General features: G+C 59.7%; 53 protein-coding genes (2 of these 53 only partly in view). 25 read left to right on the top strand and 28 right to left on the bottom strand.

Features of this window, described 5'->3' with window-relative positions:
• Both rnt and pyrC read right to left on the bottom strand, forming a co-directional pair.
• Positions 1-548: the 5' portion of a ribonuclease T gene (rnt, locus tag ACA068_RS23260; protein WP_064679478.1), read on the bottom strand. The gene continues 130 nt to the left of window position 1, outside the view; the window shows 548 of its 678 coding nt (coding positions 1-548); the start codon lies at positions 546-548; its stop codon lies off the left edge, out of view.
• A complete protein-coding gene (gene pyrC / locus ACA068_RS23255) occupies positions 545-1591 on the bottom strand; it encodes a dihydroorotase (protein ID WP_497305080.1) in 1047 nt (348 codons plus the stop codon). Before pyrC ends, rnt begins: the two co-directional genes overlap by 4 nt.
• A gap of 157 nt (positions 1592-1748) precedes the next feature.
• Between pyrC and ACA068_RS23250 the strand changes: the two genes are divergently transcribed.
• Positions 1749-2657 (top strand): flagellar protein MotY, encoded by a 909-nt coding sequence (locus tag ACA068_RS23250; RefSeq protein WP_497305078.1) that lies wholly within the window; start codon positions 1749-1751, stop codon positions 2655-2657.
• 129 nt (positions 2658-2786) lie between these two features.
• Entirely contained in the window at positions 2787-4004 is a 1218-nt protein-coding gene (locus ACA068_RS23245) for an argininosuccinate synthase (protein ID WP_088422930.1), read from the top strand.
• A 185-nt stretch (positions 4005-4189) separates the two neighbouring features.
• Here ACA068_RS23245 and ACA068_RS23240 read toward each other — a convergent pair whose 3' ends face one another.
• A complete protein-coding gene (locus ACA068_RS23240) occupies positions 4190-4756 on the bottom strand; it encodes a hypothetical protein (protein ID WP_497305076.1) in 567 nt (188 codons plus the stop codon).
• A 598-nt stretch (positions 4757-5354) separates the two neighbouring features.
• On the opposite strand from ACA068_RS23240, the gene ACA068_RS23235 reads away from it, so the two are divergent.
• Positions 5355-5981 carry a response regulator transcription factor gene (locus ACA068_RS23235; protein WP_007943575.1) on the top strand — a complete coding sequence of 209 codons (627 nt, stop codon included), beginning with the start codon at positions 5355-5357 and terminating at the stop codon, positions 5979-5981.
• A gap of 91 nt (positions 5982-6072) precedes the next feature.
• Here ACA068_RS23235 and ACA068_RS23230 read toward each other — a convergent pair whose 3' ends face one another.
• The 8 genes from ACA068_RS23230 to metG all read right to left on the bottom strand — a co-directional run bounded on the left by ACA068_RS23230 (position 6073) and on the right by metG (position 12881).
• Positions 6073-6252, bottom strand: a complete 180-nt coding sequence (locus ACA068_RS23230) for a PA3496 family putative envelope integrity protein (protein WP_339556444.1) — start codon at positions 6250-6252, stop codon at positions 6073-6075.
• A gap of 107 nt (positions 6253-6359) precedes the next feature.
• Positions 6360-6998 carry an endonuclease III gene (gene nth, locus ACA068_RS23225; RefSeq protein ID WP_497305074.1) on the bottom strand — a complete coding sequence of 213 codons (639 nt, stop codon included), beginning with the start codon at positions 6996-6998 and terminating at the stop codon, positions 6360-6362.
• A gap of 25 nt (positions 6999-7023) precedes the next feature.
• Positions 7024-7533, bottom strand: coding sequence for an Rnf-Nqr domain containing protein (locus ACA068_RS23220; RefSeq protein WP_497305072.1), 510 nt, complete (start codon positions 7531-7533; stop codon positions 7024-7026).
• Positions 7526-8137, bottom strand: coding sequence for an RnfABCDGE type electron transport complex subunit G (locus tag ACA068_RS23215; RefSeq protein ID WP_497305070.1), 612 nt, complete (start codon positions 8135-8137; stop codon positions 7526-7528). Before ACA068_RS23215 ends, ACA068_RS23220 begins: the two co-directional genes overlap by 8 nt.
• On the bottom strand, positions 8134-9117 hold the full coding sequence (locus ACA068_RS23210) for an RnfABCDGE type electron transport complex subunit D (RefSeq protein ID WP_497305069.1): 984 nt from the start codon (positions 9115-9117) through the stop codon (positions 8134-8136). The genes ACA068_RS23215 and ACA068_RS23210 overlap by 4 nt, the downstream gene beginning before the upstream one ends.
• Entirely contained in the window at positions 9104-10120 is a 1017-nt protein-coding gene (gene rsxB, locus ACA068_RS23205) for an electron transport complex subunit RsxB (RefSeq protein WP_497305067.1), read from the bottom strand. The genes ACA068_RS23210 and rsxB overlap by 14 nt, the downstream gene beginning before the upstream one ends.
• A complete protein-coding gene (locus tag ACA068_RS23200) occupies positions 10117-10686 on the bottom strand; it encodes an Rnf-Nqr domain containing protein (protein WP_497305065.1) in 570 nt (189 codons plus the stop codon). The genes rsxB and ACA068_RS23200 overlap by 4 nt, the downstream gene beginning before the upstream one ends.
• A 143-nt stretch (positions 10687-10829) precedes the next feature.
• Complete coding sequence (gene metG / locus ACA068_RS23195; RefSeq protein WP_497305063.1) at positions 10830-12881, bottom strand: methionine--tRNA ligase; 2052 nt, start codon at positions 12879-12881, stop codon at positions 10830-10832.
• A 368-nt stretch (positions 12882-13249) separates the two neighbouring features.
• Here metG and apbC point away from each other — a divergent pair, with 368 nt between their 5' ends.
• Positions 13250-14344, top strand: a complete 1095-nt coding sequence (gene apbC, locus ACA068_RS23190; RefSeq protein ID WP_497305062.1) for an iron-sulfur cluster carrier protein ApbC — start codon at positions 13250-13252, stop codon at positions 14342-14344.
• A gap of 131 nt (positions 14345-14475) precedes the next feature.
• Here apbC and ACA068_RS23185 read toward each other — a convergent pair whose 3' ends face one another.
• Entirely contained in the window at positions 14476-15234 is a 759-nt protein-coding gene (locus ACA068_RS23185; RefSeq protein ID WP_077749886.1) for an SDR family oxidoreductase, read from the bottom strand.
• Between the two features lie 166 nt (positions 15235-15400).
• Here ACA068_RS23185 and ACA068_RS23180 point away from each other — a divergent pair, with 166 nt between their 5' ends.
• From ACA068_RS23180 to groL, 4 genes are all read left to right on the top strand, one after another.
• Complete coding sequence (locus ACA068_RS23180; protein ID WP_497305060.1) at positions 15401-16132, top strand: HugZ family pyridoxamine 5'-phosphate oxidase; 732 nt, start codon at positions 15401-15403, stop codon at positions 16130-16132.
• 66 nt (positions 16133-16198) lie between these two features.
• Positions 16199-16675, top strand: a complete 477-nt coding sequence (locus ACA068_RS23175) for an FxsA family protein (protein WP_010457646.1) — start codon at positions 16199-16201, stop codon at positions 16673-16675.
• A gap of 247 nt (positions 16676-16922) precedes the next feature.
• Positions 16923-17216: a co-chaperone GroES gene (locus tag ACA068_RS23170; RefSeq protein WP_007948593.1), complete on the top strand. Its 294-nt coding sequence runs from the start codon at positions 16923-16925 to the stop codon at positions 17214-17216.
• 49 nt (positions 17217-17265) lie between these two features.
• A complete protein-coding gene (gene groL / locus ACA068_RS23165) occupies positions 17266-18909 on the top strand; it encodes a chaperonin GroEL (protein WP_162439429.1) in 1644 nt (547 codons plus the stop codon).
• Positions 18910-19078: 169 nt separating this feature from the next.
• On the opposite strand, the gene ACA068_RS23160 is transcribed toward groL, so the two are convergent.
• Positions 19079-19822: a phosphatase PAP2 family protein gene (locus tag ACA068_RS23160; protein WP_497305058.1), complete on the bottom strand. Its 744-nt coding sequence runs from the start codon at positions 19820-19822 to the stop codon at positions 19079-19081.
• A 218-nt stretch (positions 19823-20040) separates the two neighbouring features.
• Here ACA068_RS23160 and colR point away from each other — a divergent pair, with 218 nt between their 5' ends.
• From colR to ACA068_RS23135, 5 genes are all read left to right on the top strand, one after another.
• Positions 20041-20724, top strand: coding sequence for a two-component system response regulator ColR (gene colR / locus ACA068_RS23155; RefSeq protein WP_054045155.1), 684 nt, complete (start codon positions 20041-20043; stop codon positions 20722-20724).
• A complete protein-coding gene (locus ACA068_RS23150) occupies positions 20714-21988 on the top strand; it encodes a sensor histidine kinase (RefSeq protein ID WP_497305057.1) in 1275 nt (424 codons plus the stop codon). The genes colR and ACA068_RS23150 overlap by 11 nt, the downstream gene beginning before the upstream one ends.
• Before the next feature lie 160 nt (positions 21989-22148).
• The gene (locus ACA068_RS23145; protein WP_304816620.1) at positions 22149-22817 is read left to right on the top strand and encodes a class I SAM-dependent methyltransferase; all 669 of its coding nucleotides are present in this window, start codon (positions 22149-22151) and stop codon (positions 22815-22817) included.
• A 4-nt stretch (positions 22818-22821) separates the two neighbouring features.
• Positions 22822-23535 (top strand): lipopolysaccharide kinase InaA family protein, encoded by a 714-nt coding sequence (locus ACA068_RS23140; protein ID WP_497305056.1) that lies wholly within the window; start codon positions 22822-22824, stop codon positions 23533-23535.
• 2 nt (positions 23536-23537) lie between these two features.
• Positions 23538-23765: a hypothetical protein gene (locus ACA068_RS23135; protein WP_461955462.1), complete on the top strand. Its 228-nt coding sequence runs from the start codon at positions 23538-23540 to the stop codon at positions 23763-23765.
• A gap of 175 nt (positions 23766-23940) precedes the next feature.
• Here ACA068_RS23135 and ACA068_RS23130 read toward each other — a convergent pair whose 3' ends face one another.
• The 7 genes from ACA068_RS23130 to ACA068_RS23100 all read right to left on the bottom strand — a co-directional run bounded on the left by ACA068_RS23130 (position 23941) and on the right by ACA068_RS23100 (position 35908).
• A complete protein-coding gene (locus ACA068_RS23130; RefSeq protein ID WP_497305055.1) occupies positions 23941-26976 on the bottom strand; it encodes a multidrug efflux RND transporter permease subunit in 3036 nt (1011 codons plus the stop codon).
• A gap of 13 nt (positions 26977-26989) precedes the next feature.
• The gene (locus ACA068_RS23125; protein ID WP_497305054.1) at positions 26990-28138 is read right to left on the bottom strand and encodes an efflux RND transporter periplasmic adaptor subunit; all 1149 of its coding nucleotides are present in this window, start codon (positions 28136-28138) and stop codon (positions 26990-26992) included.
• A gap of 234 nt (positions 28139-28372) precedes the next feature.
• The gene (locus tag ACA068_RS23120) at positions 28373-29470 is read right to left on the bottom strand and encodes a DUF1513 domain-containing protein (RefSeq protein WP_497305053.1); all 1098 of its coding nucleotides are present in this window, start codon (positions 29468-29470) and stop codon (positions 28373-28375) included.
• Between the two features lie 14 nt (positions 29471-29484).
• Complete coding sequence (locus ACA068_RS23115; RefSeq protein ID WP_497305052.1) at positions 29485-30549, bottom strand: imelysin family protein; 1065 nt, start codon at positions 30547-30549, stop codon at positions 29485-29487.
• Positions 30550-30575: 26 nt separating this feature from the next.
• Complete coding sequence (locus ACA068_RS23110) at positions 30576-32003, bottom strand: di-heme oxidoreductase family protein (protein ID WP_497305051.1); 1428 nt, start codon at positions 32001-32003, stop codon at positions 30576-30578.
• 280 nt (positions 32004-32283) lie between these two features.
• Positions 32284-33621 carry an imelysin family protein gene (locus tag ACA068_RS23105; protein WP_497305050.1) on the bottom strand — a complete coding sequence of 446 codons (1338 nt, stop codon included), beginning with the start codon at positions 33619-33621 and terminating at the stop codon, positions 32284-32286.
• A gap of 235 nt (positions 33622-33856) precedes the next feature.
• The gene (locus ACA068_RS23100; RefSeq protein ID WP_497305048.1) at positions 33857-35908 is read right to left on the bottom strand and encodes a putative bifunctional diguanylate cyclase/phosphodiesterase; all 2052 of its coding nucleotides are present in this window, start codon (positions 35906-35908) and stop codon (positions 33857-33859) included.
• 1188 nt (positions 35909-37096) lie between these two features.
• On the opposite strand from ACA068_RS23100, the gene ACA068_RS23095 reads away from it, so the two are divergent.
• The gene (locus tag ACA068_RS23095; RefSeq protein WP_497305046.1) at positions 37097-37471 is read left to right on the top strand and encodes a DUF6124 family protein; all 375 of its coding nucleotides are present in this window, start codon (positions 37097-37099) and stop codon (positions 37469-37471) included.
• Positions 37472-37528: 57 nt separating this feature from the next.
• Here ACA068_RS23095 and ACA068_RS23090 read toward each other — a convergent pair whose 3' ends face one another.
• From ACA068_RS23090 to ACA068_RS23080, 3 genes are all read right to left on the bottom strand, one after another.
• Entirely contained in the window at positions 37529-38125 is a 597-nt protein-coding gene (locus ACA068_RS23090) for a superoxide dismutase (protein ID WP_497305044.1), read from the bottom strand.
• A 176-nt stretch (positions 38126-38301) separates the two neighbouring features.
• On the bottom strand, positions 38302-38904 hold the full coding sequence (locus ACA068_RS23085) for a LysE/ArgO family amino acid transporter (RefSeq protein ID WP_109634398.1): 603 nt from the start codon (positions 38902-38904) through the stop codon (positions 38302-38304).
• A 6-nt stretch (positions 38905-38910) separates the two neighbouring features.
• Positions 38911-39312 carry an ACT domain-containing protein gene (locus tag ACA068_RS23080; RefSeq protein ID WP_497305042.1) on the bottom strand — a complete coding sequence of 134 codons (402 nt, stop codon included), beginning with the start codon at positions 39310-39312 and terminating at the stop codon, positions 38911-38913.
• A 95-nt stretch (positions 39313-39407) separates the two neighbouring features.
• On the opposite strand from ACA068_RS23080, the gene ACA068_RS23075 reads away from it, so the two are divergent.
• From ACA068_RS23075 to ACA068_RS23060, 4 genes are all read left to right on the top strand, one after another.
• Positions 39408-40301 carry a LysR family transcriptional regulator ArgP gene (locus ACA068_RS23075; RefSeq protein WP_497305040.1) on the top strand — a complete coding sequence of 298 codons (894 nt, stop codon included), beginning with the start codon at positions 39408-39410 and terminating at the stop codon, positions 40299-40301.
• A 61-nt stretch (positions 40302-40362) separates the two neighbouring features.
• Entirely contained in the window at positions 40363-41355 is a 993-nt protein-coding gene (locus ACA068_RS23070; protein WP_497305038.1) for an NAD-dependent epimerase/dehydratase family protein, read from the top strand.
• A 121-nt stretch (positions 41356-41476) separates the two neighbouring features.
• Complete coding sequence (locus ACA068_RS23065; RefSeq protein WP_497305036.1) at positions 41477-42355, top strand: ATPase; 879 nt, start codon at positions 41477-41479, stop codon at positions 42353-42355.
• Between the two features lie 251 nt (positions 42356-42606).
• A complete protein-coding gene (locus ACA068_RS23060) occupies positions 42607-43455 on the top strand; it encodes a cache domain-containing protein (RefSeq protein WP_497305034.1) in 849 nt (282 codons plus the stop codon).
• Positions 43456-43589: 134 nt separating this feature from the next.
• Here the strand turns inward: ACA068_RS23060 and ACA068_RS23055 are convergent, their stop codons facing one another.
• Both ACA068_RS23055 and pobA read right to left on the bottom strand, forming a co-directional pair.
• Complete coding sequence (locus tag ACA068_RS23055; RefSeq protein ID WP_497305032.1) at positions 43590-45107, bottom strand: MDR family MFS transporter; 1518 nt, start codon at positions 45105-45107, stop codon at positions 43590-43592.
• Between the two features lie 80 nt (positions 45108-45187).
• The gene (gene pobA / locus ACA068_RS23050) at positions 45188-46372 is read right to left on the bottom strand and encodes a 4-hydroxybenzoate 3-monooxygenase (RefSeq protein WP_497310651.1); all 1185 of its coding nucleotides are present in this window, start codon (positions 46370-46372) and stop codon (positions 45188-45190) included.
• 188 nt (positions 46373-46560) lie between these two features.
• Here pobA and ACA068_RS23045 point away from each other — a divergent pair, with 188 nt between their 5' ends.
• On the top strand, positions 46561-47457 hold the full coding sequence (locus tag ACA068_RS23045; RefSeq protein ID WP_497305030.1) for a helix-turn-helix domain-containing protein: 897 nt from the start codon (positions 46561-46563) through the stop codon (positions 47455-47457).
• A gap of 9 nt (positions 47458-47466) precedes the next feature.
• On the opposite strand, the gene ACA068_RS23040 is transcribed toward ACA068_RS23045, so the two are convergent.
• The gene (locus ACA068_RS23040; protein ID WP_497305028.1) at positions 47467-47643 is read right to left on the bottom strand and encodes a hypothetical protein; all 177 of its coding nucleotides are present in this window, start codon (positions 47641-47643) and stop codon (positions 47467-47469) included.
• A gap of 262 nt (positions 47644-47905) precedes the next feature.
• Positions 47906-48811 carry a LysR family transcriptional regulator gene (locus ACA068_RS23035; RefSeq protein WP_497305026.1) on the bottom strand — a complete coding sequence of 302 codons (906 nt, stop codon included), beginning with the start codon at positions 48809-48811 and terminating at the stop codon, positions 47906-47908.
• A gap of 115 nt (positions 48812-48926) precedes the next feature.
• On the opposite strand from ACA068_RS23035, the gene ACA068_RS23030 reads away from it, so the two are divergent.
• Both ACA068_RS23030 and ACA068_RS23025 read left to right on the top strand, forming a co-directional pair.
• On the top strand, positions 48927-49814 hold the full coding sequence (locus tag ACA068_RS23030) for an MBL fold metallo-hydrolase (protein WP_497305024.1): 888 nt from the start codon (positions 48927-48929) through the stop codon (positions 49812-49814).
• Positions 49815-50034: 220 nt separating this feature from the next.
• On the top strand, positions 50035-50649 hold the full coding sequence (locus ACA068_RS23025; protein ID WP_497305022.1) for an NAD(P)-dependent oxidoreductase: 615 nt from the start codon (positions 50035-50037) through the stop codon (positions 50647-50649).
• Positions 50650-50751: 102 nt separating this feature from the next.
• Here the strand turns inward: ACA068_RS23025 and ACA068_RS23020 are convergent, their stop codons facing one another.
• Positions 50752-51633, bottom strand: a complete 882-nt coding sequence (locus ACA068_RS23020) for a LysR substrate-binding domain-containing protein (RefSeq protein WP_497305020.1) — start codon at positions 51631-51633, stop codon at positions 50752-50754.
• A 159-nt stretch (positions 51634-51792) separates the two neighbouring features.
• Between ACA068_RS23020 and ACA068_RS23015 the strand changes: the two genes are divergently transcribed.
• From ACA068_RS23015 to ACA068_RS23000, 4 genes are all read left to right on the top strand, one after another.
• Positions 51793-53430, top strand: coding sequence for a 5-guanidino-2-oxopentanoate decarboxylase (locus tag ACA068_RS23015; RefSeq protein ID WP_497305018.1), 1638 nt, complete (start codon positions 51793-51795; stop codon positions 53428-53430).
• Positions 53427-54875, top strand: a complete 1449-nt coding sequence (locus tag ACA068_RS23010; protein WP_497305016.1) for an aldehyde dehydrogenase family protein — start codon at positions 53427-53429, stop codon at positions 54873-54875. The genes ACA068_RS23015 and ACA068_RS23010 overlap by 4 nt, the downstream gene beginning before the upstream one ends.
• 217 nt (positions 54876-55092) lie before the next feature.
• Positions 55093-56196: an extracellular solute-binding protein gene (locus tag ACA068_RS23005; protein WP_094470949.1), complete on the top strand. Its 1104-nt coding sequence runs from the start codon at positions 55093-55095 to the stop codon at positions 56194-56196.
• Between the two features lie 203 nt (positions 56197-56399).
• Positions 56400-56431, top strand: partial view of an ABC transporter permease gene (locus ACA068_RS23000; protein ID WP_497305014.1) — the 5' portion only. It continues 877 nt past the right edge of the window; only the first 32 of its 909 coding nucleotides appear in the window; it begins with the start codon at positions 56400-56402; its stop codon lies beyond the right edge, outside the window.

Here is a 56431-nt window from a genome sequence, read left to right as displayed (position 1 = left end):
GCCTGGCAAGCCTTGGCCAGCACGGTTTGACCGTAAGCCAGGCCAGCGAGGGTCGCGGTATCGAAACTGGAGAATGGATGAAACGGGTTACGTTTCATGTCCAGGCGTGCGACAGCAGCGTTAAGGAAACCCAGGTCGAAGCTGCTGTTGTGCCCGACCAGAATCGCCCGTTTGCAGCCGTTGGCTTTCAGGGCCTTGCGGATACCGCGGAAAATATCGGTCAGGGCTGCTTCCTCGCTCACCGCCATGCGCAGCGGGTGATCGAGTTTGATCCCGGTGAACTCCAGCGCGGCCGCTTCAATGTTCGCGCCTTCAAAAGGTTCGACACGGAAGAAATAGGTGTGATCGGGGTACACAAAGCCTTTTTCATCCATGGCGATCGTGGTCGCGGCGATCTCCAGCAGGGCGTCAGTGGCAGAGTTGAAACCACCGGTTTCAACGTCGACAACAACTGGCAGGTACCCACGGAAGCGCTCAGCCATCGGGTGGCGCGAACCACCTCCGCCGCCTTGACCGTCCTGTTCGTCGTCGAAATGGTCTTCACTCACGCGTGTTCCTCCAGCAGGCGCCAGCGCAGTTTTTCACCGGCGCGCAGCGGGATTACGGTCAGCTCGCCAAATGGCAGGCTGGTTGGGGCGGTCCACTCATCGCGGACCAGGGTGATGCGATCGGTGTTCACCGGCAGGCCGTAGAAGCGCGGGCCGTTGAGGCTGGCGAAGGCTTCGAGCTTGTCCAGCGCGTTGCGTTGTTCGAAGGCTTCGGCGTACATCTCGATCGCCGCATAAGCGGTGTAGCAGCCGGCACAGCCGCAAGCCGCTTCTTTGGCGTGCTGGGCGTGAGGTGCCGAGTCGGTGCCGAGGAAGAACTTGTCGCTGCCGCTGGTGGCGGCGTCGAGCAGGGCTTCCTGGTGGGTATTGCGCTTGAGTATCGGCAGGCAATAGAAGTGCGGCCGAATCCCGCTCACCAGCATGTGATTGCGGTTGTACAGCAGGTGATGCGCGGTGATGGTCGCGCCAACGTTGGCCGAAGCCTCATTGACGAACTGCACGGCGTCCGCGGTGGTGATGTGTTCAAACACCACTTTGAGCGTCGGGAAACGCTCGACCACACGACGCATATGCTCATCGATGAAGATTTTTTCGCGGTCGAACACATCGACATCGCCGCGGGTGACTTCACCGTGAATCAACAAGGGCATCCCGACGTCGGCCATGGCCTCGAGTGCAGGGAAGATCTTGTCGATACTGGTGACGCCAGAGTCCGAGTTGGTGGTCGCGCCGGCCGGGTACAGCTTGGCAGCGTGAATGAAGCCGCTGGCCTTGGCCTCGCGAATTTCTTCGGGCTGGGTACGATCGGTCAGGTACAGCACCATCAACGGTTCGAAACGACTGCCGGCCGGGCGTGCAGCGAGAATCCGCTGGCGATAGGCGTCGGCTTCAGCGGCGTTACGCACCGGAGGTACCAGGTTGGGCATGATGATGGCGCGACCAAAGGTGCGCGCGACATCCGCAACGGTATTGGTCAACACAGCACCATCGCGAAGATGAATATGCCAGTCGTCGGGACGCAGCAGGGTCAGGCGGTCGGACATGAGGGGATTCCAGGCGGGTCAAACTCTGGGGAATGCTACCGGAAAAGACTCTCTCAGGCACTCGCTATCAAGTTTTGCAGGAAGCTTCCGATATCCAACAGGTATGCCGGAAATATGTGTGTCGGTCTTTTTGTTGTAGAAGCCAGTGGAGCCTCCCGTGCGCCAGCGTTATTTAGCCTTGCTCAGTGTGTTTGCCAGCCTCCCTGCGATGGCGCTCACTTTCCAGACACGTCTGGAGAGCATCGAGTGGACGGTCGAAGGTGACAAGTTCGAATGCCGCCTGACTCAACCGATCACCGATTTCGGTTCGGGTGAATTCGTGCGCCGCGCCGGCGAGCAGGCGACGTTTCGTCTCAAAGCCTACAACGCGATGATCGGCGGCGGTTCAGCGACCCTGCTGGCGGCCGCTGCGCCGTGGCAACCGGGACGTGGCGACATCAACCTGGGTTCGGTGAGAATCGGCAGCGGCAACGTGTTGTTCAACAGTTCGCAAGTTCAGGCCGGACGCCTGATCAGCGGGTTGATGGACGGCCGCAGTCCGGTCATCCGGCATTCCTCTGGCGATGGCCGCGTCTCTGAAGTGCGCCTGTTGCCGGTCAAGTTCAGTAAGGCCTTCAACGACTATCAGGGCTGCGTGGCGAAACTGCTGCCGAAGAATTTCGAGCAGGTCAAACAGTCCGAGATCGGCTTCCCGGGTGAAGGCTTCGATCTCGATCCGCAAGCCAAGGCGCAGTTGCAGGTGATGCTGGAGTTCATGAAGGCGGATCCGACGGTCAATCACATCGAACTCGACGGACACTCCGACAACAGCGGCAATCGCCTGACCAACCGCGAGCTGTCACGCCGTCGGGCGTTGGCGGTAATGGACTATTTCAAAGCCAATGGCATTCAGGAATCGCAGGTCACCCTGCGTTTCCACGGTGAGCGCTACCCTGTGGCGCCGAACACCAACGCGACCAACCGCGCGAAGAATCGTCGGGTCGCCGTGCGCCTGGAGCGGGTGGCCCCGACCGAGAAAGTCGCGCCTCAAACCACGACGCCGGGAAGCTCTTCGGCGACCTCCTGAGTTCGCTGAATTCGTCGCTCGCTCGACAGAATCTGTCGCTTCGTCGTCATAAGCTGTCGCGCCTCTGTAAATTATTCCGTATGACCGGTAGACTTCACGGCTTTCCGTAGAACCCCGTGGAGTGATGGCATGGCGGACGTAAACAAGGTCGTTCTGGCGTATTCCGGCGGCCTGGACACTTCGGTGATCCTCAAGTGGCTGCAGGATACTTATAACTGTGAAGTGGTGACCTTTACCGCTGACCTGGGTCAGGGCGAAGAGGTCGAACCTGCACGCGCCAAGGCTCAGGCCATGGGCGTGAAAGAGATCTACATCGACGATTTGCGCGAAGAATTCGTGCGCGATTTCGTTTTCCCGATGTTCCGCGCCAACACCGTTTACGAAGGCGAGTACCTGCTGGGTACTTCCATCGCTCGTCCGTTGATCGCCAAACGCCTGATCGAAATCGCCAACGAAACCGGCGCTGACGCCATTTCCCACGGCGCCACCGGCAAGGGTAACGACCAGGTTCGTTTCGAACTGGGCGCCTACGCCTTGAAGCCCGGGGTGAAAGTGATCGCTCCGTGGCGCGAATGGGACCTGCTCTCCCGTGAAAAGCTGATGGATTATGCTGAAAAGCACAACATCCCGATCGAGCGCCATGGCAAGAAAAAATCTCCGTACTCGATGGATGCCAACCTGCTGCACATCTCCTATGAAGGCGGCGTGCTGGAAGACACCTGGACCGAGCACGAAGAAGACATGTGGAAATGGACCGTCTCTCCGGAGAACGCTCCTGACAAGGCACAGTACCTGGAACTGACCTACCGCAACGGCGACATCGTGGCACTGGACGGCGTCGAAATGACCCCGGCCACCGTGCTGGCGACCCTGAACCGTATCGGTGGCGAACACGGTATCGGCCGTCTCGACATCGTCGAGAACCGTTACGTGGGCATGAAGTCCCGTGGCTGCTACGAAACCCCTGGCGGCACCATCATGCTGCGCGCGCACCGTGCGATCGAATCGATCACCCTGGACCGCGAAGTGGCTCACCTCAAAGACGAGCTGATGCCTAAATACGCCAGCCTGATCTACACCGGTTACTGGTGGAGCCCTGAGCGTCTGATGTTGCAACAGATGATCGATGCGTCCCAGGCACACGTGAACGGTGTTGTGCGCCTGAAGCTGTACAAGGGCAATGTGATCGTCACCGGTCGCAAGTCCGACGAATCGTTGTTCGATGCCAACATCGCGACCTTCGAAGAAGACGGCGGCGCCTACAACCAGGCCGACGCGGCGGGCTTTATCAAGCTCAACGCCTTGCGCATGCGCATTGCTGCGAACAAAGGCCGGAAGCTTTTCTGAGACCTTTGAAGCTGCAACGACGGTAATGGAAATGTGGCCTTGTCGGTGACAAGGCCACAATTCTGAAAAGAGGGATTTATCCTGCCGGGTATCATGTTTCAACATTCTTGTTGTTGTTACAAATAAGCTTTCGTCTGCTTTTGCTCTCCGATTGTCCTTCGAGAGCTTTCTTCTGCTATCGGTACTCAAGCCATAGTCGTCATGCCATGTGAGCTCAGATTGTAAGCAACCCAGAACGTCGTGCTGCTGCGTTTCCTGGTCTGTTTCGAATGCTTGAGTGCGCCTTCCTTCAACAATGCTTCTGAATCAGTACACGTGAGAAACACGATCACGCGCGCAGGATTTTCCTGTGGTTGCTGGGCCTTTTCCATCAAGGTGTTGAAGTCCATTTTGTTGCTCATCCATCGTGCATCGACGATGTGCAGATCCTTTAGCAACACCGTTGCGCGTAAGTGGTGCTCCAAATGCTCGGGTGTATTGACTTGCGAGTGATCGACATCGGCCATGGCCTTGATGAAATGCTTGCCTTTCTCAAAATCAGAGGGCGCGTAAAGCGATCGATAGTTGAAGTTGAGTGTGACGAAGAATAGAAAGAGCAAGTAAAAGGGGAAGCTGATAAGAAACCAGATGTAGATCTCTCGTTCCTTATTGTCGAGAAAGGGAAGAGAAATAGCCGCTGAAGTTTCAGACAGTGTTGCGAATATCGCAATGATTGTCATGGGGTTGGAGATTCTTGTTTTGAGTTTGCTCATGTTGTTTGCTCATGAAAGATTGTCTGTTCTCGATCGATTTATGGAGAGGTTTCGGGTTTTGGTAAATCGCTGTAGTCGGGAAGATAGTCTGCTGTTTTGGTGGCGTCCTTTTAGTTGGTTAATTAATGGGTGTCATAGTAGCTGTATTGTTTTAGCTTCGGGTATTTTTGTTGTTCTTGTTTTAATAAGTTTAAGGTTAAATGCTGTTTCTGAAGTGTTGCTTGATGTAAGGCCTGTTGTAATGGGTTTAGTGGGTAAGTCTGGATTTTAACGAACAGGTGTGAATGTTGGCTTGACAATATCGGTTACTTTTTAAGCGTAGCTCAATCGCCAGCGTTTGTCGGACCCTTCGGCCAGCCGCTGGTTTCTTTGATTTCCTGATGTAAATCGATACAAAAACAGTTTTAAAAGCACCGCGCTGACGGGGCGGTAAAATTTAAGACACACAGTATTCGTGTGATTTTTGTAAGACATGTCCTGCTTGTTTGTAGGGAATGTCTCTCGCTGCGGGTGGCCGAGGGGGCCGGCATGCCATGGATGAAACGACTAGGCTATTGTGCGGGCTCTAAAAATTCGAACAGCGGAATTGGACTTGCCCATGAATAAAGTGCTGATCGTGGATGATCACCCCGTCATTCGTCTTGCGGTACGTATGCTGATGGAGCGCCATGGCTACGAAGTCATTGCAGAAACAGATAACGGTGTGGATGCGTTACAACTTGCCCGCGAACTTATGCCGGATATTGTCATTCTGGATATTGGAATACCGAAGCTGGACGGGTTGGAAGTCATTGCGCGTCTGACATCAACGGCGATGCCTCTTAAAGTGCTGATATTGACCTCTCAGGCCCCTGGACATTTTTCCATGCGTTGCATGCAATCGGGGGCCGCCGGGTATGTCTGCAAACAACAGGATCTCACTGAGTTGCTCAGTGCGATAAAAGCCGTACTCTCGGGCTACAGCTACTTTCCGAATCAAGCGCTGCACACCGTTCGCTCCAGTCTCGGGAATGCCAGTGAAGCCGATATGGTGGATCGTCTGTCCGGGCGCGAAATGATGGTGTTGCAACAGTTGGCTCGAGGAAAGACAAACAAGGAGATTGCCGATGGAATGTTTCTCAGCAATAAAACGGTCAGTACTTACAAGACACGCCTGTTGTTGAAACTCAATGCTCGCTCTTTGGTTGATCTGATCGAACTCGCTCAACGTAATGGACTGGTATGAACCCACTGGCGATTGACGAGGCGCGATGAAAGGGCGTTCATCAGGGATCGGCACTCAGTAAAAAGCCTCCGTTTCGGGAGGCTTTTAGGTGTCAAAGGTCAAAATCGTAATCGGCCAATTGCTTTTGCAGTCGGCGCTCCTCCAGCAGATTGTCGATGGTGCGGCGTTTGCTCAGGTTGGTCTTTGCCACTTCAACCACCGGTTCAGCTTCATCGGCCTCAACGGGTGTGAAGTCGTCTTCTACGTCCAATTGCTCTTTGCCAGTGCTCATAAAGTTAACTCCAGGCTAAGACTGCCTTTGGCGCTCCTTATATCGACAAACTCCCGGCGGGTAAAAAAGATTTTTTCAATCGATGGATCAATAAATCTAATAGCGCCTCAATCGTCCGAGGTCTTTTGCTTGTATTCGCACAGGTCTTCGATCCGGCAGCTCCCGCAACGAGGCTTGCGGGCGAGGCAAACGTAGCGTCCATGAAGGATCAGCCAATGGTGTGAATCGAGCAGGTATTGCTTGGGGACAAACTTCATCAGCTTCATCTCCACCTCGACCACGTTTTTGCCCGGTGCAATGCCTGTGCGGTTGCTGACCCGGAAAATGTGGGTGTCCACGGCCATGGTCAGTTGCCGGAAGGCGGTATTGAGCACCACGTTGGCGGTCTTGCGGCCGACGCCGGGCAGCGCTTCCAGTTCCTCTCGGGTTTGCGGAACCTCGCCGTCATGGCGCTCCACCAGCAAACGACAGGTTTCGATCACGTTTTTCGCTTTGCTGTTGAACAGGCCGATGGTCTTGATGTATTCCGACAGCCCTTCGACCCCCAAGGCATGAATCGCCGCCGGCGTATTGGCCACGGGGTAGAGTTTGGCGGTGGCCTTGTTCACGCCGACATCGGTCGACTGGGCGGACAGAATGACGGCAATCAGCAATTCGAACGGCGAGGAATAAGCCAGTTCGGTCTTCGGTTCCGGGTTGTCTTCGTGAAGCCTGCGGAAAATTTCCAGACGTTTTGCGGCATTCATGGACAGTGCGTTTCCTCGAAATCGATCAGTGTAAGGGAGTCGGTCGGTGCCAGGCCTGCCAGACGGCGATCAGCAGTCCCAAGAGAATGAATCCGCCAGGGACCAGCGTGGCCAGGTGCAGGCCACCGTTGCCAATGACCTCGCGCAGCAGGCCTAGGCTCACCATCAGCGCGCCAAACAGGCCACACAAGCGCAGGCGATCAAGCCGCGACTCCTGGAAAAAACCATTGTGTTCCAGCGCCACGCATTGCACGGCGATCAATCCTGCATAAATCCCCACGTGCTGATGCCATTGAAGTGACCCGACCTGCGCGGCCAATTCCGCGCAACTGGTTAACGTGGCGGCCAACAGGATGCTCGCAAGCAAGCGAGTGGACGGGATCAGCCGTGATCGCAGGGCGGCCATGCTGACGTCATAGGCATTGATCACCACGAAGAACATCAGCCACAGGCCGAGGGCGGTCAGCCAGGCGTCCGTAGCGCCGATCAGAGGCGCAAGCATCAGAGCGTTGCGCAGTGTCGATGTCTTATTCATGCGCGCTGCTCCCGATCAGCTGTTGTGGGTGTTCGTCGAAGAAACGCAATACGTCATGAACGGCACTGATCACCGCTCGTGAAGTAATGGTCGCGCCCGCTATCTGATCAAATTGGCCCTGGTCTTTTTTCAAGGCCCAGCCCGTGTCACCGGGGTCGGCTCGGGACTTGCCGGTAAACACCTGGAGCCAGGCATTGGGCCAGTCTGCGATCTTGCCGCCCAGTGCAGGGGTTTCCGATTGCTTGAGGGTCTTGACCCCCAGCAACTTGCCATTTGCGCCGATGGCGATCAGCAGCTCGATGGAGCCCTCGTAACCCAGGGTCTGGCTGCGCAGCAATACCACGCTCGGATGGCCGGCCTTAGTCGCCAGATAGCCGCCCAGCAGCGTGCTGTTTGGTAGCCGGATGCTTTCGAGGGCGAGTGGCTGGTCCAGCGGTTGATTGTCGTAGCTGTCTGGCGGTAGCAGGTCCAGCAGGTTGCGGCTGTCGATCGAGCGCTGTTGCGCACTGATGCGCGGTTCGCTGGCGTGTTGCACGAAGTACGTCACGCCAATCCCCAGCCCGGCCAGCAGCACCAGACACACAACGCTCGTCGCTCGGTTCATGGGGCAATCTGCTCCTGCCTGGACGCAACTAACCGCTCCAGCGCCGGGACGCAAAGGTTCATCAGCAACACGGCAAACGCCAGGCCGTCCGGGTAACCGCCCCAGGTACGAATCAGGTAGGTCAATAATCCCACGCCGGCACCGAACAACAGTCGGGTACCGGGGCTTTTCGCGCCGGACACCGGCTCGGTGGCAATAAAGAATGCACCCAGCATGGTCGCGCCGGTTAGCAGGTGAAACAGCGGCGAGCCATGGGAGTCGGAGCCCGAACCGTTCCAGCACAGCAGGCTGATGATGAACAGGCTGGCGAGCATGCCGACCGGGGCGTGCCAGGTGAACACCCGCCGTTGCAGAAGAAACGCGCCGCCGGCGAGAAAGGCCAGATTGACCCATTCCACACCGCGTCCGCCAAAATGGCCAAACGCCGCGTTGCTCACGAAGAGTTCATCCATGGTCAGGCTTTTGTTGATCCGCAGGCTGTCCAGCGCCGTGGCCTGGACCCAGGCATCTGGCGCCTGGCCGAAGCCGAAGATCTGTTGCAAGCCACCGAGCAGACTCATGCCGTGGGACGACGGCCACAGGGTCATGTGCTGGGGAAAGGTCACCAGCACCAGGGCAAAACCGAGCATCGCCGGGTTGAACGGATTCTTGCCGACGCCACCGTATAGGTGTTTGCCGAGCAACGCGAACGCCACCGCACTGACCGTCAGCCACCATGGGCAATAAGGAGGCAGGGCCAGGGCCAGCAACGTCGCGCTGACGAGGGCGCTGCCATCGCTCAAGGTCGGTTTGATCGATTGCTTGCGCAGTTGCAATACCGCGGCTTCAACCGCCAATGCGGTCACGATCGCCAGCATCAGGTTGATCAATACGCCCCAGCCATATAACCAGAACAGCGCCAGCATCCCCGGCACCGTGGCCAGCAACACCAGCTTCATGGCCTGCTGAAGGCGCTCGTCCACCGATTCAAGGGGCGACATAGGCATCCACCTGACGCTCGGCGTCCGTCACCGCGCGTTCCAGCGCTGCAATCTGTTCAGCCGAAGCTTCGCCGGTTCGCGCCTTGTTGAGTTCGGCGCGGCGCATGGCCAGCTGGATCTTCGCCCGTTTCAGTTCGGCATCCTTCGCTGGTGCGGCCGGTGCCGGTGCCGGGATTGACGGCGCGCTGCTTTCCAGCTTCGCCAATGCTTGCTCCGCCACTTCGAACTGCTGTTGCAGCACGATCAGTTGCGACTGCTGCTCGAAGGTCGGCGGATGTCCGAACGCCTTGAGCGACTTGTTCAGTTGCGCACGACTCATCGCCAGGTCGATCTTGGCTTTTTTCAACGCTGCATCGGCGTTTGCCGCTTTCTGCGCGCGCACTCGCTCAAGCGCGGCCTGAACCGGGTCGAGCGTCGGCACTTCGTTGTGCTGCACGGCGCGTTGGGCGCGGGCCTGGCGTTCGGCGAGCTTCTGCTCTTCCTCACGGCGCAAGCGGGCGTTGCGCTGTTCGAAGCGACGCCGCGCATGATTGCGTTTGGCGGTGCGCGCCTGTTGTTCCTCAAGGCTGAACGCCAGGCCACCGACAATCGGCAGCACCGTGGCCAAGGGCAGTGGCCGCATTTCGATGCAATCCACCGGGCACGGCGCGACACACAGGTCGCAACCGGTGCATTCGTCGATGATCACCGTGTGCATCAATTTGGCAGCGCCGACGATGGCATCCACCGGGCACGCCTGGATGCACTTGGTGCAACCGATGCATTCGGCTTCGCGGATGTAAGCGATCTGCGCCGGTGCCGAGCCGCGACTGACGTCCAGTTCCAGCACCGGTACTTTCAGCAACGCAGCCAGCGCCGAGATGGTTTCGCTGCCCCCTGGCGGGCACTTGTTGATCGGCTCGCCGCTGGCGATACCTTCGGCGTAAGGCTTGCATCCGGGATGGCCGCACTTGCCGCATTGGGTCTGGGGCAAGATGGCGTCGATGCGTTGAATCAGACTCATGTTTTGATCAGCCCGCTGAATCCGAGAAAAGCCACTGCGATCAGTCCGGCGCCGATCAACTCGATCGGCAGGCCACGAAAGGGCAGGGGGACATCGTTATCGAGAGTGCGCTGGCGCAAGTCGCTGAACAGACTCAGCACCAGCCAGAACCCCAGCCCGGCGCCGAGGTACAGGGCAGTGGCATGAAAGAATCCCTGGTCGTGCGTGGTGTTGAACAATGTCAGCCCAAGCACGCCCGCATTGCCCAGCAGCAGCGGCCAGAGGCCATCGAACGCAATCCTGGGCAGTAACCGCGACAGCAACTTCAGCAGTGGGCCAATCAACAGGACGCTCAATGGCAGGAACACGAAAAGGCGCAGCGAGGTCAGTTCCAGCGGCACCAGCAGCCAGTGATAGGCCGAGTAGCTCAACATGCCGACAATCAGCATCAGACACGTCGTCGCAATACCCAATGCATGAACCTGATCGCGCTCGCTGCCCAGCAGCGGATCGACGCCCAGCGGCCAGTGCAACACGAGGTTGTTGATCAGGGCAGCGCTGATAAGCGTAAGAAACATCTCGGTCATGATCGTGCCGGTAGAAAGAGGGCTTTTTAACGGAGCGGTCTAAAAAGCTTAGGCATTATCCGGGAAGGACGGAGGGTGGGGCCAGATATGAAAATCCCACAGCCGCGCCAGGCACGACTGTGGGATCGATTTACCGCAGAGCCTTACTTGATGCGCTGACCCGGCTTGGCGCCGCTGTCGGGGCTGAGCAGGTAGATTTCTTCCCCGCCAGGGCCAGCGGCCATCACCATGCCTTCGGAGATGCCGAACTTCATTTTCCGTGGCTTGAGGTTGGCGATCATCATGGTCAGACGACCATTGAGCTTGGACGGATCCGGATAAGCACTCTTGATCCCGGAGAATACGTTGCGTTGCTCGTCACCGATGTCCAGGGTCAGGCGCAGCAGTTTGTCGGCTCCTTCCACGTGTTCAGCCTTGACGATCAAGGCGACGCGCAGGTCGACCGCTGCAAAGGCGTCGAACTCGATCTCCGGTGACAGCGGATCCTTGGCCAGTTCACCGTTGCCGGCGGGCGCAGCATCGCCAGTGTCGGTTGCGCTGGCGGTCAGGTCTTCTTTCGAGGCATCGCTCATGGCTTGCACTTTTACCGGGTCGATACGGGTCATCAACGGCTTGAACTCGTTCAGCTGATGGTTGCTGAGCAAGGTCGCGTGGTCATTCCAGGTCAGCGGTGCGACGTTCAGGAACGCCTCGGCGTCGGCGGCCAGCAACGGCAGCACCGGTTTGAGGAAGATCACCAGTTGGCGGAACAGGTTGACGCCCAAGGCGCAGATCGCCTGGACTTCGTCCTGCTTGCCTTCCTGTTTGTTCAGCGACCACGGCGCCTTGTCAGCGATCCAGGCGTTGGCACGGTCGGCCAGGCCCATGATCTCGCGCATGGCACGGGCGAAGTCGCGAGCCTCATAGGCTTCGGCGATGCTCGGCGCTGCGGCGAGGAACGCTTCGGTCAGTTCTGGTGCGGCGTTGCCGGCCACCAGCACACCGCCGTTACCCTTGTGGATAAAGCCGGCGCAACGGCTGGCGATGTTGACGACTTTGCCGACCAGGTCGGAGTTGACCTTCTGCACGAAATCTTCGAGGTTCAGGTCCAGGTCATCAACACCACGGCTCAGCTTGGCCGCGTAGTAGTAACGCAGGTATTCCGGCGACAGGTGGTCCAGGTAAGTCCGGGCCTTGATAAAGGTGCCGCGGGATTTGGACATTTTCTGACCGTTGACGGTCAGGTAGCCGTGCACGTTGATGCCGGTCGGCTTACGGAAACCGGCGCCTTCGAGCATGGCTGGCCAGAACAGGGCGTGGAAGTTGACGATGTCCTTGCCGATGAAGTGGTACAGCTCGGCGGTGGAATCCTTGCCCCAGAACGCGTCGAAATCCAGTTCCGGACGGCGGTCACAAAGGTTCTTGAAGCTGGCCATGTAGCCGATCGGCGCGTCCAGCCAGACATAGAAGTACTTGCCCGGCTCGTCGGGGATTTCGAAGCCGAAGTACGGCGCGTCGCGGGAAATGTCCCACTGTTGCAGACCGGCATCCAGCCATTCGGCGATCTTGTTCGCCACGGCTTCTTGCAACGTACCGCTGCGGGTCCAGGCTTGCAGCATGTCCTGGAAGTCCGGCAGCTTGAAGAAGAAGTGCTGGGAATCCTTGAGCACCGGGGTGGCGCCAGAGATCGCCGACTTCGGATCCTTCAGGTCGGTCGGCGCGTAGGTTGCACCGCATTTTTCGCAGTTGTCGCCGTATTGGTCTTCAGTGCCGCATTTCGGGCAGGTGCCCTTGATGAAGCGGTCGGCCAGGAACATTTTCTTTTCCGGGTCGAAGTACTGCGTGATCGAGCGCTGGGCGATGTGCCCGGCGTCGCGCAGCTTCAGGTAGATCTGGCTCGACAGCTCACGGTTTTCTTCAGCGTGAGTGGAGTGGAAGTTGTCGAAGTCCACCAGGAACTCGGCAAAGTCGGCGCTGTGTTCAGCCTGGACGTTGGCGATCAATTGTTCCGGGGTGATGCCTTCCTTTTCCGCGCGCAGCATGATGGCCGAACCATGGGCGTCGTCGGCGCAGACATAAATGCATTGGTTGCCGCGGTGCTTCTGGAAGCGCACCCACATATCGGTCTGGATGTATTCCAGCATGTGGCCAAGATGGATCGAACCATTGGCATAGGGCAGGGCGCTGGTGACGAGGATCTTGCGTGGCTCGGACATGGGGCTCGGCTACTTGATGAAACGGAGGTCGGCCACTATAAAGCGCCGGCGCATATTTTTCACCCCGTGCGCCTGTATCCATATGCGGCAATCGCAAAAAACTGCAGTTATGGATTAGTTGGATGCTGAGGAGCTTTTGTGGCGAGGGAGCTTGCTCCCGCTGGGTGGCGAAGCCGCCCCAAACCCTATAGCCCGGCTCTGTCAGGAGGATCGCGTCAACCTGATTGCGACTGCTGCGCAGCCGAGCGGGAGCAAGCTCCCTCGCCACAGGGATGTGTTTGCCACAAATCATCGGCGGGCATGCCGTCCATGACCTAGAACGGTTAGGATACCCCCCTGATTTTCCAGTCTTGCTATCGGAGTTGCCCATGAGCGCCGTCAATCGCGCAGCGGTGGAAGCCGTCCTTCGCCAATACACCGACCCTTATTTGGACCAGGACCCGGTCAGCGCCGGGTGCGTGCGCAGCATCGACATCCAGGGCGATCGCGTCAGCGTGCAACTGGAACTGGGCTACGCCGCCGGTCTGTTCAAAAGTGGCTGGTCGCAGATGCTGCAGATGGCGATCGAAGGCCTCGATGGCGTGACAAGCGCTCGCGTTGACATCACCAGCGTGATCGCCGCGCACAAGGCTCAGGCGCAAATCCCGGGCCTGTCCAACGTCAAGAACGTGGTCGCCGTGGCGTCCGGCAAGGGCGGCGTGGGTAAATCCACCACTGCCGCCAACCTCGCGCTGGCCCTGGCCCGTGAAGGCGCCAAGGTCGGGATTCTCGACGCGGACATCTACGGTCCAAGCCAGGGCATCATGTTCGGCATCCCCGAAGGCACCCGGCCGAAGATCAAGGATCAGAAGTGGTTCGTGCCGATCGAATCCCATGGCGTTGAAGTGATGTCGATGGCGTTCCTGACCGACGACAACACGCCGATGGTCTGGCGCGGGCCGATGGTCTCCGGCGCGTTGTTGCAGCTGGTCACGCAAACCGCCTGGGGCGACTTGGATTACCTGGTCATCGACATGCCGCCAGGCACCGGTGACATCCAGCTGACCCTGGCGCAGAAAGTCCCGGTGGCCGGTGCCGTCATTGTCACCACCCCGCAAGACCTGGCGCTGCTGGACGCGCGCAAAGGCGTGGAGATGTTCCGCAAGGTCAACATCCCGGTGCTGGGCGTGGTGGAAAACATGGCCGTGCACATCTGCTCAAACTGCGGGCATGCCGAGCATTTGTTTGGTGAGGGCGGTGGGGTGAAGCTGGCCAACCAGTATGGCGTCGAGTTGCTGGCGTCGTTGCCGCTGGCAATGGCTATCCGCGAACAGGCCGATGGCGGCAAGCCAACGGTGATCGCCGAGCCGGACAGCCCTATTGCGCTGGTGTATCAGGAACTCGCCCGCCACGTCGGCGCGCGGATTGTGTTGCAGGAAGCGGCATCACCGGCAATGCCGAACATCACCATCAGCGACGACTAAATCACTGAAGAAACGCAATCCCCTGTAGGAGTGAGCCTGCTCACGATAACGGTGTACCAGTCACCATCAAGGGTGAATGTTAAGCCCTCATCGCGAGCAGGCTCACTCCTAGAATTGGTTTAGGGGTGGCCTTAGATCCGCAACCCGCCATCCATTTCCAGAATCCGGCCGGTGTAGTAGTCGTTCTCGAAAATGTACGCCGCCGAATGGGCGATCTCTTCCGGTTTGCCCATGCGCTTGAGCGGAATCCCGGCCGTCATCTTCTCCAGCGCTTCCGGCTTCATGCCCAACGTCATCTCGGTTTCAATAAAGCCCGGTGCGATGCCCGCCACGCGAATGCCATATCGCGCCAGTTCCTTGGCCCAGGTCACGGTTGCCGCGGCCACGCCAGCCTTGGCGGCGGAGTAGTTGGTCTGGCCGACGTTGCCGGCTCGGGAGATCGAGGAGATATTGATGATCGCGCCGCTGTTGTTCAGCTCGACCATTTTTGCCGCGACTTCACGGGTGCACAGGAACACGCCGGTCAGGTTGACGTCGATGACCGCCTGCCATTGGGCCAGGCTCATCTTGGTCATTTCGCCATCCTTGACCTTCAGCAGCAGGCCGTCGCGCAGGATGCCGGCGTTGTTGATCAGGCCATGAATCGCGCCGAAATCTTCGGCCACTTGGGCGACCATATGCGTCACTTGCTCTTCGTTGGCGACGTTGCACAGGTAAGCCCGGGCCTCTACGCCCTTGGCTTTGCACGCCGCGACGGTGTCGTCGAGCTTTTCCTGGTTCAGGTCCACCAGCGCCAGCTTCGCGCCTTTACCCGCGAAATACTCGGCCATGGAACGGCCTAAACCCTGGCAACCGCCAGTGATAATGATTACTTTGTCAGTGAGTTGCATTCGCATGCCCCAATAGCAGGTTCAGAGTGGTTTCCTTCCTAGAGGGCCTCTCGATCTGCACCTGATGTGGCCTGGTTGCACATGAGAACTGCCCCGATGGCGTACTGGAACTTATCCCCAGGCGCCTGTCCGTTTTTTCGACGGATTCTATATAAGGAGTCATAAATTGAGCGTTGAAGCGGCCAAGAATGCCCGAGAATTGCTTCTCAAGGAATACCGCGGGGTGCTGTCGACGCACTCCAAGTCGATGCCCGGTTTCCCGTTTGGCTCCGTGGTTCCGTATTGCCTGGACGAGCAGGGCCGGCCGCTGATCCTTATCAGCCGCATCGCCCAGCACACCCATAACCTGCAGAAAGATCCGAAATGCTCGTTGTTTGTGGGCGAGCGAGAGGCCGACGATGTGCAAGCCGTTGGTCGCCTGACTTACCTGGCCGAAGCGGAAAAGCTCGAAGACGAGGCCGCGATTGAAGCGGCGGCCGAGCGTTACTACCGCTATTTCCCGGAGTCGCAGAGCTACCACAAGGCCCACGATTTCGATTTCTGGGTACTCAAACCGGTGCGTCACCGCTACATCGGCGGTTTCGGTGCGATTCACTGGGTCGATCAACTGACCCTGGCCAACCCGTTCGCCGGTAAAGCCGAAGTGAGCATGGTCGAGCACATGAATGCCGATCACGCCAAAGCCATCGCCCACTACGTCGACCTGGCGGGGCTGCCGAAAACCGAACCGGCGCAACTGGCGGGTATCGACACCGAAGGCATGCACCTGCGCATTGGTCAGGCGCTGTACTGGCTGCCGTTCCAAGCAACTTGTAATACGCCGACACAAGTGCGCGAAGCCTTGGTTTTCCTGGCTCACGCCGAGCATTGGCCGAAAAATGAAGTGGCTGACGCTTGAATTCACGAAACGGCGACGTCATCTAGGGAAGACTGGCAAGGCATTCTTGCGTTGAGGAACCATTTGATGCGCCCTTTTTTATTGCTCTTTGTACTGTTTCCGGTGTTGGAGCTGTTCGTATTCGTCAAGGTCAGCGGGGCCATCGGGTTTTTCCCGGCCCTGCTGCTGATCATTCTCGGCTCGATGCTCGGCGTGTTCGTGCTGCGTATCGCCGGTCTGGCCACTGCGCTGCGTGCGCGTGAAAGCCTGAACCGCGGCGAGCTGCCAGCGCAGACCATGCTTGAAGGTTTGATGCTGGCGCTGGCGGGCGGTCTGTTGATTCTGCCGGGCTTCGTCACGGACGTGCTGGGTCTGATCATGCTGCTGCCGATCTCCCGTCGACTGCTGGCCAATAAAATGCGCCAGCGCGCTGAAGAGGCGGCGATCCGTCAGCGGGCGTTTGCCGATGATCTTCAACCACGTGGCGGTCCTGCTCCGCAGCAGCCGCTGGGCCGCGAGCCTAATGTGATCGAAGGCGAGTTCGAACACCGCGATTCCAAGTAAAGCGTTTCAGCTGCACGGCACCTTCGGGTGCCGTGTTCGTTTTCGGGGCATTGATGCAAAAAATTTCGATCCCCGCCCTTGTAATAAGCTTATGCGCCCTTATGTAACGGTCACCGCAAGGTTTCTGGCGATCACGCCAGACAGACTTCCGCGGTTCGCTTGACGAACCGCACCCGGCACCGCCGGATTTGTTAAACCCGCCGGGAATACACCGGCCGATGAAAACCACAATTAGGAGAGATCGACAATGAAGCTTCGTCCTCTGCATGACCGCGTCGTCGTCCGTCGCAGCGAAGAAGAAAAGAAAACCGCTGGCGGTATCGTCCTGCCAGGTTCGGCTGCTGAAAAGCCAAACCAGGGCGAAGTCCTCGCTGTAGGCCCGGGCAAAGTTCTGGACAACGGTGAAGTGCGTGCGCTGTCCGTGAAAGTGGGTGACAAGGTTGTGTTCGGCCCTTACTCCGGCAGCAACACTGTGAAAGTTGACGGCGAAGACCTGCTGGTCATCGGCGAGAGCGAAATCCTCGCTGTTGTCGAAGGCTGATTCCCCGCTCATTTTCCCGCTACTACAAAGTATTTAAGGAATATCGATCATGGCTGCTAAAGAAGTTAAATTCGGCGATTCCGCCCGTAAGAAAATGCTCGCCGGTGTCAACGTCCTGGCTGACGCAGTAAAAGCGACCCTGGGCCCTAAAGGCCGTAACGTGATCATCGAGAAGAGCTTCGGCGCTCCGACCATCACCAAGGACGGCGTGTCCGTTGCCAAAGAAATCGAGCTGAAAGATCGCTTCGAAAACATGGGCGCGCAGCTGGTCAAAGACGTTGCCTCCCGTGCCAACGATGACGCAGGCGACGGCACCACCACCGCTACCGTTCTGGCTCAATCGATCGTCAACGAAGGCCTCAAAGCCGTCGCTGCCGGCATGAACCCGATGGACCTGAAGCGCGGCATCGACAAAGCGACCATCGCCATTGTCAAAGAGCTGAAAGCCCTGTCCAAGCCTTGCGCTGACACCAAGGCCATCGCTCAGGTAGGCACCATCTCGGCCAACTCCGACAGCTCCATCGGCGACATCATTGCCGAAGCCATGGAAAAAGTCGGCAAAGAAGGCGTGATCACCGTTGAAGAAGGCTCGGGCCTGGAAAACGAACTGTCGGTTGTTGAAGGCATGCAGTTCGACCGTGGCTACCTGTCCCCGTACTTCGTCAACAAGCCAGAGACCATGACTGCCGAGCTCGACGGTCCGCTGATCCTGCTGGTCGACAAAAAGATCTCGAACATCCGCGAAATGCTGCCAGTACTGGAAGCCGTTGCCAAAGCCGGCCGTCCACTGCTGATCGTGGCCGAAGACGTTGAAGGCGAAGCCCTGGCGACTCTGGTTGTGAACAACATGCGTGGCATCGTCAAAGTTGCAGCCGTCAAGGCTCCAGGCTTCGGCGACCGTCGCAAGGCCATGCTGCAGGACATCGCTGTTCTGACTGGCGGTACCGTTATCTCCGAAGAGATCGGTCTGAGCCTGGAAAGCACGACCCTGGAACACCTGGGTAATGCCAAGCGCGTGATCCTGTCCAAAGAAAACACCACCGTGATCGACGGCGCCGGCGTTGAAGCTGATATCCAGGCTCGCGTTCTGCAGATCCGTCAGCAAGTGGCTGACACTTCGTCCGACTACGACCGTGAAAAACTGCAAGAGCGTCTGGCCAAGCTGTCCGGCGGCGTTGCAGTGATCAAGGTTGGCGCGGGTTCCGAAGTTGAAATGAAAGAGAAGAAAGCCCGCGTTGAAGACGCCCTGCACGCTACCCGTGCAGCCGTTGAAGAAGGCGTGGTACCTGGCGGCGGCGTGGCACTGGTTCGCGCTCTGCAGGCTATCTCCGAACTGAAAGGCGACAACGCCGATCAGGACGTTGGTATCCAGTTGCTGCGTCGCGCTGTTGAAGCGCCACTGCGCCAGATCGTTGCCAACTCCGGCGACGAGCCAAGCGTTGTGGTCGACAAGGTCAAGCAGGGTTCGGGTAACTACGGTTACAACGCTGCTACCGGCGAATACGGCGACATGATCGAAATGGGTATCCTGGACCCGGCTAAAGTGACTCGTTCGGCTCTGCAGGCAGCGGCTTCTATCGCCAGCCTGATGATCACGACCGAAGCCATGATCGCCGAGATCAAGGAAGACGGCCCAGCTGGCGGCGGCATGCCAGACATGGGCGGTATGGGCGGCATGGGCGGCATGATGTAAGCCAGCCTTACCCTGTACGAAAAAACCCCGCCGGCGATGAGCCTGCGGGGTTTTTTATTGCGCGGCATAAAGTGGTGTGGTTTTTGATGGCCTCTTCGCGGGCAAGCCTCGCTTCTACAGGTCCAGCGAAATCCCTGTAGGAGCGAGGCTTGCCCGCGAAGGCGTCAGCTCAGGCGCTGACGGGGTCTGCTTTGATGACCTTTTCAGCCTTGGAAGCCGGTCGATACAGGATGTAGTAGTAAGACCCCAGACAAATCAGCCAGCAAAAAATCGCCGTCCACACGTTATGTGAAAAGAAGTGCGCCCCCTGCATCATCCGGCTCACCGAAAACACCGTCCCCAATGCAAACGCAAACACAAATGCCTGGCGAGCCAGGCGCGGACGACGGTCACGCAACGCAAAAAACAGCGCGAACAAGGTAAACCCGGTCGCCGCATGACCCCCGGGCCAGCAACGGCCAGGCTTATCGGTGGGCGGACGCGGACTGAGCAGTTCGCTATAGGTTTCGTGACCGCCGAATTGCTCGAGGCTCCACGGGCATTGCACCGCCGTCACCGCTTTGACCGGGGTCACGAACGAGGTCGCAAGTGCCAGCGACATCACCAGACAACCCAGTTCGCGTTTGAACGGCTTGAGCCTGGCGATGAAAAACGAGCCGATAAAGCCGATGATCGCAAACACCGAAAAGGCGATGACCAATTGCTTGGCGCGGTCATGCAGGATGTCTTCAAGGAAGTAACTGTGGCGCCCGATGAAGTCCCCGGCGACCGGGTCGTAGAACAGTTTGGCCAGGTCCATGTCCAGGGACGTCAGTTCGAGCAGCAGCAAAATGATCGCTGTGATAGCGGGCACACCCAGGCACACCCAAAAGTTGAGCGGTCTGGAAGCGGGGCGGGCGGCGGTCGAAGCCATGGCAGTTCCTTGGTCGGTAAAGGGGTCTGGAGAGCGCATCCGCGCGGAGTCTGAGCCCGGCGCTGTTGTCAGCGTGTGAATCGATAGTGAAAAACTTGTTAAGCCGTCATCGGTTTTTCTATCGGATTGACAACTGCACGCAGCCCTAGCCCTGAGCCACACTTGGCCTTAAGCTGCGCGGGCCATGACGGCCGTTACTGTGTGCGGAGGAGGTGCCCATGCGAATTCTATTGGTTGAAGACAACCGCGATATCCTGGCCAATCTTGCCGATTACCTGGGGCTCAAAGGCTACACCGTGGATTGCGCGCAGGACGGTTTGTCAGGCCTGCACCTGGCGGCCACCGAGCACTATGACTTGATCGTGCTCGACATCATGTTGCCCGGCATTGACGGCTACACGCTGTGCAAACGCCTGCGCGAAGACGCCCGCCGTGACACACCGGTGATCATGCTCACCGCGCGCGATCAGCTGGATGACCGGCTGCAGGGCTTCAAGTCCGGTGCCGATGACTACCTGATCAAACCGTTCGCCCTTTCCGAACTGGCGGCGCGTATCGAGGCGGTCATGCGTCGTGCCCAGGGTGGCGGTCGACGCGCCTTGCAGGTGGGTGATTTGAGCTACGACCTCGACACCCTGGAAGTGACCCGCGAAGGTCGTCTGCTCAAACTCAACCCGGTCGGCCTGAAGTTGCTGGCCGTGCTGATGCAGAAAAGCCCGCATGTTCTGCGCCGCGAAATTCTCGAAGAAGCCCTCTGGGGCGATGACTGCCCGGACAGCGACAGTTTGCGCAGCCACGTCCATCAATTGCGTCAGGTGATCGACAAGCCCTTCGCCAAGCCCTTGTTGCAAACCGTGCACGGTGTGGGTTATCGCTTGGCCGAGGGTCGCGATGGAGTTTAAGCAGAGCCTTGCCCAGCGGATCATCATCGCCTTTGCGCTGATGAGCGCACTGGTGGCAGGCGCCTTCGCCATGGGCATTGTGGCGACCGTGCACCTGGTCGAAGAAAAGCTGATTTCGGCCGGGCTGGGCGGTGATTTGCAACGGCTCCTGCTGATGGACAGCGTCTCTGACTGGAGCCATCGCCCCGAGCCGGACCAGCTGTTTTATTTCAGTGGTGGGCCGGGGGACTTCGAGCTGCCCAAGGATTTGCGGCACTTGGACTCCGGATTCCACGAGGTCTTTCGAGAGCAGCTGTCGTATCACGCGATGGTCGAAGTCGTTGATGGCCGGCATTACGTATTGCTTCAGGACCAAAGCGATTTCGAAGAGCGTGAGCGGGTGCTGTTTGCGGTGGTGCTGGTGGGCTTCGTGCTGAGCCTGGCGCTGGCGGTCTTTCTCGGCTGGATTCTGGCGCGCAAGGTGATGGCGCCGGTGGTGCGACTGGCCCGCCAAGTGCGACATCGCGATCAATTGCTGGGTCTGGCGCCGCCTTTGGCGCCGGATTATGCCGCTGACGAGGTGGGCGAGTTGGCCGTTGCCTTCGACGCCACCCTTGGGCGTTTGCGCCAGGCGTTGACCCGTGAGCGATTGTTTACCAGTGACGTCAGCCACGAATTGCGCACGCCGTTGATGGTGCTGGCCAGTTCCTGTGAGCTGCTGTTGGAAAACCCCGGTATCGACCAGCGCGGCCGTGCCCAGGTCGAGCGAATTGCCCGTGCGTGCGCAGAGATGCGCGAGTTGGTGCAGACATTCCTGATGTTGGCCCGGGCCCAGCGAGAAGACGCCAGCATGGCGCCGCAGCAGACGCTGAGCCAGGTCGCCGATGGGCTGCTCAACCAGTGGCGCGAACCTATTGAAGCCAAAGGGCTGAGCCTGATCTTCGAGCAGGGCAATCCGCTAGGCACTTGCTACAATGCAACCCTTTTGCACGCCGTCATGGGCAACCTGTTGCGTAACGCACTGCATTACACCGAACGCGGGTTTATCCGCTTGACCCTCACGGCCACGGGTTTCACGGTCGAGGACAGCGGTGTGGGCATTCCCGAGGAAAAACGCGAGGCAATGTTCGAACCTTTCGTGCGTGGCAGCGAAAAGCGCGGCGAGGGCCTGGGGCTTGGGCTGTCACTGGTGCAGCGGATCTGCGAGAACCAGGGCTGGAGCGTCAGCCTGACCAATATGGAACCTAATGGCTGTCGTTTTCAGGTGGAATTGGGCCAAAGTTAGCGGTTGCTTTAACCGACGGGGCTCCGAGCCATGGCGGTCAACCTGAAAAATCTTGTAATGATTGAGCATTTCCTTAACAATTTTTTCACAAAGGTATGACCTGACGCTGACACTACGCTACCTATGGTGCTTGGTATCAGAAGTTAAGGAGACCTGAATGATGGACGGCCCGATCAAACTCGATTTTTCCGAAAAGTACGACGATCAACACGCTCAAAGGTATTTGCAGAAGCACCAGGATGGCCTCGGCCGTAAACTTTCCCACTGGCGTGACGTGCAGTTGGCGCGAAAGGCCCTGAAGCTGGTCGGTGAGCCAGGGCTGGTCCTCGATTTGCCGTGTGGGGCAGGGCGTTTTTGGCCAATGCTGGCGGAAAAAGCTAATCGCGCCATCATCGGGGCCGACAACTCCGAGTCAATGTTGAAGATTGCCACCCAGGCGCAACCTGCCGACGTGGTCAAACGGGTACAACCCTTGCACACTTCGGCATTCGACATTGCCTTGCCTGACAACGCCGTCGACAGCATTTTCTGCATGCGTTTGCTTCATCACATCGGTGAAGCCGAGCATCGACTGGCCATTCTGCGCGAATTTGAACGCGTCACGCGTGACAGCGTGATCCTTTCGTTGTGGGTCGACGGTAATTTCAAGGCCTGGAAACGCAAGCGCTCAGAGAAACGGCGTGGGCAGGAAGGCTACCAAAATCGGTTTGTGTTACCGGCTGCCACGGTAGAAAAAGAGTTTGAACAAGCAGGGTTCCGTATTCAGGAACAACTGGACTTTTTACCGCTCTATGCCATGTGGCGAGTTTACGTATTACGTAAGAGGTAACAGGATGGCAGTGCAATGTGCAGCAGAAACGGACGTCGCTTCTCAGGACCGCTTCGACTATTTCTGGAATCAGCGCGGTGAATGGGTAGAAGAACCGAATGTCCGTCGCGGTGGAGAAAGTGGCGTGCAGCGTGTCATGGGCAGCGATGGTCAACTGCTTTATGCCAAGCGGCAGACCGGGCATATCTATCGCAGCTGGCTGCATCCGTTCGGCCGCCCGACGGTATTGCGCGAGCGTGACGCGCTCATTGGCCTGCAATTGCTTGGCGTGAGAGTTCCGGAAATCGTTTTCTGCGGCGCACAGCGCGACCCCGTGCACAAATGGCGCGCATTGCTGGTGACCAAGTCGCTGGACGGCTTTGAGGAAATCGAGCACTGGTACGCCGGTGGCGGTCGCGAGCGCCACGGCGAAGCGGTGCATGACCGCGTGTTGAAGGACCTGGCCGAGAACCTGGCCCGCATGCACAAGGGTCGTTGGCAGCACAGCTGCATCTACATCAAGCACGTTTTCGTGCGGGTTACCGGTGAAGGCGAGTCGGCCAAGGTCGAGATTGCCTTGATCGATCTGGAGAAGTGCCGGCAACGCCTGACCGCCTATCGTGCGGCGGCTCATGACCTGAAGCAGCTGCGTCGCCACTCGTCGTTCAGCACGGCGGACTGGCGCAAACTCGTCTACTTTTATGAGACGGCGTTTGGCAGCGCTATCAAAGGTTTATAGCAATGAAACTAGAAATTGCACGAGGTGTGTTTCTGATAGGAGCCTTGGCAGTTGCTTCATTGGCGGTGGCGGCGTGGGAGCAGCCCCGCACGCAAGTCCTCAGTTCAGTGAGCGCAGATGCTCACTGTCCGTTGCCACGGGTAGCCAAGGCCTCCGTGGCATCCCAACCCGATCATGATTTATTGCTGTTCATGTTCGGACTTTCTCAAGGAATGAGGCCGCAGAGTTGAACAGATTGAAGCCAAAATAAAAGGCCTCGCAAATGCGAGGCCTTTTATTTTGTGTCCGAATTTCAAGCCGTGCATGGCCCAATGTGGGAGCGAGCCTGCTCGCGATGGCGGTGTGTCAGGCACCTCAATGTTGACTGTGCCGTCGTCATCGCGAGCAGGCTCGCTCCCACAGGGGTTATGGAGTCGCTTTAGCGTCGGGTTTGGCTAGCAGGGTGTAGATGCACGGCAACACGAACAGCGTAAACAACGTCCCGATCGACATCCCGGTTGCGATCACCATGCCGATATCAAACCGGCTGACCGCGCCCGCGCCCGTGGCGATGATCAACGGCACCATGCCGAACACCATCGCCGCCGTGGTCATCAACACCGGACGCAATCGAATTGCCGCCGCTTCCTCCACAGCCTCACGAGGTGTCAGGCCTTTCTCCTTGCGCAACTGGTTGGCGAACTCGACGATCAGGATGCCGTGCTTGGTGATCAGCCCGATCAAGGTCACCAGGCCCACCTGGGTATAAATGTTCATGCTCGACCAACCCAGGAACAGCGGAATCAAAGCGCCGCAGATCGACAGTGGCACCGTCACCAGAATCACCAGCGGATCACGGAAACTTTCGAACTGGGCTGCCAGCACCAGGAAAATGATCGCCAGCGCCAGGGCGAAGGTCACCCATAGCGCGCTGCCTTCCTGAACATATTGCCGCGACGCACCGGCGTAATCGATGGCAAAACCTGCCGGTGCTTCTTCCAGCGTGATCTGGCGCACGGCGTCGATGGCTTCACCCATGCTGACCAGCGGCACCCCCGACAGGATGGCCGAGTTGAGCTGCTGGAACTGGTTCAACTGCCGTGGACGCGCCCGGTCGGTGACGGTGATCAGGGTCGACAGGGCCAGCAGTTCGCCTTGGGTGTTTTTCACGTAATAGTTGTTCAACCAGTCCGGGTTGTCCCGGAAAGGTCGTTCGACCTGAGCGATGACTTTGTAGCTACGGCCTTCAATGGTGAAACGGTTGATTTCCGCCTGACCCAGCAACGTGGCCAGTGTTCCACCCAGGTCCTGCATGGACACGCCCATCTGCGCGGCCTTGGCGCGATCAATGTCCACGACGACTTCGGGTTTGTCGAAGGCCAGGTCGACGTCGACGAAGGCGAACTTTCCGGACTCCATCGCCCGTTTTTTCACCCGATCCATCACTTGCAGCAGCGCCTTGTAATCGTTGGCCGTGTTGATGACGAACTGAAATGGCAACCCTTCACCCGTGCCGGGCAAGGAGGGCAGGTTGAAGCCGAAGACCTGCAGCCCGGAAATGCCCTCCAGTTTGCGCTGGACCTCGGGCAGGATGGCCATTTGCGTGCGGTCCCGTTCGTTCCACGGTTTGAGCAGGAAACCGCCAATCCCCGATTGCACGCCGTTGAATCCATTGATCTGGAACGAGGAGTAGTACTCGGGAAACTCCTTGAAGATCGTGATGAATTCGTCGGTGTAAGTGTTCAGGTAATCGAGGTTGGCCGGTTGCGGGGCGTTGGTCAGCATGAAAATGATGCCCTGATCTTCATCGGGCGCCAGTTCCGACTTGGTGAACTTGAGCAGCACCGGGATCAGGCACAACACGATCACCGCAAACACCAGCACCACCGGCCGGGTGTTGAGGGTGCCGTGGAGCATGCTTTGGTATCGGCGCTTGAGGCCTTCAAAAATCAGGTCCAGGCGATGGGCCAGGCCGCTGGGGTTTTCATCATGGCGCAGGAGCAGGGCGCACATCATCGGTGACAGGGTCAGCGCGACCACGCCGGAGATCACCACTGCGCCGGCCAGCGTCAGGGCGAACTCCTTGAACAGCGCTCCCGTGAGCCCGGTCAGGAAACCGATGGGCGCATAGACCGCCGCGAGGGTGATGGTCATCGAGACCACCGGCATGGCGATTTCCCGGGCGCCTTCGATGGCCGCATCCAGCGGCGTCTTGCCTTCCTCGATGTGTCGGTGAATGTTCTCCACCACCACAATGGCATCGTCCACGACCAGCCCGATCGCCAGCACCATCGCCAGCAGGGTCAGCAGGTTGATCGAGTAGCCCATCATCTGCATGAAGAACATCACGCCGATCATCGATAGCGGAATGGTCACCACCGGGATCACCACCGAACGCAGCGCCCCGAGAAACAGAAACACCACCACAATCACGATCAGCACGGCTTCGAAGAGGGTTTTCACCACTTCGTCAATCGAGGCCTGGATGAACAGCGTAGCGTCGTAGGCGATTTCACCCTTCAGGTTTGGCGGCAGCTGGGCTTCCAGCTCCGGCATGATCTTGCGCACTTCCTTGATCACGTCCAGCGGGTTGGCGCCGGGCGTGGCCTTGATGCCGATGTACACCGAAGGAGTGCCACCGAACGAACTGATCGAGTCGTAGTTTTCCGCGCCCATCTCAACCCGCGCCACATCGCTGAGCAGCACGCGACTGTCGCCATCGACCTTGAGCGGAATCGCGGCGAACGCTTCGGCGGATTTCAGCTCGGTGTTGGCGTTGATGCTGGTGACGACGTACTCGCCTTTCACTTCACCGGCGGCGGAGAGGAAGTTGTACTGGCGCACCGCGTTGGTCACGTCGCTGGCGCTCAGGCCGAACCCGGCCAGCTTCATCGGGTCCAGCCACAGACGCATGGCGAACACCTGGTTGCCGAGAATCTCGGCTTCAGCCATGCCCGGCAGGGTCGCCAGTTTTGGCTGGATGACGCGTGACAGGTAGTCGGTAATCTGCGGGTTGCTCAGTTCCTTGCTGAAGAAACTGATGTACATGAGTGCCGAGGCGTCGGCGGCTTCCTTGCTCAGCACCGGGTCTTCGGCATCCTGAGGCAGCTGGTTTTTCACCTCGTTGGCCTTGGCCAGCAGCTCGGTGAACAAGCGATCGCTGTTGGAACCGATGCGCGCGTAGATCGAAATCACCGAGAAGTTCTGGCGACTGACCGAGGTCATGTAGTCGATGCCCTCGGCGCTGGCCAGGCTTTGCTGCATCGGTTGGGTGATGTAACCCTGAATGGTTTCGGCATTGGCCCCGGGGTACGCGGTGGTCACCGTGATCAGGGCGTTTTCCATTTGCGGGTATTGGCGCAGCGGCAGCTTGCTCCAGGCCTGGAAGCCCAGCAGCACAATCAATAGGCTGACCACGGTGGCGAGCACCGGGCGGCGGATGAACGGGTCGGTAAAAGCCATGAGGATTCCTTGATCAGTCAGTACGTGGCTGACTGTTCTTATCGGTCAGGGTCTTGTCGTCGCTGATGGCAATGTGTGCGCCGTTGTCCAGTTTGATCTGGCCGGCCGTGACCACTTTTTCGCCGTTCTGCACACCTTTGGTGATCATCACTTGCCCATCGCGGCGTTCGCCGGTTTCGATGAAGCGCCGTTCGGCGATCAGGATCGGCTGGCCCTTATCGTCCTTTTCAACGCTGCCATCTTCGGCTTTTTTCTGCGCGACGACATACAGCGAGTTGCCGTATAGCGTGTAAGTGATCGCGCTTTCCGGCACGACGATGCGCGGCTGCGGGTCGGGCAGCATCACCTGCAGGCTGGCGAACATGCCCGGCAGCAGTTTGCCATCGGGGTTGGCAAGGGTCGCGCGGACCTGAACATTGCGGGTGCTGTTTTCGACTTTAGGGTTGATTGCGCTGATCGTGCCGGGGAAGGTTTGTGTCGGGTAGGCCGAGACAATGATCTGCACCGACTGGCCGATGCCGATCTTCGGTATCGACTGCTCGGGTACGAAGAAGTCGACGTAGAGGCTGCTGAGGTCTTGCAGGGTGGCGATCATGGTGCCGCTGGCCACGTAGTCGCCGACGTCCACCTGGCGAATACCGATGGTCCCGCTGAAAGGCGCGACGATGCTTTTTTTGCCGAGCGCCGCCTTGAGTTGGTTGACCGTGGCCTTGCTCTTTTTTTGTACCGCCGAGAGGCGGTCGAATTCGCCTTTGGAAATGGCCTGGCTGCCAACCAGTTGGCTACCACGACCGTAATCGAGTTGGGCCAGCCCGAGGTCCGCCTGAGCAGTTTCAAGCAAGGCACTTTCCACGGCGCTGTCGAGACGCAGGAGGGGTTGACCGGCCTTGACCTTCTGGCCTGACTCGAACTGTAAATCGATGACGGTGCCGTCGGTCTCCAGGCTCAGGTCCACGCCTTGCAGCGCCTTGAGCGTGCCGACGGACGGCAGGCGAGCTTGCCACGGACGTTCGATGGCAGTGGTCGCGGCGACACTGATCGGCGGTTTCGGCGCGGAAAAGCCTTGAATCATCGTGTAGATGGAGAAGGCTTTATAACCGGCCAGGACCAGCACGATCAGCAGAACAACACCCAACATGATCAGCATGCGGCGACGCAGCATATTTCCACTTCCTTGGAGAAAATCAGGTGAGACAGTGGGGCACATTACCCCGAGTCGGAGGGGGATTCCAACTGGTAGAAATTACAGGCAGGAATACGACGATCACAAAACCTGTGGCGAGGGAGCTTGCTCCCGCTGGACTGCGTAGCAGTCCCATTTTTCAGGGCCGCTGCGCAGCCCAGCGGGAGCAAGCTCCCTCGCCACAGGTAAGCTCGCCAACAGAGAAGGGAGAGGTCAGATGAGGTGCAGGTGGTTGTCCCAGAGCCCCGCCGGAAGCTCCAGGGGCTTTGCAACCAGATTTGTCTGGCGACAATCGTAGTACCGGCAGCGGCCCTGACCCGACGTCACGACAAACCCATCGGCGACGGCGCCAACCCCGGCGCAATCGGGAAGCGGCGCATCCAGGCGCACTTCACCGCTGTCCATGTCCCAGATGAAAAAGCGGTTGCCGCGCGGCGCGGTCAACGCGACCAGGCGCAAGTCACTGTGGACCGCCACGCTGGCGGTGTAATGTCCCATCGCCTGCAACTGATGCTCCGGCACTGGGAACGCCACGAACGGTTGACCGGGACGCTTGATCGCTAACAGCTCCGAAGTCTCGTGGGACGGCCCCATGAATTGCTGGCCGGCGACGATGGTGCCATCGCTGGCGATTCCCAGATGACGCACGCTGTTCATCTGTTGGGCGAGGGTTTCCTTGCTCAGCAGGGTGCCGTCGCGTTGCATCAGCACCAGGCTAGGTTCCATGGCGTTGAGGTTCATCTCGACCCGGCTCTCCGCCTCGGTGCGAATGCCGCCGTTGGCCACCACCAGGGTCTCGCCATCCGGCATCCACGACACCTGATGCGGGCCGATGCCGTGGGTGGAAATCTCGCCGCTGTGCACCAGTCGCTCACCTTCGAACTTATACACACCCAACAACCCGCGACCCGGATCAGAGGTGTCATTCTCGGTGGCATACAGCCAGTCGCCGCTCTTGTGAATCACCGCGTGCCCATAGAAATGCCGGTTCGGCAGCGAGGTCACGGTTTGCAGAAGCGTACCGTCGCGCAGGTCGATCAGATAACTCTCGGTGCCCGGACGCCGGGCCACGAACAGCGCGATCGGCAACGTCGGATGATTGATGATGTCATGGCAGCGTTGGCCGACCTGGGTGGCGAACACCCGGGTGCCGTCCAGCCGATAACCGACGGCGTAATGCTTGCCGTCGCCATCGTCCCGCGCCGAAAGCAGCAGCGGGCTCTTGTCCTTTTGTTTGAACAGCGTCCAGCCGCCCAGTGTCACTGCTCCCAGCAGCAAACTACCTAAAGTCAGAGCCTGACGTCGCAGCATGGCACTCGCCCTCATCAGTCACCGTCGTTGGCGTTGAAGCCCAGTTGGATGCCCAGCGCCTTGGCCAGTTCGCCTTCGTGCAGGCGATGGACGACGTTGAGGCTGTCGTAGATGTCGTTGAGTTGCTGGCGACCGGCATCGTCGCTGAGCATTTCGGTCAGCGAGCGCTGGTTGCTGGCGAACAGTTTCAGGGACGCGGCGTAAGCGGCATCGATCTTGTCGGCCAAGGGTTTCTGCTCGCTCGGCAACAGGCCGCGCAGGCCTTTGTTGTCGACACCTTCCCACACGGTTTTGGCGGCGGCGAGGCTGGCTTCCAGGCCGGTCAGGGACGACTGGCTGCGCCAGGCATCGGCCTGGAACGGTTGCGGCACGCCTTTGCTCTGGCGGCCCATCGGCGTGCCGAGTTTTTTCTTCAAGGTGTCGAGGGCGGTGACCTGGACACGCAACAGATCGGCGATGGCTTCGTGGGAGTCGGCGTAGCGCTGGTTCGGGAACTTGCTCATCTGCGCGAGCATGCCGTCGGTATTGTTCCAGCTTTGCAGAATCTCTTCGGCCAGCAGTTTCTGGCGCTCGCCAATCGCCTTCAACAGTGGGCAGTACTTGGCTTTTTGCGCGTCGTTGGCCACGTCCGGCTTGCTGTCGAACAGGATGTATTCATAGGCTGAGAGGCCCTGCACCACGACGCTGGACTTGGCCAGGGCGGCAGCATCGATCTGCGGCTGCGCGGTGACCAATTGCTCGACCTGACGGCCGACCAGGTTTTTCTTGTCCGGCCAGAATTGCACCTGCCAGGCGCGATTGCCCTCGGCCAGCGGCCCGATTAGCAGCGGTTGCAGCTCGGCCCAGGCTTTTTGTGCGTGCAGGAAGTCGGCGCGGGCGGTGTCGAGGTTTTCCTTACCTTCGCAGTAGGCGAGGGCGCTGACGGCCAATTGGCGGTCGGCTTCAACCCAGCGGGTGTACGTCGGCAGGATCACCGATTTGGCGATGGCGGCCGAGGTGACGGCTTGCGGGTCCTGTGGCGAGCAAGCGCCGAGGGCGAGTGCGGCAAGGCTGGTGAACAACAATTTGGGACGGAACATGTCGGGCTCCCGCTATGGAATACGTATTAAAGGGAATTCAAAAACGCCAGCAACGCAGCGCGCTGCTCGGCATTGAAAGACAAAACCTGTTGCTGCGACGCTTTGGCTTCGCCGCCATGCCAGAGCACGGCTTCGAGCAGATTGCGCGCGCGGCCGTCATGCAAGAACTGGGTGTGGCCACTGACCGCCTGCGTCAGGCCGATGCCCCACAACGGCGGGGTGCGCCAGTCGCGGCCACTGGCCTGGAATTCGGTACGGTTGTCGGCCAGGCCGTCGCCCATGTCGTGCAGCAGCAGATCGCTGTAAGGGCGAATCACTTGATTGGCCAGTTCAGGTTCGGCGGCGTTGGCGGCGGTGGTGTATTTGGGTGTGTGACAGGACTGGCATCCGGCCTGGAAAAACAGGTTCTTGCCGGCCAGCACTTCGGGTGCATTGACGTCGCGGCGGGCCGGTACGGCGAGGTTACGGCTGTAGAACAGCACCAGGCGCAGGATGTTATCGCTGACCTCCGGCTCGCCATTCGGGCCGTTGCCGGTCGGCGCCTGTTTGCAGGCTGTTTGCGCCTCGGTGCAGTCGTCGAAGGGGCGCAGGCTGGTGGTCAGGCCCATGTCGCCGGAAAACGCGTGAACGTTCTGTTGATTGAGGTTCGGTTGCCCGGCTTTCCAGCCGAACCGGCCGAGGACGGTCTTCTGTTGCACGTCGTCCCAGACCCGGTTCGGCCGCCCGGCGATGCCGTTTTTGTCCTTGGCCTGAGCCTCTGCGTTGGCCAGGATCGCTTCGTCGGGGATGGCTTCGAGCAAGCCCAGGCCAATCATCGGCGGGGCAACGCGCGCCGAGAAACGGGTGTCGGGGTGCATCGGGCCATAACCCAGCTGGGTGATGTTCAGGCTCGGTTTGCGTAGCTCGATTTCAGTGCCGTCCTTGAAGCGAATCGGAACGGGCGTGTAATCGACGCGCACTTTGCCCTCCGGGGTCACGCCGGGGATGGCCATGTCCTGGAACTGGCCGCCGTAGACCGGCTCCGGGACCACACCGAGCTGTTCGATGACCTTGGCATAGGCCGGCGCGTCCGGGATCGACAGGCGCACCAACATCGATACCGCGTTCGCCGCATCGGGCGTCGGTGGATGACCGCGGCCGTCCTTGATGTGACAGCCCTGACAGGCGTTGGTGTTGAACAACGGACCGAGGCCGTCCCGGGCAGTGGTGGTCGAAGGGGCGATCACCCAAGGATTGCGGAAGAAACTGTTGCCGACGCTGAAATCCACGCGCCGTGACGGCGACAGGTTGGCGGAGGGCAGGGAGAAAGCATTTTGATCGGTCTTGCGCACGGTCGCTGCGCCACCGGACCGGGCTTCACCGGGTTCGGCCTTGGTAAAACGCGGGGCGTCATCGCAGGCACTCAGGCCCAGGGCCAGAAACAGTGCGGACAAGCGAAGAAGCAGCGAGGGCATCAGACATCCTGCAAGACGAGCAAAACAAGGGCGCAAAGTCTAACAGGGCAGGGGAGTTTGAATAAGAGGAATTATCGTTTGGTTGATGTGGGGCAGGGTTTCCTGCAAACCCGATCCCCTGTAGGAGCGAAGCTTGCTCGCGAAAGCGGTGTATTAGTCACCATTGTCATTGAATGTAATGCCGCCTTCGCGGGCAAGCCTCGCTCCAACGGGGCGGTGTTTGGTGGGTATGAAAAAGGCGACCCGAAGGTCGCCTCTTTAGTCACTCAGCCAGCGTTGATCAGAATTCGTGATCAGCGTTGTCCGGGTTCAGGTCGCTGATGCCCAGTTTGCCAGCGGCGGCTTCGATCGAACCGGTCTGCTTGACCAGGGCGGCGATTGCGTCGCGCACGATCTGGTTGCCAGCGGTGTTACCGGCGGCGATCAGTTGGTCGTAGTGCTCACCCTTGTTGGCGTGATCGACGATGACCTGCATCTTGGCTTCGGTGGCAGCCAGATCGGCTTTCAGCGCGGTATCGGCAGCCGGGTCGGCTTTGGCCACCAGGGACGACAGGCTGGCGCCGGTCATTTTGGTGCCGTCTACGCGGGTGTATTCGCCCAGGTACACGTTGCGAATACCCTTGGCATCGTAAAACTGCGAGTTATGGGTGTTGTCGCTGAAGCAATCGTGTTCGTCTTCAGGGGAGTTGGCTTCCAGGGAAACCTTCATGCGCTCGCCCGCCAGTTCGCCCAGAGACAGGCTGCCCATGCCGAACAGCATTTTGCGCAGGCCGGAATCAACCGATTCCGCTTCCAGGGTGGCACGGTAGTTGTCGGCCACGTTCGGCTTCCAGTTACCGACCATTTCTTCCAGGTCGCTGACCAGCAGCTGGGTTACGGACTTCAGATAAGCGCGACGACGATCGTTGTGACCGCCGGTGGCGCCTTTGCCTTCCAGGTAGTCGGAGGCTGGACGGTTGCCGGCGCCAGGGCCGGTGCCGTTCAGGTCCTGGCCCCACAGCAGGAATTCGATGGCATGGTAGCCGGTGGCGACGTTGGCCTCGGAACCGCCCAGCTCGTTCAGGCTGGCGAGTTTTTCCGGGGTGATGTCTTTCACGTCGATTTTGTCTTCGCCGACTTGAACCTGGGTATTGGCGATGATGTTGGCCGTGGCGCCCGGGTTACCCAGTGCGTGCTCGTAGGATTTGTCGACGTAGTCGATCAGGCCTTCGTCCAGAGGCCAGGCGTTCACCTGACCTTCCCAGTCGTCGATGATGGTGTTGCCGAAGCGGAACACTTCGCTCTGCAGGTAAGGCACGCGGGCAGCGACCCAGGCAGCCTTGGCGGCTTTCAGGGTGTCGGCGTTCGGCTTGGCGAGGAAGGCGTCGACGGCGGTTTGCAGGGTCTTCGCGGTGGATTCGGCATCGCTGTAAACGGCGTAGACGATGTCGGCGTAATGCGCGACAACGGCTTTGGCGGCGGCTTCGTCGACTTTGCTGGTAGCAGCTGGGGCGGCAGCTGGAGCAGCAGCGGTGCTCGCCGCCGGCGTAACGGCGGTCTTGTCTTTGCCTTCGCCACAACCGGCGAGGGAAATAGCGATGGCCAACAGACTGGCGGTAGCCAGAGGCATACGAATCATGGCGAACATCCTGCTTCGAGAGGGGGTGGTATGGCGCAGCGGGTGCGCGAAACTGCGACATAATGCAAATCTTTCGCATTATGTGTAAAGGGTTGTAGCTGGAAATATTTCTTATTCAGGCGAGAGCTGTGTCGTGGATCAAAAGATCGCAGCCTCGTTTCACTCGACAGCGGCTACAGAAGCACTCGGGCCCGTAGCAGCTGTCGAGTGAAACGAGGCTGCGATCTTTTGATATCTACAAAATGGCCGCGTTACTGCGCTGGGCCTGTTTCAGGTAGGCGCTCAATTCCCGTGCCGGCAGCGGTTTGCTGTAGTGGTAGCCCTGACCTTCGTGGCAGCCTTCGGAGATGATGTAGGCCTCTTGCTCGGCGGTTTCCACGCCTTCGGCAATCACCTGCATGCCCAGGCTCTTGCCCAGCTGGATGATCGCTCGAACGATGGTGGCATCGTCGTCGTCATCGAGCAGGTCCTGCACGAAGCTCTTGTCGATCTTGATCTTGTCCAGCGGCAGGCTTTTCAGGTAGCTCAAGGACGAATAACCGGTGCCGAAGTCGTCGATCGCAATCAATGCGCCGGAGCGGCGCAGGCTCAACAGGTGCTGGGCGGCGGTGCTGATGTCTTCCATCAGGCCGGTTTCGGTGACTTCCAGCTCCAGGCTGCGGGGTGGAAGGCGGTACATCTGCAACAGATTATTGACCACTCGCGGCAGCTCGGCGTGGTGCAGTTGCACGGTCGAAAGGTTCACCGCCATGCGCAGGTCCAGGAAACCCTGATCGTGCCATTCGCGTAATTGCTTGCACGCTTGATCCAGTACCCATTCGCCAATGGCGATGATGGTGCCGTTCTGCTCGGCCAACGGGATAAACAGGTCCGGCGGCACCAGGCCATGCTCGGGATGCTGCCATCGAATCAGGGCCTCGACACCCACCACCCGGTGATCGCGGTAGCTGATCTGCGGTTGGTAGACGAGGTAGAACTGGTCCCGCCGCAGGGCGTCGCGCAGGTCTTTCTCCAGTTCCCGGCGGCGACGCATCTCGGTGTCGACGCTGGCGATGTAGAACTGATAACGGTTGCGCGAGCGGGTTTTCGCCAGCGTCATGGTCTGCTCGGCTTTTTGCAGCAGTTTCTCGGTGCTGTCGCCATCCTCGGGAAACAGGGTGATGCCGATGGTCGCGCGCAGGCGGATTTCCTGATGATCGAGGGCAAACGCCGCTTCCAGATCATCGAGAATGCTTTGCGCCAGTTCGGCGGCTTCGTAAGGTTGTTCGATATCGGCCTGGACCAGGGCGAACTGGTCACCACCGAGACGGGCGAGGGCACCGAGGCGACCGCTGTGAGCGCGCAGGCGATCGGCCAGGGCCAGCAGCAATTGGTCGCCGGTCTGGTAGCTGAACTGTTCGTTGATGCCTTTGAAGTCGTCCAGGCCCACCACCAGCACCGCAACCCGTCTTTGCAATTTGCCGGCGTCGACGAGGATCTTGTCCAGTTGTTGCTGTAATTGCTGGCGGTTCGGCAGGCCTGTGAGGAAGTCGTACTGGGCCATGCGCAGCAGGCTGTTTTCCGCTTCGTGTCGCAGGTGGGTGTTGCGCTCGATGGATTCGAGCAACTGGTTGGCGGTGCTGATCCAGATACCCAGTTCGTTCTTTTCGTGACCCTTGAGCAGCGGAATCTTGTGTTCGCTGGGGCGGTCCGGATTGATTTCGGTCAGGTGTTCGATGATTCGCGACAGCGGTTTGGTCAGCAACCAGTGGTAGACCAGGTACAGCACCAGGCCCATGGCCAGGGCGCGCAATACGCCAGAGATGAAGATGATGACCGAACTGACGATGAAATCCTGCCCGTAGGTGGCGGTGTCGAGGGTGATGCTCAGGTCGCCGTAATACTCGCTGTAGGGGCCGCGGCCTACCAGTTGGGTGGTAAAGGTGCGTTCCTTGCCGAGGATCAGGTCGGTCAGCCAGCGACTGTTGGAATGCTGCAACTCACGAGACTTTTGCGCGAGCATGGCTTCGTTGGGATGGCCGATGGAGGCCTGGCGCACGGCTTCGTCCTGGAACAGGCCTTCGATGACCTGCATGCCCATTTCCCGGTCCAGGCTGTAGACGGCCTGGGTGGAGGGGTCGCGGAACATGTCGAGGATGCGCTCGGCATCGTTGGCCACGGCTTGGCGTGTTTTATAGGCATCGAAAACAATCTGCGCGCAGCTCAAGACTACGCCGACGATCAATGCCGACAGGAGCACGACCCGGAGCAACTTCACCGACAAGCTGTTCTTGAGTTCCAGCTTCAAAGGGTTATTCCTTGTTCCGTGCGGGTAGCATCAAGTTGCCATGAGTATTGGCAATCCCGTGATGGCAGTCAAAGGGACATTCAATCTCAGGTTTTTTTGCCTTCAGCTTGGCAGAAATGCTGTTGTTTTGAGTATTTGCCCTATTAGCACTGTGTCGGTAGTTGGGTCCTTCAACTTGAGGGGGATTGGGACTATTTTTCCTTTTGTTGATGTTAGCCTGCTGTGGCGTGGGGGCAAGGGGCTGAATGCTGGTTTCATTGTCCGAGATTGGCTTGGTTGCTTGGCGGCCTTAAAGCCGACCAATCTCTTTCAGGCGTACGTCATTTCATTGTGGGAGCGGGCTTGCTCGCGAAGGCGGCCTGGTAGCCGACCATGTTCTTGTTGGTTGTGTACATATCCATTGCTGCGGTAACGGCTGCTTATGGTTTCGCCCTTACGGCGACTCCCTTTGGCAAACGCCCCAAAGGAAGCAAAGGTCTTCGCCCCAACGTCCGGCCCCTCGCCTGGGCTCGGCGTTCCTTCGCTCCGGCATTCATCTGGGGGCATCGCCTCCGGTCGGCTTCGCTTCGACCTCCTCTCGATGTGTGCGGCTTCGCCGCACGGCGCTACGCGCCTACCCCCCAGATGAACGCCTCCACTCAGCCTCCCGACGGGGCGGGTGGATCAAGATCAAGAGCTGCAGGCGAGCTAACGCTCGGCCTAATGAGTGGTGAGAAGCGGACGGCGTACGCCGATCCATTGTGGGAGCTGGCCTGCCAGCGATGGCGGCCTGACAGCCGACCAATCTCTTCCTGTTGCCTCCGATTGATCGTTCCCATGCTCCGCGTGGGAATGCCGCCCGGGACGCTCCGCGTTCCATTTTGTGTGTTGAAAGATGTGTAAGAAACACAGCGATTTCCCACGCATTTTTCAGGTTGCCGGGTAGGAAGCAGTCTCTCTAACCTCTGGCTGTCGCTGAAAACTCAGCGGCCGGGTGTGAGAGCCCAGCAACTTATGGTCATCCAGTGTCTGTACACGCATAATCGCCGCCAGCTTACTCGCTGCCAGTATTTGCGTTATGGCGGCTGTGTGCGGGCGGACTTCGGTCCGGCCGGGTGTCCATAACCGGTCTTCTCACCTCGCACATAGCTGCCACCTCTTTGCCGTGTGAGAAGCGGCAAGTGGAGGCTCCAACGCTGGAGAAATTCAATGGACAAATTGATCCCCGACCCACCCTTCAACACCACCACCCCAGGCGCCGAAGACACCCAATCCGAAGCACTCCTGCGAGACCGCGAAGCCATAAAACGCGCCCTCGATTACTACCTCGACCCGCCAGCCCCATACCTCGAAAAAACCCGTCGCCCCAGCACGATGTTCATGATCGCCCCCAACATGGACACCGAAAGTCTCCTGGCCCAAGCCTGCGAGTCCCTGGCTTCGGCGAGTGTCATGGCCAGCGATTTCGCGGCGAACCTGATTGGCCCGCAGCGCAATACGGTGTTGGCAATTCAGCAGATCATCATGCTGGCTGAGTTGGCGGTGAACCGAGCCTTGGATAACGTCGATCCGCAAGCAGCCTGATTTCTCCAGGCCATAAAAAACCCGGCATATAGCCGGGTTTTCTGTCTGGCATCGAGCTTAAGCCTTGAAGGTTTTGCCTTCAAATTGCTCAGCCACGAATTTCCAGTTGACCAGGTTCCAGAACGCTTCGACGTATTTCGGACGAACGTTGCGGTAGTCGATGTAGTAAGCGTGTTCCCAGACGTCGCAGGTCAGCAGCGGGGTGTCGCCGCTGGTCAGCGGGTTGCCGGCGCCGATGGTGCTGGCCAGGGCCAGGGAACCGTCAGCCTTTTTCACCAGCCAGCCCCAACCGGAACCGAAGGTGCCGATGGAGGTTTTGCTGAATTCTTCTTTGAACTTGTCGAACGAACCGAAGGCTGCGTTGATGGCTTCAGCCAGTGCGCCGGTTGGTTGACCGCCAGCGTTTGGCGCCAGGCAGTTCCAGTAGAAAGTGTGGTTCCAAACCTGAGCGGCGTTGTTGAAGATACCGCCCGAGGAAGATTTGACGATTTCTTCCAGGGTCTTGCCTTCGAACTCGGTGCCTGGCACCAGGTTGTTCAGGTTCACGACGTAGGTGTTGTGGTGCTTGTCGTGGTGGTATTCCAGAGTTTCCTTGGAAATGTGCGGCTGCAGGGCATCGTGTGCGTAAGGCAGCGGCGGCAGTTCGAAAGCCATGATGATTCTCCTAATCAGGTCAGTTGCGGTGAGCGCAAGGCCGATCACGGGCGGCCAGACACGCGCCGGGGAGTTTGTACTCTTTGCGGCGCATCGGATCGGATCATAGCACCGGGGGTGCGGCATAACCACGCAACAACTGTGTGGGATAGAGGTTCCAGAGCCTTTTGGAATAATCAGGGCGCGACGATTAATTGAAACGCCACTGCAAACATCATCACCGCCACCAACAGATCAAGAATCCGCCAAGTGCTCGGCCGAGCCAGCCAGGGCGCCAACCATGCAGCACCGAGTGCCAAAGTGAAAAACCACAGCAACGACGCACTGGCCGCGCCCACGACATAAGCGCCGGGCTCGGTTTGCTGCGCGCCGAGGGAGCCGATCAACAACACCGTATCCAGATAAACGTGCGGGTTGAGCAACGTCACCGCCAACGCGCTGAGCATCACCGCACGCAGCGAACGCACTGTCTGGTTTTCACCTTGTTGCAGACTTTGTTTCGAGCAGGCCCGACGCAGTGCCTGACTGCCATACCAAATCAGAAAGACTGCGCCACCCCAGCGGGCGACCGCCAACAGGGTCGGGTTTTGCGCCAGCACCGTCGCCAGCCCGAATACCCCGGCGGCTACCAGCAAGGCGTCGCAGGTCACGCACAACGCCGCCACGGGCAGGTGGTGTTCACGCCGAAGGCTCTGCGCCAGCACAAACGCGTTCTGAGTGCCGATCGCCATGATCAGCCCGGCGGCCACCAACAGGCCGTTCACATAGCTTTGCCACATAAGGGTTTACTCCGCGTGGGCTGCCAGGTCGCGCAACACTTGCATTGCGTGTTGGGTATCGGCCTGACCGACGAATAAATGGTCGTGGTAGTAACCGGCGATCACGTTGCAACTGATGCCGGCCTGGCCCAGTGCTGTGGCGAAGGCGGCTGTCAGGCCGACGGCTTCGAGGGCCGAGTGCACGTTCAAGGTGATCCAGGCTGCGACGTAGTCGAAGCTGAAACCAGCCTTCTCGGCGTGGGAACGTTCGAGAATGACGGTCAGCCCTTCCTGCTCGCGAAAGCTGCCGACGATCTCAAGGCCAGCGGGCAACTTACCGTCGCGCAGGGTGCAGAACACGTATTCGCCGTCGTTGAGCTGCGGGCTCATGCTGCGTAGCAGCGTTGCCAATGAAGTTTCGCCAGCCATGTCGGTGTTCCTGTTCAAGAGTGCTTGCTGGCTATTCTCCGGTGCAACGCGGTATAAGAAAAACCAATCATGCTGATCGCTCATTAGGAAAACTGATGTTCGACTATAAATTGCTTTCTGCTCTGGCCGCGGTGGTCGAGCAGGCCGGATTCGAACGCGCCGCGCAGGTGTTGGGCTTGTCGCAATCGGCGATTTCCCAGCGCATCAAGCTGCTGGAGGCGCGGGTTGGCCAGCCGGTGCTTGTGCGGGTGACGCCGCCGGCGCCCACCGAGATTGGTCGGCGACTGCTCAACCATGTCCAGCAGGTGCGTTTGCTTGAGCGGGATCTACAGACGCTGGTGCCCGCGCTGGACGAAGAGGGTCTGCCGGAACGCCTGCGCATCGCGCTGAACGCCGACAGCCTTGCGACGTGGTGGGCCGCAGCCGTCAGTGATTTCTGCGCCGAGCAACACCTGCTGCTGGACCTGGTCGTCGAAGACCAGACGGTCGGCCTCAAACGCATGCGCGCTGGCGAAGTGGCCGCGTGCATCTGCGCCAGCGAGCGCCCGGTGGCTGGCGCGCGCAGCGTGTTGTTGGGTGCCATGCGTTATCGCGCGCTGGCCAGCCCGGCGTTTATCGCCCGGCATTTTTCTGAGGGTGTGCGTGCGGATCTGCTGGCAAAAACCCCGGCGCTGGTGTTCGGCCCGGACGATTTCCTACAGCATCGCTACCTCGCCTCCCTCGGTGTCGATGGCGGTTTCGAGCACCATTTATGCCCATCGTCTGAGGGCTTCATTCGCTTGACCGAAGCCGGACTTGGCTGGGGTCTGGTGCCCGAATTACAGGTGCGCGAGCAGCTGGAACGGGGTGTCTTGCAGGAGCTTTTGCCAGATAAGCCCATCGATGTGCCGCTGTACTGGCATCATTGGCGCAATGGCGGTCAGCTGTTGGGGTTGCTGACCGATCAATTGGTGCGTTCGTCGAAGCAATGGCTGGTGCCGTTGGACTGACGGGCAGCGTCAAGACTTACGCATTACGCATTACGCAAAACGAAAGACATCGGAGCTCTACATGAAAATTCTGGTCACCGGCGCAAGCGGCTTCATTGGCGGGCGCTTTGCGCGTTTCGCCCTGGAGCAGGGCCTGGACGTGCGGGTCAACGGTCGCCGGGCCGAAAGCGTCGAACACCTGGTGCGCCGTGGCGCCGAGTTTATCCCGGGCGACTTGAGTGACCCGGAACTGGCGCGCGAGCTGTGTTCCGATGTCGAAGCGGTGGTGCATTGCGCCGGCGCGGTCGGTTTATGGGGACGTTATCAGGACTTTCATCAAGGCAACGTGCAGGTCACCGAAAACGTGGTCGAGGCCTGCCTGAAACAGCGGGTCCGGCGCCTGGTGCATTTGTCGTCGCCGTCGATCTACTTCGATGGTCGTGATCATCTGGGGCTGACCGAAGAACAAGTGCCTAAACGTTTCAAGCATCCCTACGCCGCCACCAAATTCCTCGCCGAGCAAAAGGTCTTTGGTGCACAGGAATTCGGTCTCGAAACCCTGGCCCTGCGCCCGCGCTTCGTGACAGGAGCGGGTGACATGAGCATCTTCCCGCGACTGCTGAAGATGCAGCGCAAGGGACGCCTGGCGATCATCGGCAACGGCCTGAACAAAGTCGATTTCACCAGCGTGCAGAACCTCAATGAAGCGTTGCTGAGCAGCTTGCTGGCCAGCGGTTCGGCGCTGGGCAAGGCCTACAACATTAGCAACGGTACCCCGGTGCCGTTGTGGGACGTGGTCAATTACGTCATGCGCAAGATGGAAGTCCCACAAGTGACGCGCTACCGTTCCTACGGTCTGGCCTACAGCGTTGCCGCGCTCAACGAAGGGGTGTGCAAATTGTGGCCGGGCCGTCCCGAGCCGACGCTGTCGCGACTGGGCATGCAGGTCATGAACAAAAATTTCACCCTGGACATCAGCCGCGCCCGGCATTATCTGGACTACGATCCGAAAGTCAGTCTCTGGACGGCCCTCGATGAATTTTGCGGCTGGTGGAAAGCTCAGGACATTCGCTGACTTTTGCAGTGACAAACCCGCCAGCACTGAACCGAGTTTGGCGTTGAGGGTCAATCGCTGCGGCAGTGGGGTTTATACTCGCCGCCTATAGCCATCACCGCGTTCCACAAAGGTTGACTCAATGTCCATGCGTAACGATGCCAACGACGACTTCGATGATGTCCCGAGCCTGCGTGCAGACATCCCCGATGACGATGATTTTCCGACCTCGAAACGCACCTCCGTGCATTCGCGCACGGCGCCGGTGGTCAAAGTCAAAAGTGCCAGCACCGGTCCTCTGTGGGCCTTGGTCGGCGCTTTGTTCTTCGCGTTCGCCGGCCTTGCCTGGTGGAGCTTTCAGCAGATTTCGCTGATGGAACAGCAACTGGTGGCCACCCAGGAAAGTTTCGCGCGGATCAGTGAGGATGCGGCGGGGCGCTTGCAGGACATTTCCGGCAAGGTGGTCGCCAGCCAGACCAACGTCACCAGCGGCAGCGAAGCCCTGAAGCTGCAAATCAAGCAGCTGGAAAACCAACTGCAGGATCAAAGCAAGCAGCAGCAAGGTGTAGTCGGTCAGACCAGCGATCTGGACAAGCGCTTGGCACTGATGACTGCGCAAACCACCGATCTGGACAAACGCCTGGCGCAAATGACCGCCCAGAGCACCGAACACCAGACCGCTAACACGCAATTGCAGGCGCAGGTCAAAGCCTTGAGCACCGAGTTGGCTGCGTTGAAAAATGCCCTGGACGACACCAGCAAATTCGACGCCCAGCTCAAAAGCCTCGGCGCCGACATCGTTGCGCTGAAGAAACAGGGCAACCCGAGCGCCGCCATCGATCGTCTGGAGCAAGACATGATCGTGCTCAAAAGCCAGCAGGACAACCGCCCGGCTGCCGCGCAAGGCGTCACCAATACCGCCGAGTTCGACGCCTTCCGCGGGCAGACCACCCGCAACATCAACACCCTTCAGGCGCAGATCCAGAATCTGCAGCAGCAACTCCGCGCCCGGGCGCAATAGCGCGGTTGCTGGATCCTGTGGCGAGGGAGCTCGCTCCCGTTCGGCTGCGAAGCAGTCGTCAACGAGGCACTGCCGATCTGACTGAATAACTGCGGTGAATGGTTTTGGGGCCGCTTCGCGCCCCAGCGGGAGCAAGCTCCCTCGCCACACAAACCCCATTTGCCGCGATGGCCGGCGCTTTCCTGAATATTCGTACATATCCCATAGCCGTCTACGCTCTTGAAACACCGACAAGAACGAGGGGATGCGCTATGGGGGGTCTGCACAAGTTGGCCGTGCTGGGGGGGATGCTGTTGCTGTGCCTGGGGCAGGTTCAGGCCACTACGGCGGAAAAGGATGACAGCCAGGCCGCCAAGGCCTTGCTGGAAAAAGCCTTGGCCTACTACCACGACAACGGCGACAAGGCCTTCGCAGCGTTCAGCCGTCAGGGCGAGTTTGTCGATAAGGATCGTTACGTCTTCGTGGTCGATACCAAGGGCGTGATGCTCGCCAGTGGTGGCCCGTCTTCGGCGTTGATCGGGCGTGATGTGTCTGAAACCCTCGGCCCGGATTTGCAGAAAGCCTTCAAAGACGCCTTGAACGTGCCAGAAGGCAATGGCATCCAGCAGGCTGAATACCGCTGGCAGAACTGGTCCGACGGCAAGGTCGAGCGCAAGCATGTGTTCTATCAGCGTGTTGGCCAGCGGATTCTCGCCGTGGGTTACTACCTGCCACGGGCGTCGGCGGAGCAGGCGATGGCCTTGCTCAACAAAGCGGCGACTGATCTTGCCAAGGACGAGAAGGGCACGCTGACCGCGATCAACTCCCTCAAGGGCGGGTATTTGCAGGATGACCTGTACGTCTTCGTGGTCGACCTGAACACCCAGCGTTACGTGGCTCACGGCACCAACCTGCGGCTGATCAACACCGATTTTGGCAAGATCAAGGACCCGGAAGGCAAACCGGTGGGCGAGCCGATCCTGGCATTGATTGCCAAACAGGATTACGGCGAATACGAATACCGCTGGAAAAACCCGGTGACCGGCAAGGTTGAGGACAAACATGCCTACCTGAAAAAGGTCGGGCATTTTCTGGTGGCTGTCGGGTATTACAGCCCTTGATTCACCGTGGCCTGTAGACCGCTTTCGCGAGCAAGCCCGCTCCCACAAGGGATCTCCAGTGTTCACAGATCTTGTGTACGACCGAGAACCCTGTGGGAGCGGGCTTGCTCGCGAATGCAGGCAACTCGGTCCCCCTATCGAACCTTATCCTCCCGCCCACGCAACAGCATGTTCGGCATCGCAACCGCCGCCGCCAGCCCTAACAACGACACCGCCGCACTGACCATCAATAAATGCTGAAAGGTCAGCAGCAATTCGGCGCGCAAGGCGTTCTGCGCTTCCCCCGGCGCAGCGTTCAAACCGTCCAGCAACACATTCCCAGAACCGCCCTCGGCAATCGTCGACGAACCGGCCAGGTGGGCGAAGCTCGAATCCTGCAGCAATGCTAGCAGCAGCGCCGACATCAGCGCCACGCCCACCGCGCCGCCCAGCGAGCGGAACAGGTTGGTGGTGCTGGTGGCGACGCCGATGTCCCGCTGTTCCACCGAGTTCTGCGTGCCGACCAATGACGTCGGGAATTGCATGCCGCTGGCGATCCCGCTGAGCAACATAAACAGACTGCTGAGCAAAAAAGCCTGAGGCGGACTGAAGGCCATGCCGAGAATCGAGATTGGCATAAGTACGGCACCGGTCAGGATCATGGGTTTGTAGCGCCCCGTCACGGAAGTCCGGCGCCCGGCGAAATACGCACCGATCGGCAAGCCCATGGCCAGCGGCAACAGGTGCAGCGCGGCGCTGTCGGCCCCGGCGCCGGTGACGCTCTGGAAGCGCAGCGGCATCAGCACGATCAGCGAGATCGCCTGGAAACTGGTGAAGAAAATCGTGCACCAGCACAGGATCGCGTTGCGGTTGGCGAACAGGTGCATCGGCAGCAACGGCTCCCGCGCCCGGCGCTCATGCCAGACGAACAGCGCCAGCACCAGCACTGCGCACCCAAGCAGGCCCAGCACTTCGGCGCTGCGCCATGAGTGGCCCTGACCGACTTCGCTGATGCCCAGTAGCAAGGCAGTCAAACCGATAATCATCAGCAGCGTGCCGAGGTAATCGATGATCGGTTGGCGTTGTGGCACGGGCAAACCCACCAGCGTGCGATTGGCCACCAGCCAGGCACCCAGGCCCAGCGGCAGGTTGATCAAAAACACCCAGCGCCACGACAGGTATTCGGTCATGTAACCGCCGAGCACCGGGCCGGCGACACTGGCCACGGCGTACATGCTGCTGAAATAACCCTGATAACGACCGCGCTCCCGGGGCGGGACGATGTCGCCGATGATCGCCTGGCTGACCGAAATCATCCCGCCCGCGCCGATGCCCTGAATGATCCGCGCCAGCACCAGCTGCTCCATGCTCTGGGCCATGCCGCAGAACAACGAGGCGAGGGTGAACAGCCCCATGCCGAACAGCATCAACTTGCGCCGGCCGTACAGATCGCCGAGCTTGCCGTAGATCGGCACCGCCACCGTCATCGCCACCATGTAGCCGGAAATCACCCAGGCCAGCAGGCTGACGTCCTTGAATTGCGCGGAGATGGCCGGCATTGAAACGGCGACGATGGTTTGGTCCAGTGCGCCGAGAAAGATCGCCAGCATCAGGGCGATCAACACGCTGCGAATGGCCGGTTTGGGCGTTTCAGGCTGGTGGAGATTGGTCACGGCTGAAAACCTGCGGGCAGTGATTGACCCGCACGAAGCAAGGCGAGCGGCGGTGCTCGCCAGTGTAAGTCGATAGCAGGCTATTCGATAGCCTCATAAGGAAGCCCGACGTAATTTTCTGCAATGGTTTTTCGACCGGCTTCGGAGTTTACGAAGTAATCCAGCTCCGACTCGCAGATGCGCTGGCTGAAGGCGTCGTGATCATCGAAGCGGTGCAGCATCGAGGTCATCCACCAGGAAAACCGTTCGGCTTTCCAGACCCGGCGCAGGCAGATTTCAGAATACTTCTCCAGTAAGTCCAGTCGCCCCTCGTTGTACACCTTCTGCAAAATAGTGAACAAGGTGCTGACGTCGCTGGCCGCCAGGTTCAGGCCTTTGGCGCCGGTGGGCGGGACGATGTGCGCCGCGTCGCCGACCAGGAACATCCGCCCGTACTGCATCGGTTCGACCACGAAACTGCGCAGCGGCGCGATGCTCTTTTCGATGGACGGCCCGGTCACAAGGGTGTCGGCCAGCGCCGCAGGCAGACGCGACTTGAGTTCATCCCAGAATCGCTGGTCCGGCCAATCCTCGACCTTCTCGTCCGCCGGCACCTGGAGGTAATAACGCGTGCGGGTTGCCGAGCGCATGCTGCACAGGGCAAAACCGCGCGCGTGGCGGGCGTACACCAACTCGTCGTGGACCGGCGGCGTATCGGCGAGAATCCCGAGCCAGCCGAACGGATAGACCCGCTCGAAAACCTTCAGGCACTCGGCAGGAATCGACTGCCGCGCCACGCCATGGAAACCGTCGCACCCGGCGATGTAGTCGCAATCGAGGCGCCAGGTCTCGCCATCCTTCTCAAACGTCACGAACGGCTCTTCGGTTTTCATCCCGTGCGGTTCGACGTTGCCGGCTTCATAAATCGTCTGCGCGCCAGCCTCCCGACGAGCGGCCATCAGGTCGCGGGTGACTTCGGTCTGGCCATAGATCATTACGGTTTTGCCACCGGTCAGGGCTTGCAGATCGATGTGCACCTGGCGGCCGTCGAGGGCCAGTTCGAAACCACCATGGACCAGCCCTTCGGCGTCCATGCGCTGACCCACTCCGGCCTGACGCAACAGCTCTACCATGCCTTGTTCGAGGACACCGGCGCGGATTCGGCCGAGCACATAGTCGGGGGTCTGGCGTTCGAGGATCAGGGTGTCGATTCCGGCGTTATGCAGCAATTGGCCTAGCAGCAAACCGGAGGGACCGGCGCCAATGATGGCGATTTGGGTTTTCAGTGTTTTCATTGTTTTTATGACTCGCAAGCTTCACGCGACCACGGCCGGTGAATGATTTTTATGGATCGAGTGCTTGCATTTTTCCCTTGCGGGTCTGTCAATTGAAGGTGAAAACTGAGCCGATACCTGTACATTCTGCCAATCGGTGCGATTATCGCCCGTAACCCTCTGAGGCCTGGATTGAAGTGATGAACAAGCCTGACCTGCCTTCGATTCCAGTGTTCAAGCTCTACGGTGAAAGCCTGGACTGGCCGACCCCTGACTTGTTGCACTGTGAAACCATTTCCAAACGCAGCCGCGAACACCAGTGGGAAATCAAACCCCACCGTCACGCTGATTTATGCCAGTTACTCTTCGTATTCAAAGGTCAGGCAGAGCTTGAAATCGAAGGCAAACAGACGCAACTGACTGAACCGGCGATCCTGATCCTGCCGCCGTTATCGGTGCATGGTTACCGGTTCTCCGAGGACGTCGAAGGGTTCGTCGTTACCCTGGCCGCGCCGTTGATTGCTCATCTTCAGGCGCAACTGGGCAACTCGGTGAACGCGCTGGCCCAAGCCGAAAGTTATCCGGCGGGCCAGGAAAGCGAGTACCTCAATAGCCTGTTTTCAGCGCTGCAAGACGAATACACCGGCCACCAGCCCGCGCGCGAAATGCTCATGCATTCGCTGGTCAGCGTGATCATGGTGTGGGTCAGCCGTCAGGTGATTTCGCGCCGTGATGCCAGTCAGCGTCCGCATCGCGCCCGGGAATACCTCAACGGTTTTATCCAGCTGGTGGAAGAGACCTATCGTCAGCACGTCAAGGTCGAGGACCTGGCGCATCGGCTGGGGATTTCTGTCTCGCACCTCAACGGCACCTGCCGCGAGCTGGCGGGGCAGCCGGCGTTGCAGATCATGCACGAGCGCCAGTTGCTGGAAGCCAAACGCCTGCTGACCTACACCAGCATGACCATTTACGAAATGTCTGACGTGTTGGGGTTTTCCGATCCGACCAACTTCACGCGCCTGTTCCGACGCCGGGTGGGGATCTCGCCCAAGGCTTTTCGCGACCGCTTGAAGGCCGATCAGGATAACGAGGCCTGAGCGCCTTCGTTACCGAAGGGCGTTGAGGGTCGCGTTGTGGGGAATGCAGCGCTCGAAGTTACAACTCGCGTAGTCACGGGGCAGTTGTCGCAACTGCTCGACACGCCAGGCGGCGGTACCATACAACGCCAGCGTCGCTGCGCAGGTGACGAAAATGGCGACGTATCTTCTTGTTTTGGTGTTCATGGCGTTGACCTCTGAACGAATACCCTTCGGTATTACTTTCAGCATAGGTCAGCGCGGGTGAGTTGCCAGTCACACGGTCTACGTAATTATCCCGCCATTCAGAACACTGATACCCCTGTGGGAGGGTGTCGAGCGCATAGTCAGCGGTATCCCCAATCGAACTGTGGGAGCGGGCTTGCTCGCGAAAGCGGTGGGTCAGTCGGCATCAATGTTGGCTGACACACAGCATTCGCGAGCAAGCCCGCTCCCACATTTGATTCGGTTACAGGCCGATATCCCATGTTGGTTCTTCGGGAAACCTGAGCACCAGAAAATCCAGCATGCTGCGCAGCGCCGCCGGCATGTGCTTGCGTGAGGCGTACACCGCGTACACGCTCATCTGCCGTGGCTCGGCCTGGGGCAGCAGGCGGATCAGCTCGCCGCTGTGGATATGCACACCCGCTTGATAACTGGGCAGCATCGCCACCCCCGCACCGGCCATGGTTGCGCGCAGCAAGGTGCTGGCTTCATTGGCGCTGATGTTGCCCTGCACCGGCACCGACACCGGCTCGCCGTCCTCCTCGAAATGCCACAGGCTTTTGCCGAAATAGGAGTGGGTCAGGCAGTTGTGCTGGCTCAAGTCCTCGACCCGTTGCGGCGTCGGGTGTTCGCTCAAGTAGGCGGGGGAGGCGCAGATCACCGAGCGGCAGACCGTCAGCCGCCGGGCGATCAGGTTCGGGTCCAGGTCGTTGCTGGTGCGAATCGCCAGGTCGATGCGTTCATCCACCAGATTCACCGTGCGGTCGAGCATCTGCATGTCGATGCTGACACCGGGGTAACGTTTGACGTACGCGGCCACTGCATCCGCCAGTTGCGCCTGGCCGAACGAAGTGCTGACACTGATGCGCAGCAGGCCACGTGGCGCCTCATCCGGCTCGCTGACCGCTGCTTGCATGTCGGTGGACAGGTCGAGCATCTGCCGACAGCGAGGCAGGATTTCGCTGCCTGCAGCCGTCAGGCTCAATTTGCGAGTGGTGCGGTGCATCAGGCGCGCACCCACCCAATCCTCCAGCTCGGCCAGATAACGCGAAACCACCGGCCGTGACAGGTCCAGATGATCGGCGGCGGCCGACTGGCTGCCGAGGTCGACCACTGAGACGAACACTCGCATTGCTTGTAGACGATCCATGATTTGCCCGCTTTCAGAAACAAACTATGTTCAAGCATCGCATTTTTTGTACTGAGTCATGCAACTAAGCTCTGTCCCCATCGCCAGACACGGCATTCGGACAACGGAGCAACAGATGATCGGCTTCACCTTTCTCAAGCGCATTTTGCTGGCCACCGCCACCCTCGGCTTCGCGGCCCACGCCGCTGCGGCATCGACCCTGACCCTGGACGTGTACAACCCGGGCGACAAGGCGATCTTCCCGGTGACCTCGGTTCTGGTCAGCGGCGAGAAAGAAGCGATTCTGGTCGACGCGCAATTCGGCAAATCCCAGGCCGAACAGGTGGTCGAGAAAATCCGCGCCAGCGGCAAGCAACTGACCACCATCTACATCAGCCACGGTGACCCGGATTACTACTTCGGCCTCGACACCCTGACCGCCGCGTTCCCGAACGCCAAAGTGCTGGCCTCGCAGCCAACCGTTGATCACATCAAGCACACCGTTGACGGCAAACTGGCGTTCTGGGGCCCGAAAATGGGCGCCGACGTGCCGGCCAAAACCATTGTGCCCGGCGTACTCAAGGGCGACAGTCTGATGCTCGAAGGGCAGAAGTTGCAGGTGGTGGGCCTGGACGGCAAACAGCCAGACCGGACCTTTGTGTGGATCCCGTCGCTCAAGGCCGTGGTCGGTGGGGTGGTCGTGGCAGAAAACATCCACGTGTGGATGGCTGACACGCAAACCGCGCAATCCCACACCGATTGGCTGGCTACGCTGCACGCCATCGAAACCCTGAAACCGAAAACCATCGTGCCGGGGCATTACCTGGGGCAGAGCGCCCGTTCGTTGGCCGCCGTGCAGTTCACCGCCGATTACATCAAGGCCTTCGACGAAGAAACCGCCAAGGCCAAAGACTCCGCCGCGCTGATCGCCGCGATGAAAAAGCGCTTCCCGACCCTGGGCGAAGAGAGCTCGCTGGAGCTGAGTGCGAAAGTCGCCAAGGGCGAGATGAAGTGGGGTGAATGAGTTTATGTGGCGAGGGGATTAACTGTGGCGAGGGAGCTTGCTCCCGCTGGACCGGGCTGGCGCTCCAGTGCGAAGCGCTCCCCTGCAGTGTGTCAGCCACAGGGCATTCTCAGGTTTACGACTGCTGCGCAGCCGAACGGGAGCAAGCTCCCTCGCCACAGGATTGCGTGATCGCACTCGCTGCAAACGTCAGATATACCCAAGCCAACTGGAGAACGTCATGAGCAAAATCGCAATCATCGGTGCCACCGGCCGTGCCGGCAGCCAATTGCTGGAAGAAGCCCTGCGTCGAGGTCATAGCGTCACGGCCATTGCCCGCGACACCTCGAAGATCGGCCCGCGTGCCGGTGTGGTTACCAGGAACGTCGATGCCCTTGATGCTGAGGCGTTGCAAGCCGCCGTCGAAGGCCATGACGTGGTCATCAGCGCGGCGCACTTCGCGACCCTTACGGCCAGCGCCGTGGTCGGGCCGGTGAAAAAGGCCGGGGTGAAGCGTCTCCTGGTGGTGGGCGGTGCGGGTTCTTTGTTGTTGCCGGATGGCATTCGCGTCATCGACAGCAAGGGCTTTCCGGAGGAGTACAAGGCAGAGGCGAGCGCCGGGGCTAAGTTTCTTGGGAACCTGCGTCAGGAAAAGGATCTGGACTGGACCTTCCTGTCACCGTCGGCGGAGTTTGTCGAAGGTGAACGCACGGGGGCGTTTCGGGTGGGCAAGGACGATTTGCTGGTGAGCGGTGCAGGGCGCAGCTGGATCACGTTTGCCGATTACGCGATTGCGCTGATCGATGAAGTGGAAGCGCCGAAGCATTCGCGTCAGCGGTTCACTGTCGGGTATTGATAGCGCGGCTGAAACCATTCGCGAGCAAGCCCGCTCCCACATTGGAATGCATTCTCCTGTGGGAGCGGGCTTGCTCGCGAAGCTTTTCAGCTTTTCAGCTTTTCAGCGACTCTGAGCCTGCTCCACCAACCACCCCAACAACTCGCGCAATTTCGGCGAAGGTCCGGGTTTTTCCGGGAACACCAGGTAATACGCCAACCCCGTCTTCACCTTCAATTCAAACGGCATGACCAGCCGCCCGGCGCTCAGGTCATCGCCAATCAACGACCAATCCCCGATCGCCACGCCTGTGCCCTGGGACGCCATCGACATCGCCAGGTCCAGGGTTTCGAAATGCTGACCCTTGCCGACATTGCTCAAGCGCACATCGGCGCTGGCCAGCCAGGCTTTCCAATCGCGTTCGTCGCGGGTCGGATGCAACAGCATGTGTTGTTCCAGATCTTCCGGCGCCTGCAACGGCACCGGCCCTTCGAGGTACGGTCGGGAGCAGACCGGCGTCAGTTGCTCATCGAACAGCCGATGGGACGCCAGTGACGTCTCCGGCGGTACGCCATAGATCACCGCCGCATCGAACTGTTCACGATGAAAATCCACGCCGTGTTTCACCGTGGTGGTCAATTCCACGGGCACATCCGGGCGCTCCCTTTGCCACTGCACCAGGCGCGGCAGCAGCCAGCGCATCACGCACGTCGGCGCCTTGAGTTGCAGGGTTTCGCGCTTCTCGCCGATCTGTTCGACCGCCTCGTCGATCAAGCCGAAAATCTGCTGGACCCGTGGCAGCCATTCGCGTCCTTCGACGGTCAAGTCCAGGCCGCGGGCCTGACGGATAAACAGTTCATAACCCAAATGTTCTTCCAGCCCGGCGATCTGCCGACTCACCGCGCCCTGGGTGATGTACAGCTGTTCGGCGGCCCGGGTGAAGTTGCAGCACTGCGCGGTGATCAGAAAAGTGTGCAGTGCCGGCAGGGGAGGCAATCGTTTCATTGGGATCCAAGGTATGACGTGAGGACATGGCTAGTATGATTTTTTATCCATTGTTGCGGCTACGTGTCGCCCGTTCCAATGAGGCCATCCCTGGACCTGCCCACGCATCATAAACACTGCGCAGGCCCGGCGTCTCAAACGAACAAAAAGGGCAATGACATGGCGACGTGCGGCGAAGTATTGGTCAAGTTACTCGAAGATTACGGGGTCGAGCAGGTGTTCGGCATTCCCGGGGTGCATACCGTGGAGCTGTATCGCGGGCTGGCCCGTTCGAGTATCAACCACGTCACGCCGCGTCACGAACAGGGCGCCGGTTTCATGGCCGACGGATATGCGCGCACCAGCGGCAAACCGGGTGTGTGCTTCATCATCACCGGCCCAGGCATGACCAACATCACCACCGCCATGGGCCAGGCCTACGCCGACTCGATCCCGATGCTGGTGATCTCCAGCGTGCAATCGCGCAGCCAGTTGGGCGGCGGTCGCGGAAAGCTCCACGAGCTGCCGAACCAGAGTGCATTGGTCGGCGGCGTGGCGGCGTTCTCCCACACCCTGATGTCGGCGGCGGAATTGCCGGGCGTGCTGGCGCGTGCGTTTGCACTGTTCCAGGCCGGTCGTCCGCGTCCGGTGCACATCGAAATTCCGTTGGACGTGCTGGTTGAAGAGGCCGACGACCTGCTCGCCAGTCTCCCGGTGAACATCGACCGCGCCGGTGCCTCGCCAAGCGCCATCAGCCGCATGACCGCGCTGCTGGCCGGCGCCAAGCGTCCACTGATTCTCGCCGGTGGCGGTGCCATCGATGCGGCCGCCGAGCTGACCGAGTTGGCCGAACTGCTGGACGCGCCGGTGGCCCTGACCATCAATGCCAAAGGCATGCTCGAATCCAGCCACCCGTTGCTGATCGGTTCGACCCAGAGCCTGGTTGCGACCCGTGCCCTGGTGGCCGAGGCCGACGTGATATTGGCCATCGGCACCGAACTGGCCGAGACCGATTACGACGTCACGTTTGCCGGCGGTTTCGAGATCCCCGGCGTGCTGCTGCGCGTGGACATCGACCCCGACCAGACCGTGCGTAATTACCCGCCGAAAGTCGCCCTGGTCGCGGACTCGCGCAACGCCGCTCAAGCCCTGCTGGGCGAACTGTCCAAACACTCGCTGGCCGAGCGTCGCAACGATTGGGGTCAGGTCCGTGCCGCACGTTTACGCGAAGACCTCGCCGCGACCTGGGACGCCCCGACCCTGGCCCAGACCCGCTTCCTCGAAACCGTGCTGCACGAATTGCCGGACGCTGTGTTCGTCGGCGATTCGACCCAACCGGTGTACACCGGCAACCTGACGTTCAACCCGGAACGCCCGCGTCGCTGGTTCAACTCGTCCACCGGTTACGGCACTCTCGGTTACGCCTTGCCGGCGTCAATCGGCGCCTGGCTCGGTGGCAGCCTTGAAAACGGTGCGCGTCCTCCGGTGGTGTGCCTGATCGGCGACGGCGGCCTGCAATTCACCTTGCCGGAACTGGCCAGCGCCGTTGAAGCGCGCACCCCGGTGATCGTGCTGCTGTGGAATAACCAGGGCTACGAAGAGATCAAGAAATACATGGTCAACCGCGCCATCGAACCGGTGGGCGTGGACATCTACACCCCGGACTTCATCGGCGTGGCCAAGGCGTTGGGCTGCGCGGCCGAAGCGGTCAACGGTGTCGAGCAGTTGCGCAGCGCCTTGCGCACCGCCGCTGATCGTCAGGGCCCGACCCTGATTGAAATCGATCAGACGTCGTGGATGAAGGCGGTGTCGAAATGAGTTTTCCAACGACCCTGGACGGTCTGTACATCGACGGCCGATGGTCCGCCGGCAACGAACATCTGCGCGTGATCAACCCGGCCACCGAAGCCCTGTTGACCACCGTGAATGGCGGCGATGAGCAGTCTGTCAATCAAGCCGTCACTGCCGCGACTGACGCCTTCAAGGAATGGTCGAAAACCACCGGCGCCGAGCGCGGCGCGATCCTGCGCAGAATCGCCGCTGGCGTGCAGGCCGGACGCGATCACTTGATGAAATTGCAGTCGAGCAACAACGGCAAGCCGCTGTTCGAAGCCTCTATCGACGTCGATGACGTGATCGCCACATTCGAGTATTACGCCGGTTTGGCCGAAGGCCTCGATGCCAAACAAGACAGCAATGTCGAGCTGCCCACCGACGATTTCAGCGCCCGTGTGCGCCGTGAACCGTGCGGCGTGGTCGGCCTGATCGTGCCGTGGAATTTCCCGATGGTCACCACCGCCTGGAAACTTGCCCCAGCCCTGGCGGCCGGTTGCTGCGTGGTGCTCAAACCGTCCGAAGTCACGCCGCTGCCCGAGCTGGAACTGGCGGCGATCATCGCTGAAGCCGGCTTGCCGGATGGCGTGTTCAACCTGGTTTGCGGCACTGGGCTGGCGGTTGGCGCGCCGCTGTCGGCCGACCCGCGCATTGCCAAAATCTCCTTCACCGGCAGCAACGCGGTCGGTGTGCAGGTGATGCAACGCGCGGCGGAAACCGTGAAAGGCGTGAGCCTGGAACTGGGCGGCAAATCTTCGCTGCTAGTGCTCGCCGATGCTGACATCGAACTGGCGGTGGAAGTGGCCTGTGGCGGCGGCTTCTTCAACGCCGGGCAGATGTGCTCCGCCACCAGCCGCGTGCTGGTCGCTGACGAATTGGCAGATGAATTCCTCATCCGGTTGAAGGCCCGCGCCGAAGCCATTCGCGTCGCCGATCCGTTCGACCCGAACGTGGAAATGGGCGCCTTGGTCAATCAGGCGCAATACCAGCGTGTGCTGGGCCACATTGATCGTGGTTTGAATGCTGGCGCCAAACTGGTTTGCGGCGGCAATCGGCCCGCAGACCTGTCCCGCGGTTATTTTTTGCGGCCGACGATTTTCACCGAAGTGCCCCAGGGCAGTGCGTTGTGGTGTGAAGAGATTTTCGGGCCAGTGATCTGCGTGCGCAGTTTCGCCACCGAAGCCGAAGCGATTGCCCTGGCCAACGACAGCCAGTTCGGCCTGGTGGCCAGCGTGGTCACCCGCGACGCCGAAGCCGCGGACCGGGTCGCCAACGCCTTGCAGGCGGGGCTGGTGTGGATCAACGCGCCGCAAGTGATCTTCCCGCAGACGGCCTGGGGTGGCTACAAACAGAGCAGCATCGGCCGCGAATTGGGGCCGTGGGGCTTGCAGGCTTTCCAGGAAATCAAACACGTGATTCGCGCCGTCTGACGGCACGAAAAAGGTCAGCGCATGCCTCGTATGGAGGCATGCGCTGGTGTCATGGCTTCGATGAGTTTTTATCGATAGTCAGGTGTTTTGCACGACCTCAGGATGAACTCACTGGTTCAGCCAAACCCCCGAAAATACGAGGGATAACGCTGAACCGGCCGCGCGGATGCAACAGTTTCGACCTGCCTTATACCTACAAAAACAAAGGGAGTCCGTAATGGGCGAGCATGATCTAAACAGACGTCAATTCATCAAAACCGTGGGCGTGGCTTCGGTTGCAGCGGCGGCCATGAGTTTGCCCTTCGTCAAGGCCAATGCCAGCGACACACGCTTCCAGGGCAAAACCCTGCGCCTGCTGACCTGGTCCGACGACACCGGTTTGGCTGCACTGCGTAACATCGCGGCCACCTTCGAAGACAAATACGGCTGCAAGGTCATCGCTGACCGCACCGGCAGCACCTCGGAAATGGTCGCCAAACTCAAGGCCGGCGGTGATCGTCCGCAGTACGACATCATCACCCTGGCCGGCGTCGGCGCCGAAGGCCTGGCCGCGGCCAACCTGTTGGAAAAACCCGACCTCAACCGCATTCCCAACCTGGTCGATGTTCCGGAGAAATACCGTACCGGCGCCAACGGTCACGGCATCGGTTACCTGCTGTGGTGCAACAGCCTCGTCTACAGCACCCGCACCATCAAGGAAGCGCCGGACAGTTACGCCGCCCTGTGGGACGCCGAGCTGTCGCCGAACATCTTCCTGCCGCCGCCGAACTGGACCGAAGCGATGGACCTGATCATCATCGCCGCCAAACTGGCCGGGGGTGACGAGCACAACATCGAGCCGGGCTTCAAGAAACTCGCCGAGCTGAAAGATCGTGTGGTGACCCTGGGTGAAAACCCGAACCAGATCGCCGAACTGTTCCGCACCGGCTCCCTGGACATGGGCGGCCTGTACGCGCCGGCATTCTTCCCGAAACAGATCCGCGATCCGGCCTACGGCCTGGGCGCTACGTTCGGGATGAAGGAAGGTTTCTACACCGACCTGATGCTCTCGGTAATGCCGAAGAACCGTCCGGGCGATACCGACCTGACCTACGCCTTCATCAACCACTCTCTGGACCCGCTGGTGCAGGGCAAGATGGCCGAGGACATCTACAACGGCCCGGTCAACGCCAAGGCAATCATCTCCGCCGAAGCGCGCAAGAGCCCGTACATCCTCACGCCGGAGCAGATTGCCGAGAAGGCGATCATGCACGACAACGCCTTCCTGGCCACCGTGCATGACCAATGGATTCGTCGTTACACGGAAATCTTTTCTTCCTGATTTCTGCGGTTTGAAGATCCATTGTGGCGAGGGAGCTTGCTCCCGCTTGGCTGCGTAGCAGCCACAAAACCGAACACCTCTTTCTGTCTGAACGAGTGCGGTTATTCATTGGGGCCGCTTCGCGGCCCAGCGGGAGCAAGCTCCCTCGCCACAGGTTTTGCCGAATCTCAGTCTTGCTGCTTTCCATTGACGAGACCTTTGCTATGGAACACCAACCTCTGACTCATCCGGTCGC

The organism is Pseudomonas sp. LBUM1660 (assembly GCF_059695935.1).
This window is presented reverse-complemented; position numbering and strand designations above follow the sequence as displayed.

What these genes read in the sequence shown, in the direction of transcription:
- pyrC (WP_497305080.1), bottom strand. Translation starts at nt 1,591, where the DNA reads ATGTCCGACCGCCTGACCCTGCTGCGTCCCGACGACTGGCATATTCAT.
- ACA068_RS23245 (WP_088422930.1), top strand. Translation starts at nt 2,787, where the DNA reads ATGGCGGACGTAAACAAGGTCGTTCTGGCGTATTCCGGCGGCCTGGAC.
- ACA068_RS23240 (WP_497305076.1), bottom strand. Translation starts at nt 4,756, where the DNA reads ATGAGCAAACTCAAAACAAGAATCTCCAACCCCATGACAATCATTGCG.
- ACA068_RS23235 (WP_007943575.1), top strand. Translation starts at nt 5,355, where the DNA reads ATGAATAAAGTGCTGATCGTGGATGATCACCCCGTCATTCGTCTTGCG.
- ACA068_RS23230 (WP_339556444.1), bottom strand. Translation starts at nt 6,252, where the DNA reads ATGAGCACTGGCAAAGAGCAATTGGACGTAGAAGACGACTTCACACCC.
- nth (WP_497305074.1), bottom strand. Translation starts at nt 6,998, where the DNA reads ATGAATGCCGCAAAACGTCTGGAAATTTTCCGCAGGCTTCACGAAGAC.
- ACA068_RS23220 (WP_497305072.1), bottom strand. Translation starts at nt 7,533, where the DNA reads ATGAATAAGACATCGACACTGCGCAACGCTCTGATGCTTGCGCCTCTG.
- ACA068_RS23215 (WP_497305070.1), bottom strand. Translation starts at nt 8,137, where the DNA reads ATGAACCGAGCGACGAGCGTTGTGTGTCTGGTGCTGCTGGCCGGGCTG.
- ACA068_RS23210 (WP_497305069.1), bottom strand. Translation starts at nt 9,117, where the DNA reads ATGTCGCCCCTTGAATCGGTGGACGAGCGCCTTCAGCAGGCCATGAAG.
- rsxB (WP_497305067.1), bottom strand. Translation starts at nt 10,120, where the DNA reads ATGAGTCTGATTCAACGCATCGACGCCATCTTGCCCCAGACCCAATGC.
- ACA068_RS23200 (WP_497305065.1), bottom strand. Translation starts at nt 10,686, where the DNA reads ATGACCGAGATGTTTCTTACGCTTATCAGCGCTGCCCTGATCAACAAC.
- metG (WP_497305063.1), bottom strand. Translation starts at nt 12,881, where the DNA reads ATGTCCGAGCCACGCAAGATCCTCGTCACCAGCGCCCTGCCCTATGCC.
- apbC (WP_497305062.1), top strand. Translation starts at nt 13,250, where the DNA reads ATGAGCGCCGTCAATCGCGCAGCGGTGGAAGCCGTCCTTCGCCAATAC.
- ACA068_RS23185 (WP_077749886.1), bottom strand. Translation starts at nt 15,234, where the DNA reads ATGCAACTCACTGACAAAGTAATCATTATCACTGGCGGTTGCCAGGGT.
- ACA068_RS23175 (WP_010457646.1), top strand. Translation starts at nt 16,199, where the DNA reads ATGCGCCCTTTTTTATTGCTCTTTGTACTGTTTCCGGTGTTGGAGCTG.
- ACA068_RS23170 (WP_007948593.1), top strand. Translation starts at nt 16,923, where the DNA reads ATGAAGCTTCGTCCTCTGCATGACCGCGTCGTCGTCCGTCGCAGCGAA.
- groL (WP_162439429.1), top strand. Translation starts at nt 17,266, where the DNA reads ATGGCTGCTAAAGAAGTTAAATTCGGCGATTCCGCCCGTAAGAAAATG.
- ACA068_RS23160 (WP_497305058.1), bottom strand. Translation starts at nt 19,822, where the DNA reads ATGGCTTCGACCGCCGCCCGCCCCGCTTCCAGACCGCTCAACTTTTGG.
- colR (WP_054045155.1), top strand. Translation starts at nt 20,041, where the DNA reads ATGCGAATTCTATTGGTTGAAGACAACCGCGATATCCTGGCCAATCTT.
- ACA068_RS23150 (WP_497305057.1), top strand. Translation starts at nt 20,714, where the DNA reads ATGGAGTTTAAGCAGAGCCTTGCCCAGCGGATCATCATCGCCTTTGCG.
- ACA068_RS23145 (WP_304816620.1), top strand. Translation starts at nt 22,149, where the DNA reads ATGGACGGCCCGATCAAACTCGATTTTTCCGAAAAGTACGACGATCAA.
- ACA068_RS23140 (WP_497305056.1), top strand. Translation starts at nt 22,822, where the DNA reads ATGGCAGTGCAATGTGCAGCAGAAACGGACGTCGCTTCTCAGGACCGC.
- ACA068_RS23135 (WP_461955462.1), top strand. Translation starts at nt 23,538, where the DNA reads ATGAAACTAGAAATTGCACGAGGTGTGTTTCTGATAGGAGCCTTGGCA.
- ACA068_RS23130 (WP_497305055.1), bottom strand. Translation starts at nt 26,976, where the DNA reads ATGGCTTTTACCGACCCGTTCATCCGCCGCCCGGTGCTCGCCACCGTG.
- ACA068_RS23125 (WP_497305054.1), bottom strand. Translation starts at nt 28,138, where the DNA reads ATGCTGCGTCGCCGCATGCTGATCATGTTGGGTGTTGTTCTGCTGATC.
- ACA068_RS23120 (WP_497305053.1), bottom strand. Translation starts at nt 29,470, where the DNA reads ATGCTGCGACGTCAGGCTCTGACTTTAGGTAGTTTGCTGCTGGGAGCA.
- ACA068_RS23115 (WP_497305052.1), bottom strand. Translation starts at nt 30,549, where the DNA reads ATGTTCCGTCCCAAATTGTTGTTCACCAGCCTTGCCGCACTCGCCCTC.
- ACA068_RS23110 (WP_497305051.1), bottom strand. Translation starts at nt 32,003, where the DNA reads ATGCCCTCGCTGCTTCTTCGCTTGTCCGCACTGTTTCTGGCCCTGGGC.
- ACA068_RS23105 (WP_497305050.1), bottom strand. Translation starts at nt 33,621, where the DNA reads ATGATTCGTATGCCTCTGGCTACCGCCAGTCTGTTGGCCATCGCTATT.
- ACA068_RS23095 (WP_497305046.1), top strand. Translation starts at nt 37,097, where the DNA reads ATGGACAAATTGATCCCCGACCCACCCTTCAACACCACCACCCCAGGC.
- ACA068_RS23090 (WP_497305044.1), bottom strand. Translation starts at nt 38,125, where the DNA reads ATGGCTTTCGAACTGCCGCCGCTGCCTTACGCACACGATGCCCTGCAG.
- ACA068_RS23085 (WP_109634398.1), bottom strand. Translation starts at nt 38,904, where the DNA reads ATGTGGCAAAGCTATGTGAACGGCCTGTTGGTGGCCGCCGGGCTGATC.
- ACA068_RS23080 (WP_497305042.1), bottom strand. Translation starts at nt 39,312, where the DNA reads ATGGCTGGCGAAACTTCATTGGCAACGCTGCTACGCAGCATGAGCCCG.
- ACA068_RS23075 (WP_497305040.1), top strand. Translation starts at nt 39,408, where the DNA reads ATGTTCGACTATAAATTGCTTTCTGCTCTGGCCGCGGTGGTCGAGCAG.
- ACA068_RS23070 (WP_497305038.1), top strand. Translation starts at nt 40,363, where the DNA reads ATGAAAATTCTGGTCACCGGCGCAAGCGGCTTCATTGGCGGGCGCTTT.
- ACA068_RS23065 (WP_497305036.1), top strand. Translation starts at nt 41,477, where the DNA reads ATGTCCATGCGTAACGATGCCAACGACGACTTCGATGATGTCCCGAGC.
- ACA068_RS23060 (WP_497305034.1), top strand. Translation starts at nt 42,607, where the DNA reads ATGGGGGGTCTGCACAAGTTGGCCGTGCTGGGGGGGATGCTGTTGCTG.
- ACA068_RS23045 (WP_497305030.1), top strand. Translation starts at nt 46,561, where the DNA reads ATGAACAAGCCTGACCTGCCTTCGATTCCAGTGTTCAAGCTCTACGGT.
- ACA068_RS23040 (WP_497305028.1), bottom strand. Translation starts at nt 47,643, where the DNA reads ATGAACACCAAAACAAGAAGATACGTCGCCATTTTCGTCACCTGCGCA.
- ACA068_RS23035 (WP_497305026.1), bottom strand. Translation starts at nt 48,811, where the DNA reads ATGGATCGTCTACAAGCAATGCGAGTGTTCGTCTCAGTGGTCGACCTC.
- ACA068_RS23030 (WP_497305024.1), top strand. Translation starts at nt 48,927, where the DNA reads ATGATCGGCTTCACCTTTCTCAAGCGCATTTTGCTGGCCACCGCCACC.
- ACA068_RS23025 (WP_497305022.1), top strand. Translation starts at nt 50,035, where the DNA reads ATGAGCAAAATCGCAATCATCGGTGCCACCGGCCGTGCCGGCAGCCAA.
- ACA068_RS23020 (WP_497305020.1), bottom strand. Translation starts at nt 51,633, where the DNA reads ATGAAACGATTGCCTCCCCTGCCGGCACTGCACACTTTTCTGATCACC.
- ACA068_RS23015 (WP_497305018.1), top strand. Translation starts at nt 51,793, where the DNA reads ATGGCGACGTGCGGCGAAGTATTGGTCAAGTTACTCGAAGATTACGGG.
- ACA068_RS23010 (WP_497305016.1), top strand. Translation starts at nt 53,427, where the DNA reads ATGAGTTTTCCAACGACCCTGGACGGTCTGTACATCGACGGCCGATGG.
- ACA068_RS23005 (WP_094470949.1), top strand. Translation starts at nt 55,093, where the DNA reads ATGGGCGAGCATGATCTAAACAGACGTCAATTCATCAAAACCGTGGGC.